The organism is Methanosarcina horonobensis HB-1 = JCM 15518, assembly GCF_000970285.1.
In the GTDB taxonomy this organism is placed as follows: domain Archaea; phylum Halobacteriota; class Methanosarcinia; order Methanosarcinales; family Methanosarcinaceae; genus Methanosarcina; species Methanosarcina horonobensis.
The window spans coordinates 2,536,993-2,592,336 of the sequence record NZ_CP009516.1; the positions used below are offsets into that span (position 1 = coordinate 2,536,993).

65 protein-coding genes, 2 tRNA genes and 1 pseudogene (1 of these 68 only partly in view) are annotated in these 55,344 nt (G+C 41.5%); 49 read left to right on the top strand and 19 right to left on the bottom strand.

The genetic code is table 11. The features are described from left to right. Positions 1-320 precede the first annotated feature (320 nt). The 4 genes from MSHOH_RS11110 to MSHOH_RS11130 form a co-directional block, all read right to left on the bottom strand. Positions 321-617, bottom strand: a complete 297-nt coding sequence (locus MSHOH_RS11110; RefSeq protein WP_239450934.1) for a hypothetical protein — start codon at positions 615-617, stop codon at positions 321-323. 130 nt (positions 618-747) lie between these two features. Next, positions 748-954, bottom strand: coding sequence for a hypothetical protein (locus MSHOH_RS11115; RefSeq protein WP_048139658.1), 207 nt, complete (start codon positions 952-954; stop codon positions 748-750). Between the two features lie 646 nt (positions 955-1,600). Next, on the bottom strand, positions 1,601-1,822 hold the full coding sequence (locus tag MSHOH_RS11120; RefSeq protein WP_204245305.1) for a hypothetical protein: 222 nt from the start codon (positions 1,820-1,822) through the stop codon (positions 1,601-1,603). 1,154 nt (positions 1,823-2,976) lie between these two features. Then, complete coding sequence (locus MSHOH_RS11130; RefSeq protein ID WP_239450935.1) at positions 2,977-3,552, bottom strand: putative ATP-dependent zinc protease; 576 nt, start codon at positions 3,550-3,552, stop codon at positions 2,977-2,979. A 641-nt stretch (positions 3,553-4,193) separates the two neighbouring features. Between MSHOH_RS11130 and MSHOH_RS11135 the strand changes: the two genes are divergently transcribed. Beyond that, positions 4,194-4,835, top strand: a complete 642-nt coding sequence (locus MSHOH_RS11135) for a UPF0228 family protein (RefSeq protein WP_052730826.1) — start codon at positions 4,194-4,196, stop codon at positions 4,833-4,835. A gap of 145 nt (positions 4,836-4,980) precedes the next feature. Then, positions 4,981-5,340, top strand: coding sequence for a hypothetical protein (locus MSHOH_RS24670; RefSeq protein WP_204245306.1), 360 nt, complete (start codon positions 4,981-4,983; stop codon positions 5,338-5,340). Between the two features lie 223 nt (positions 5,341-5,563). On the opposite strand, the gene MSHOH_RS11145 is transcribed toward MSHOH_RS24670, so the two are convergent. Then, entirely contained in the window at positions 5,564-6,211 is a 648-nt protein-coding gene (locus MSHOH_RS11145) for a TetR/AcrR family transcriptional regulator (protein WP_048139665.1), read from the bottom strand. Between the two features lie 203 nt (positions 6,212-6,414). Between MSHOH_RS11145 and MSHOH_RS11150 the strand changes: the two genes are divergently transcribed. Next, the gene (locus MSHOH_RS11150) at positions 6,415-7,350 is read left to right on the top strand and encodes an SAM-dependent methyltransferase (RefSeq protein WP_048143398.1); all 936 of its coding nucleotides are present in this window, start codon (positions 6,415-6,417) and stop codon (positions 7,348-7,350) included. Between the two features lie 869 nt (positions 7,351-8,219). Here the strand turns inward: MSHOH_RS11150 and MSHOH_RS25200 are convergent. From MSHOH_RS25200 to MSHOH_RS25210, 3 genes are read right to left on the bottom strand one after another with little or no spacing between them, the layout of a single operon-like run. Then, positions 8,220-8,564 carry a transposase gene (locus tag MSHOH_RS25200; protein ID WP_332881701.1) on the bottom strand — a complete coding sequence of 115 codons (345 nt, stop codon included), beginning with the start codon at positions 8,562-8,564 and terminating at the stop codon, positions 8,220-8,222. A gap of 3 nt (positions 8,565-8,567) precedes the next feature. Beyond that, positions 8,568-8,978, bottom strand: coding sequence for a transposase (locus tag MSHOH_RS25205; protein ID WP_239450936.1), 411 nt, complete (start codon positions 8,976-8,978; stop codon positions 8,568-8,570). Positions 8,979-9,011: 33 nt separating this feature from the next. After that, positions 9,012-9,311 carry a hypothetical protein gene (locus MSHOH_RS25210; RefSeq protein ID WP_239450937.1) on the bottom strand — a complete coding sequence of 100 codons (300 nt, stop codon included), beginning with the start codon at positions 9,309-9,311 and terminating at the stop codon, positions 9,012-9,014. Between the two features lie 288 nt (positions 9,312-9,599). Between MSHOH_RS25210 and MSHOH_RS11165 the strand changes: the two genes are divergently transcribed. After that, positions 9,600-10,418, top strand: a complete 819-nt coding sequence (locus tag MSHOH_RS11165; protein ID WP_048139667.1) for a nitroreductase family protein — start codon at positions 9,600-9,602, stop codon at positions 10,416-10,418. Between the two features lie 25 nt (positions 10,419-10,443). On the opposite strand, the gene MSHOH_RS11170 is transcribed toward MSHOH_RS11165, so the two are convergent. The 3 genes from MSHOH_RS11170 to cutA form a co-directional block, all read right to left on the bottom strand. Then, a complete protein-coding gene (locus MSHOH_RS11170) occupies positions 10,444-11,073 on the bottom strand; it encodes a DJ-1/PfpI family protein (protein ID WP_048139669.1) in 630 nt (209 codons plus the stop codon). 399 nt (positions 11,074-11,472) lie between these two features. After that, a tRNA-Leu gene (locus MSHOH_RS11175) sits at positions 11,473-11,555 on the bottom strand. Positions 11,556-11,737: 182 nt separating this feature from the next. Beyond that, entirely contained in the window at positions 11,738-12,043 is a 306-nt protein-coding gene (gene cutA, locus MSHOH_RS11180) for a divalent-cation tolerance protein CutA (protein ID WP_048139671.1), read from the bottom strand. Positions 12,044-12,692: 649 nt separating this feature from the next. On the opposite strand from cutA, the gene MSHOH_RS11185 reads away from it, so the two are divergent. The 4 genes from MSHOH_RS11185 (at position 12,693) to MSHOH_RS11200 (ending at position 17,833) form a co-directional block, all read left to right on the top strand. Continuing rightward, complete coding sequence (locus MSHOH_RS11185; RefSeq protein ID WP_048139673.1) at positions 12,693-14,519, top strand: site-2 protease family protein; 1,827 nt, start codon at positions 12,693-12,695, stop codon at positions 14,517-14,519. A gap of 316 nt (positions 14,520-14,835) precedes the next feature. Continuing rightward, positions 14,836-15,876 carry a potassium channel family protein gene (locus MSHOH_RS11190; protein WP_048139675.1) on the top strand — a complete coding sequence of 347 codons (1,041 nt, stop codon included), beginning with the start codon at positions 14,836-14,838 and terminating at the stop codon, positions 15,874-15,876. A gap of 180 nt (positions 15,877-16,056) precedes the next feature. Next, the gene (locus MSHOH_RS11195) at positions 16,057-16,734 is read left to right on the top strand and encodes a potassium channel family protein (RefSeq protein ID WP_048139677.1); all 678 of its coding nucleotides are present in this window, start codon (positions 16,057-16,059) and stop codon (positions 16,732-16,734) included. A 382-nt stretch (positions 16,735-17,116) separates the two neighbouring features. After that, positions 17,117-17,833: an RAD55 family ATPase gene (locus MSHOH_RS11200; protein WP_048139679.1), complete on the top strand. Its 717-nt coding sequence runs from the start codon at positions 17,117-17,119 to the stop codon at positions 17,831-17,833. Between the two features lie 218 nt (positions 17,834-18,051). Here the strand turns inward: MSHOH_RS11200 and MSHOH_RS11205 are convergent, their stop codons facing one another. After that, positions 18,052-18,930 carry a response regulator gene (locus MSHOH_RS11205; protein WP_048139681.1) on the bottom strand — a complete coding sequence of 293 codons (879 nt, stop codon included), beginning with the start codon at positions 18,928-18,930 and terminating at the stop codon, positions 18,052-18,054. Then, the gene (locus MSHOH_RS11210; RefSeq protein WP_048139682.1) at positions 18,899-19,621 is read right to left on the bottom strand and encodes an ATPase domain-containing protein; all 723 of its coding nucleotides are present in this window, start codon (positions 19,619-19,621) and stop codon (positions 18,899-18,901) included. The genes MSHOH_RS11205 and MSHOH_RS11210 overlap by 32 nt, the downstream gene beginning before the upstream one ends. 494 nt (positions 19,622-20,115) lie before the next feature. On the opposite strand from MSHOH_RS11210, the gene MSHOH_RS11215 reads away from it, so the two are divergent. The 21 genes from MSHOH_RS11215 (at position 20,116) to MSHOH_RS11320 (ending at position 41,596) form a co-directional block, all read left to right on the top strand. Then, positions 20,116-20,454 (top strand): PadR family transcriptional regulator, encoded by a 339-nt coding sequence (locus MSHOH_RS11215; protein ID WP_048139684.1) that lies wholly within the window; start codon positions 20,116-20,118, stop codon positions 20,452-20,454. Further along, complete coding sequence (locus tag MSHOH_RS11220) at positions 20,454-21,338, top strand: permease prefix domain 1-containing protein (RefSeq protein WP_082089328.1); 885 nt, start codon at positions 20,454-20,456, stop codon at positions 21,336-21,338. Before MSHOH_RS11215 ends, MSHOH_RS11220 begins: the two co-directional genes overlap by 1 nt. A 40-nt stretch (positions 21,339-21,378) precedes the next feature. Next, positions 21,379-21,867, top strand: coding sequence for a hypothetical protein (locus tag MSHOH_RS11225; RefSeq protein ID WP_048139688.1), 489 nt, complete (start codon positions 21,379-21,381; stop codon positions 21,865-21,867). 197 nt (positions 21,868-22,064) lie between these two features. Further along, positions 22,065-22,159, top strand: a tRNA-Arg gene (locus MSHOH_RS11230). 501 nt (positions 22,160-22,660) lie between these two features. Continuing rightward, positions 22,661-22,888, top strand: a complete 228-nt coding sequence (locus MSHOH_RS25215; RefSeq protein ID WP_239450938.1) for a GNAT family N-acetyltransferase — start codon at positions 22,661-22,663, stop codon at positions 22,886-22,888. Between the two features lie 522 nt (positions 22,889-23,410). Beyond that, positions 23,411-24,820, top strand: a complete 1,410-nt coding sequence (gene atpD / locus MSHOH_RS11240) for a F0F1 ATP synthase subunit beta (RefSeq protein ID WP_048143400.1) — start codon at positions 23,411-23,413, stop codon at positions 24,818-24,820. After that, complete coding sequence (locus MSHOH_RS11245; protein ID WP_082089329.1) at positions 24,817-25,221, top strand: F0F1 ATP synthase subunit epsilon; 405 nt, start codon at positions 24,817-24,819, stop codon at positions 25,219-25,221. The genes atpD and MSHOH_RS11245 overlap by 4 nt, the downstream gene beginning before the upstream one ends. Continuing rightward, a complete protein-coding gene (locus MSHOH_RS11250; protein ID WP_048139690.1) occupies positions 25,214-25,555 on the top strand; it encodes an AtpZ/AtpI family protein in 342 nt (113 codons plus the stop codon). Before MSHOH_RS11245 ends, MSHOH_RS11250 begins: the two co-directional genes overlap by 8 nt. After that, positions 25,548-25,862, top strand: a complete 315-nt coding sequence (locus tag MSHOH_RS11255) for an N-ATPase subunit AtpR (RefSeq protein ID WP_048139692.1) — start codon at positions 25,548-25,550, stop codon at positions 25,860-25,862. Before MSHOH_RS11250 ends, MSHOH_RS11255 begins: the two co-directional genes overlap by 8 nt. After that, positions 25,852-26,541, top strand: coding sequence for a F0F1 ATP synthase subunit A (locus tag MSHOH_RS11260; protein WP_048139695.1), 690 nt, complete (start codon positions 25,852-25,854; stop codon positions 26,539-26,541). The genes MSHOH_RS11255 and MSHOH_RS11260 overlap by 11 nt, the downstream gene beginning before the upstream one ends. Positions 26,542-26,578: 37 nt before the next feature. Then, on the top strand, positions 26,579-26,854 hold the full coding sequence (locus MSHOH_RS11265; protein WP_204245307.1) for a F0F1 ATP synthase subunit C: 276 nt from the start codon (positions 26,579-26,581) through the stop codon (positions 26,852-26,854). 19 nt (positions 26,855-26,873) lie between these two features. After that, on the top strand, positions 26,874-27,956 hold the full coding sequence (locus MSHOH_RS11270) for a F0F1 ATP synthase subunit B family protein (RefSeq protein WP_048139697.1): 1,083 nt from the start codon (positions 26,874-26,876) through the stop codon (positions 27,954-27,956). Between the two features lie 79 nt (positions 27,957-28,035). Further along, entirely contained in the window at positions 28,036-29,697 is a 1,662-nt protein-coding gene (locus MSHOH_RS11275) for an alternate F1F0 ATPase, F1 subunit alpha (RefSeq protein WP_082089489.1), read from the top strand. Then, entirely contained in the window at positions 29,694-30,602 is a 909-nt protein-coding gene (locus tag MSHOH_RS11280) for a F0F1 ATP synthase subunit gamma (protein ID WP_048139700.1), read from the top strand. The genes MSHOH_RS11275 and MSHOH_RS11280 overlap by 4 nt, the downstream gene beginning before the upstream one ends. Positions 30,603-30,817: 215 nt before the next feature. Continuing rightward, positions 30,818-31,984: a DUF7544 domain-containing protein gene (locus tag MSHOH_RS11285; protein WP_204245308.1), complete on the top strand. Its 1,167-nt coding sequence runs from the start codon at positions 30,818-30,820 to the stop codon at positions 31,982-31,984. A 253-nt stretch (positions 31,985-32,237) separates the two neighbouring features. Beyond that, complete coding sequence (locus tag MSHOH_RS11290) at positions 32,238-32,435, top strand: MM0924 family protein (RefSeq protein WP_048139701.1); 198 nt, start codon at positions 32,238-32,240, stop codon at positions 32,433-32,435. A gap of 1,217 nt (positions 32,436-33,652) precedes the next feature. Further along, on the top strand, positions 33,653-36,829 hold the full coding sequence (ileS, locus tag MSHOH_RS11300) for an isoleucine--tRNA ligase (protein WP_048139705.1): 3,177 nt from the start codon (positions 33,653-33,655) through the stop codon (positions 36,827-36,829). 94 nt (positions 36,830-36,923) lie between these two features. After that, on the top strand, positions 36,924-37,568 hold the full coding sequence (locus tag MSHOH_RS11305; RefSeq protein WP_048139707.1) for a 6-hydroxymethylpterin diphosphokinase MptE-like protein: 645 nt from the start codon (positions 36,924-36,926) through the stop codon (positions 37,566-37,568). A gap of 464 nt (positions 37,569-38,032) precedes the next feature. Continuing rightward, a complete protein-coding gene (locus tag MSHOH_RS11310) occupies positions 38,033-38,248 on the top strand; it encodes a zinc ribbon domain-containing protein (RefSeq protein WP_048139709.1) in 216 nt (71 codons plus the stop codon). A gap of 1,355 nt (positions 38,249-39,603) precedes the next feature. Then, the gene (locus tag MSHOH_RS11315) at positions 39,604-39,792 is read left to right on the top strand and encodes a hypothetical protein (protein ID WP_048139711.1); all 189 of its coding nucleotides are present in this window, start codon (positions 39,604-39,606) and stop codon (positions 39,790-39,792) included. A 439-nt stretch (positions 39,793-40,231) separates the two neighbouring features. Beyond that, positions 40,232-41,596 carry an ATP-binding protein gene (locus MSHOH_RS11320; RefSeq protein WP_048139713.1) on the top strand — a complete coding sequence of 455 codons (1,365 nt, stop codon included), beginning with the start codon at positions 40,232-40,234 and terminating at the stop codon, positions 41,594-41,596. Positions 41,597-41,788: 192 nt separating this feature from the next. Here MSHOH_RS11320 and MSHOH_RS11325 read toward each other — a convergent pair whose 3' ends face one another. From MSHOH_RS11325 to MSHOH_RS11350, 6 genes and pseudogenes are all read right to left on the bottom strand, one after another. Further along, positions 41,789-43,324 carry an APC family permease gene (locus tag MSHOH_RS11325; RefSeq protein ID WP_048143405.1) on the bottom strand — a complete coding sequence of 512 codons (1,536 nt, stop codon included), beginning with the start codon at positions 43,322-43,324 and terminating at the stop codon, positions 41,789-41,791. A gap of 25 nt (positions 43,325-43,349) precedes the next feature. Beyond that, a pseudogene (mtbB, locus tag MSHOH_RS11335) lies at positions 43,350-44,753 on the bottom strand ([dimethylamine--corrinoid protein] Co-methyltransferase). A 110-nt stretch (positions 44,754-44,863) separates the two neighbouring features. Further along, positions 44,864-45,508 carry a dimethylamine corrinoid protein MtbC gene (gene mtbC, locus MSHOH_RS11340; RefSeq protein ID WP_048143406.1) on the bottom strand — a complete coding sequence of 215 codons (645 nt, stop codon included), beginning with the start codon at positions 45,506-45,508 and terminating at the stop codon, positions 44,864-44,866. 376 nt (positions 45,509-45,884) lie between these two features. Beyond that, complete coding sequence (locus MSHOH_RS25655) at positions 45,885-46,016, bottom strand: hypothetical protein (RefSeq protein ID WP_275425526.1); 132 nt, start codon at positions 46,014-46,016, stop codon at positions 45,885-45,887. Positions 46,017-46,218: 202 nt separating this feature from the next. Continuing rightward, positions 46,219-46,551 carry a hypothetical protein gene (locus MSHOH_RS11345; protein WP_048139718.1) on the bottom strand — a complete coding sequence of 111 codons (333 nt, stop codon included), beginning with the start codon at positions 46,549-46,551 and terminating at the stop codon, positions 46,219-46,221. Between the two features lie 86 nt (positions 46,552-46,637). Further along, complete coding sequence (locus tag MSHOH_RS11350; protein WP_048139720.1) at positions 46,638-47,003, bottom strand: tetratricopeptide repeat protein; 366 nt, start codon at positions 47,001-47,003, stop codon at positions 46,638-46,640. Positions 47,004-47,184: 181 nt separating this feature from the next. Between MSHOH_RS11350 and MSHOH_RS23750 the strand changes: the two genes are divergently transcribed. The 20 genes from MSHOH_RS23750 to MSHOH_RS11440 form a co-directional block, all read left to right on the top strand. Beyond that, positions 47,185-47,349, top strand: coding sequence for a CopG family ribbon-helix-helix protein (locus MSHOH_RS23750; RefSeq protein WP_158024124.1), 165 nt, complete (start codon positions 47,185-47,187; stop codon positions 47,347-47,349). 42 nt (positions 47,350-47,391) lie between these two features. Continuing rightward, positions 47,392-47,616, top strand: coding sequence for a hypothetical protein (locus MSHOH_RS23755; protein WP_158024125.1), 225 nt, complete (start codon positions 47,392-47,394; stop codon positions 47,614-47,616). Positions 47,617-47,667: 51 nt separating this feature from the next. Beyond that, entirely contained in the window at positions 47,668-47,817 is a 150-nt protein-coding gene (locus tag MSHOH_RS23760) for a hypothetical protein (protein WP_158024126.1), read from the top strand. After that, positions 47,814-48,209 (top strand): hypothetical protein, encoded by a 396-nt coding sequence (locus tag MSHOH_RS11360; protein ID WP_048139725.1) that lies wholly within the window; start codon positions 47,814-47,816, stop codon positions 48,207-48,209. The genes MSHOH_RS23760 and MSHOH_RS11360 overlap by 4 nt, the downstream gene beginning before the upstream one ends. A gap of 286 nt (positions 48,210-48,495) precedes the next feature. Further along, the gene (locus MSHOH_RS11370) at positions 48,496-48,693 is read left to right on the top strand and encodes a hypothetical protein (RefSeq protein WP_048139729.1); all 198 of its coding nucleotides are present in this window, start codon (positions 48,496-48,498) and stop codon (positions 48,691-48,693) included. After that, the gene (locus tag MSHOH_RS11375; protein ID WP_048139730.1) at positions 48,690-48,911 is read left to right on the top strand and encodes a hypothetical protein; all 222 of its coding nucleotides are present in this window, start codon (positions 48,690-48,692) and stop codon (positions 48,909-48,911) included. Before MSHOH_RS11370 ends, MSHOH_RS11375 begins: the two co-directional genes overlap by 4 nt. A gap of 15 nt (positions 48,912-48,926) precedes the next feature. Continuing rightward, on the top strand, positions 48,927-49,394 hold the full coding sequence (locus MSHOH_RS11380; protein WP_048139732.1) for a C1 family peptidase: 468 nt from the start codon (positions 48,927-48,929) through the stop codon (positions 49,392-49,394). After that, positions 49,391-49,783 carry a hypothetical protein gene (locus MSHOH_RS11385; protein ID WP_048139735.1) on the top strand — a complete coding sequence of 131 codons (393 nt, stop codon included), beginning with the start codon at positions 49,391-49,393 and terminating at the stop codon, positions 49,781-49,783. Before MSHOH_RS11380 ends, MSHOH_RS11385 begins: the two co-directional genes overlap by 4 nt. Further along, on the top strand, positions 49,780-49,956 hold the full coding sequence (locus tag MSHOH_RS23765) for a hypothetical protein (RefSeq protein ID WP_158024127.1): 177 nt from the start codon (positions 49,780-49,782) through the stop codon (positions 49,954-49,956). Before MSHOH_RS11385 ends, MSHOH_RS23765 begins: the two co-directional genes overlap by 4 nt. Then, positions 49,953-50,288: a hypothetical protein gene (locus MSHOH_RS11390; protein ID WP_048139737.1), complete on the top strand. Its 336-nt coding sequence runs from the start codon at positions 49,953-49,955 to the stop codon at positions 50,286-50,288. Before MSHOH_RS23765 ends, MSHOH_RS11390 begins: the two co-directional genes overlap by 4 nt. Continuing rightward, positions 50,285-50,488, top strand: a complete 204-nt coding sequence (locus tag MSHOH_RS11395) for a hypothetical protein (protein WP_048139739.1) — start codon at positions 50,285-50,287, stop codon at positions 50,486-50,488. The genes MSHOH_RS11390 and MSHOH_RS11395 overlap by 4 nt, the downstream gene beginning before the upstream one ends. Next, positions 50,488-50,916, top strand: a complete 429-nt coding sequence (locus MSHOH_RS23770) for a DUF6011 domain-containing protein (protein ID WP_158024128.1) — start codon at positions 50,488-50,490, stop codon at positions 50,914-50,916. Before MSHOH_RS11395 ends, MSHOH_RS23770 begins: the two co-directional genes overlap by 1 nt. A 299-nt stretch (positions 50,917-51,215) precedes the next feature. Continuing rightward, positions 51,216-52,373 carry a rolling circle replication-associated protein gene (locus tag MSHOH_RS11405; protein ID WP_158024129.1) on the top strand — a complete coding sequence of 386 codons (1,158 nt, stop codon included), beginning with the start codon at positions 51,216-51,218 and terminating at the stop codon, positions 52,371-52,373. Positions 52,374-52,379: 6 nt separating this feature from the next. Continuing rightward, positions 52,380-52,781, top strand: a complete 402-nt coding sequence (locus MSHOH_RS11410) for a hypothetical protein (protein ID WP_048139745.1) — start codon at positions 52,380-52,382, stop codon at positions 52,779-52,781. Positions 52,782-52,885: 104 nt separating this feature from the next. Then, positions 52,886-53,128 carry a hypothetical protein gene (locus MSHOH_RS11415; RefSeq protein ID WP_048139747.1) on the top strand — a complete coding sequence of 81 codons (243 nt, stop codon included), beginning with the start codon at positions 52,886-52,888 and terminating at the stop codon, positions 53,126-53,128. 6 nt (positions 53,129-53,134) lie between these two features. After that, on the top strand, positions 53,135-53,497 hold the full coding sequence (locus MSHOH_RS11420; RefSeq protein ID WP_048139749.1) for a hypothetical protein: 363 nt from the start codon (positions 53,135-53,137) through the stop codon (positions 53,495-53,497). 244 nt (positions 53,498-53,741) lie between these two features. Next, the gene (locus MSHOH_RS11425; RefSeq protein WP_052730827.1) at positions 53,742-54,368 is read left to right on the top strand and encodes a recombinase family protein; all 627 of its coding nucleotides are present in this window, start codon (positions 53,742-53,744) and stop codon (positions 54,366-54,368) included. Between the two features lie 13 nt (positions 54,369-54,381). Then, positions 54,382-54,669 carry a hypothetical protein gene (locus tag MSHOH_RS11430; protein WP_052730828.1) on the top strand — a complete coding sequence of 96 codons (288 nt, stop codon included), beginning with the start codon at positions 54,382-54,384 and terminating at the stop codon, positions 54,667-54,669. A gap of 146 nt (positions 54,670-54,815) precedes the next feature. Further along, positions 54,816-55,028, top strand: a complete 213-nt coding sequence (locus MSHOH_RS11435) for a hypothetical protein (protein WP_048139750.1) — start codon at positions 54,816-54,818, stop codon at positions 55,026-55,028. Positions 55,029-55,091: 63 nt separating this feature from the next. Continuing rightward, a protein-coding gene (locus tag MSHOH_RS11440) for an RNA-guided endonuclease InsQ/TnpB family protein (protein ID WP_048139752.1) crosses the window boundary here: on the top strand, positions 55,092-55,344 show its beginning. The gene runs 1,031 nt beyond the window's last position; the window shows 253 of its 1,284 coding nt (coding positions 1-253); it begins with the start codon at positions 55,092-55,094; its stop codon lies beyond the right edge, outside the window.

Here is a 55,344-nt window from a genome sequence, read left to right on the forward strand (position 1 = left end):
TTCCATTTGAAATCTTCGTTTAATAGAATTTGCGGCCGAATAATCCAACTGAAAAAGCGTAACACCGAAACGTAACATCATTTGAATAATCGCTCATTAAAACGAATAAGAAGGAGAAAAGAAAGGGCAGTGTCCCGAATTTCCTGTTAATTCGAAGTCAAGTTTTTGTGCGCAGTACACGAAACCGGTCTACTAACATCGAGTTTCTATTCGATAATTTTTTAAAATTTGTAATTTTGCAGACAAATTGGCACGCTGCCTAAGAAAGAGAAAAGAGAAAAAAAGAAAAAGAAAAAAGAAAGATTAAAACTCTTTCGAACTCAATCTCTGTAGTAATCAAATAGTAACATTTCTCCTGAATGCGCATCAATCCATACTGAGGTCGGATAGTTATCTGTTGTAAAACTTGAATCTACAAACCGGATCCACCATGCCAGATGAATCCTATCATCGCTGTTCTTTTTCCAGACAAGACCAGACGAAATAACTTTTACAGTATTTGCTTTTTTTTCTCCGATGTATGATTCGCTACTCATATAGTCCTTGAGAACTTCAACTGCTTTTTCATCCGTAATACTTGGTTCCGTATCAATGAGTGCTATCTCCTCTTCAGACATAGACCAGCTTTTATGGTAGCTCGAAACTTCTCACGTTTCTGCTTTTCGAGAAAAAACAAAGCACATAAAAAAGTAATAGAGTAAAAAAAGATTATGAATTAAAAATAAAAAAATACTTACTGGAACTCAGTTATTTGTACTTATATATTGAAACCAGACCCTTGGCAACAGCTATTGAAATTATGGATATCAATACTGCAGTTAAGAGAACCATGAAAAGATTTTCCTGTTCAGCAAACTGAAACATAAAATAGAAGAGAATAACACTCAACACTACTCCAACAAGCAGCAGAATTGCTGCCGGTCCTCCCAAAATCTTTTCAGTATCCTTAGGCATAAATACGGTCCCTCCTGAAATAATTACCAGAAAATTATCGTTCAAACAACCTTTTAATTTATAGTTTTCAAGTTAATCTTTGTAAATTACCTTTAGAGCTTTCGTTAATCTAAAAGCCCGAATTCAACAAAGAATCAGGTAGTGATTATATTTTTTAACGGAAAGAAGTGAGTTTCAATTCAGTATAGCAACCAGAGATAGGAATGCATTAGTAAAGGGGATCTCCAAAGCTTTAAGCATACCGATTCTCACAATATTATAAAAGAACCGGGTTATTGAAACATATATTTCAGAGATGTCTAAATGCATTCATGATATGTTATACAGATGTACAGCCTTCTGGTTCTAAATAAATTTATAGTTTTTGATTTAGGAGTCCAGCATGGACTTGCTGAAAAAGAACTACTTTTGAAATAACAAGTTGCTCATCATCTATTTTTATGAAGTTGATGCTTTAGAGAAAAAAATAAATGAGGTTGAGACGCTGAAAACCGAATTATCCTGCCTGCTGTCGGCTAAGTCAGCTCGTGGCACGGAAGAGCACAACCTTGAAAGATGTCGTTATGGAGATTATGGAATATTATAAATGTGGGTGGCTGTTTTAAAGGTAAAAAATATCCGAAGAATCTGTGAGAAAATAAGACTTTTACAGAAACTCAAGGCAAAGAGATACATAATATTCCCTTGAAATCTTTTTAAGCCAGTCCGGAACCAGAAAATACCTGTCAACAATAAGTTCGTTCAGGTAATACAGGGACTCTTCGGTTCTGCACTCGCTAAGTCTCTTTACAGCCGTCCTTCTCCCCCATGCAGATCTCTCTTCGTCAAGAGCTTCAAGATAAAGCTGGTATTCTTTACTGTCGTCCATTAAAGTAAAATTATCTACCAAAGAATATAAATATTTGTATCCGGTGTCAGAAGCGTGGTATCCAAAGGTTTTTTAGAGGACATCTTTGATCCTGTGAACTGCAGTTAAACTGCAATTATATGTTTTGGCAGACAGGATGAACTTCAGATTTCCGAAGAAAGTATCTGGATAATAAAGCTTAAGAACTAAAAGTAAATCAAAAAAATTAGTTATTCTGAGGAAGAGGATAATGTAATTTAAAAAAATTCGGGAAAGAAAATAAAAGGGATTCCCTTTAATGCAGTGATCAGCTGCTGGTAATCCCCCACTCAAATGTTCGGTCTGTGCTACAAGGTAGCGCACAAAGATATAGTGCCAGCATAAATATAGTTTCCGAAATTCTTCTGAAAAGCCAAAGGTTACTAAAAACGTTATATAAGATTCTCAATAAGCTTTCTGAAATAGCGTATAGGGCTGTAACAGGTACAAAAAGGCACAACATATATAAAAAAGTGATTTTAAGTTGTAGAATGTAAAAATAGGAAAAGAGAATTCCCATGCAATGATCAGTTGATGAGAATTCCTGCACAAGGTTTTTGTTCGCTTTTGTTCGCTATGCTTACTAAGTAAGTAATTATTCGTCAAAAAAGATATATAATTACCGGGATTGAAATTTCAATCTACATGACATATTAGCTCGTGTTGAAATGTTTAATGCCATCGATAATTTTGATAGCATTATTAATTTTTTTGCCTTCATAAATTATTTTGAATGAATACACAAATAGAAATGGGAAAAAATTAATTTGAAGTTATTTTTGAGCCTATTCCAAAACTAATATTTTATTGAAATTACAAATTTAGTATTATGTCACTCCATGAAATCGATGATGCTCTGTGAGAATCTATAGAACATCATCTTTCTCTACAGAAACCACATAAGAAGACCTCTTTCAGACTTTAGGGAGCTAATGAACGGGATTTTATATGTTGTTTCAGGTTATACCTGGCAAAATGTTCCTCATCATTATGGTTCCAAGTCAACAGTTCATAGATTCCATCTCTATCTATGCGAACACGAATGGTTTGGTATAGTGAATAAGGTTGTACGCGTTAAAAATACTTGTAACCTTGTCTTCTTGAGCGTAGCTTTCCTTTATAACCATAATTACATTTTATTGGCCATTTTTATGTTCATTTTTCGCCAGTTCTTTAACATACTCAAAGTTCCAGAGAGGAACTCCTTTTATTTCTCCTTTCTCAAGATGTTCCAGTTCATGAGCTGCACTATAAGCCGGCGTGCCTTTCAGTTGTATGCGTTTTTTCTTTAGCTCCCTTACTATTATTTTCCTGAACTCCGGGTTTACTTCTGCAAATATAATCTTTTTCGCCTTCAGGGTTATTAAGTAGGGTCTTTCAACCAGTTCTCTTTCTTCTTTTGTCCCACATTTTTCGAGCCTGCGAATTACTCCTTCTTCCTCTATGATTTCGGGATCGATGAAAAAGTAGATTTTTTCCAGAGTATAGCCAGTTTTGCCTTCTTCATTGTAATAGGTAATTACATCTTTTACTGCCATGCTTTTTGCCTCTTCGGTGGCATAGCTCCATGAGCCTCCCGATTTCAATGAAAGCAGAAAAGGAAGAAACAGATCTCCCTGAATTTCGAAACTGGAGATCATATTTTTTTCCAGGGCTGAAAACCTGAAGATCGCCCGAATTTCTTCAGCATCCATATTTTGCATCCCTTCCATCATCCATTTTCATATTCTCCTCAAGAGTTTGAAGGTCGAAGTGTATTTAGTTTTTCCTTATTAAAAAACAAACTTTAAGTTTGGACAGACATGCGAACCGGGAGTGAGGAAAAAAATTCGAAATTATATGAAACAGCAGGGGGGAAACTATTTAGTTTGGGGCCAGTGAAGTTTTAGGTATTCGGTGGCTAATCCCCGTTCATGATGTTTCTGCTTCCCAGGACTTCAATAGTTCTTTCCTGCCTTTATTCAGTTATATTTTAATTGACTATTTTTACTTACCATAGCGTAAAGGATTGTAGACTAGTAAAGTTATCTTTTTTCATTTTCTCGTGGAAACATTGGCAGCAAGTGTAGTCTTATAAGTTTTCTCTCCAGATCATCAAACAATCAAAGTCAAGGAATAACTACGGATTCAAAATAAGTATGAAAAACAGTCAGTTTGATGATCTGGAGAGAAAACTTATAAAGAGTTAATTAAAAGAGATTTGTGGAGATTAAATGGTTTTCTATCATATCAGAACTCCATAATAGAGACAATATAACTGTAACAGAAAAACGACACGCAGAACCTGTAATTCCTAAATTTGGAAATCAACTGATCCGGATCAAGAACTTACAAGAGAGGTGAGTTTTTCGTTATGACAAAACCAATTTATACTGTATTGTTTATTGTCGTTTTCATTGTTTTTCTTATTCTTGTAATACCATTGGTACTGTTTACATCTACACACGTTACTGCGGAAATGACATCCGATACGGAAACTCCAGCTCAGGAGCTGCAAGCAGGTGGTTTATTTATTGAATTTGAAGAAGGGATTGGTGAGCAGGAAGTTAAAGCTATTCTTGAGAACTGCAACATGACCAGGAACTGGATCATAAAGTATAATGTTGATTATATGGGAGATCTTTACTACGTGAAAGTGGATGAAGATAAAAGAAATGAACTGAATAAAGAGGAGAACTGGAATGATCCTGTATACCCTGAAATCCCTGAACCTCGATTCCCTGAAATCAAAAAGGGAAATTATTCTTACATAATTGTATCCGAAGAAAATTTTGAGAACGAAAGTTTTGAGAATGGAAGTTTTCTTAAAGTAATGAAAAAACATAATCTTCAGGTGAAAAAGTCTATCGTCTGTTACATTCTTTTTGGAGATGGGTCTCAGAATTGGAGCGAACCAAAGAATTTGATCCCAGAAATGGATGCAATTAGAATAAAAAATGAGCTTGAAATGTGTGAAAAAGTTATGATTGTAAGCCCTGACTATCTTGAAGGATGAAAATGTACTGAAACGGAATAATCACTGTAGAAATGATAGTGAAACTATAATAGTAAAATATCATCATGAAACTACAAGATACCTTATAATTCAGCAGTTACGTTTAATTGATATCGAGGCTGACAATATATGTTAAGATGATAGAATGTTTAAAAATTTAGGGTATAAAATGTTCCAGATTTTTCTCATTTTAATTCTTTTTTCACTGGCTTCGGATTTAGCCGCCGCAGAAGCGCCTGCAGAACAGTGGAACAGGTCTTTTGGTGGAAATAGTGAAGACAGTGCCTGGTGTGTTCAACAGACATCAGACGGCGGGTACATAGCTGCAGGCGTTAAAAATAAGAATGCATGGTTAGTTAAGTTAGCAGGTGATGAAGAAAATATTGAGTGTGAGGATAGAGAAGGTATTGAGTATGAGAATACGTCAGACAGTGACTTCAGCCAAATAAAAAATTACATTTATGATATTTTTCCTGTAATTTTCCAGCAGAACCGCTATAAATAAAAGAGATTTTTCCATTTTAGAGGATTTTTCTTTTAACTTTCTCCCCACACTCTTAAAGAATATATAATCAAATATCCCGTATCTCGCCGCCGTCCTGCAGGTTCTCGATTCCCCTGTCAAATATTCCGGCCCGATTGTTTCCATCTGGATGGCACAACAGAGGGAATCTTATAGTTTGGAATTCAGGAAGGAATGGTCGAAACTTTTCTTGCGGAGGTTACATTCATGCTTTCAGTACATTATTGCAGTCCTCAAATAGTTTACAATCCCTGGAGCATTTTGTCTGCTCTCCTTTTTCCGTTATTCCAAATAAATTCCGGAGTATTTCGATCCATCGAGATCGGACTTCATTCCAATCAACTCCAAGAAGAATAAGAACCCGCATTCCATTGAATAATGACACGAGAGCGACTGCAAGAGTACGCGGATCTGTCTCGGATGGAATAAGGCCTTTATGCTGCTGTTCTGTGATTTCATGAACTGGCTGATTAAGTCCATGCTTCATGCCTTCGATCGATCTTTTCTGAATTTCAGGCTTATGTACTGTCATCCCGAGAATTTCGAAGTACAACGCATGTATTTTAATATCGGGTGACATTATTTGATCGAAGATTTCTATCCATGCATCAACCGGGCATGTATCGGAATTACAGGTTGTCTTTATATCACGATATTGCGTCTGGAGGTAATTTGCACTTTCTATAACCAGTTCATCCTTATTCTTAAAATAGCGGTAGAGAGCGGGTTTGCTGACATCAAGGCGGCGGGCAATATCATCCATTGTAGTGTTACAGTATCCTTTTTCATACATTACCTCCAGCCCTGCTTCAACAATTCTTTTTTTTGCCTCTTCCCTGTACTCAGGTAGCATCTTCGACAACACAATCACCTTCTCAAACTTTAGTGTCAACTCATATATATTTTACCAATAAAATACAAAAGTTACTAATCAGTAACTTTAATTACTATTAAGTATTATTAATACTATTGATCGGTCAATTATGATGTAAAAAGTTAGAAAAATGAGATCTCAGAATCAAGAAAAACAAAAGCAGGTTCATGGAGGATGAGATTATGGAAAAACCGGACAACACTGAAAACAGAATTCTTGAGACCAGCGGGAAGAAAAAAGGATCGAGTATTACAGCTGAGAATGTAGCGTTCGTCAGAGCTCTCGAATCGCTCAAGCCGGAGGGCGAACGCATTTGCTATGACCCATATGCAGTCCGCTTTCTCAGCCAACAATATTTGGTATTTTTGAAAATGGCAGTTCATGACCCCTCCAAAACACCGTTCCCTGGTGTGCATAATTCGCTTTCGGCAAGAGTCAGATATTTTGATGATTTTGTGAAAAAGTTTATTGACGAAGGACTTGAGCAGCTGGTCATCCTGGGTGCAGGATATGATACTCGGGCATACAGAATCGAAGGACTGAAGGGTAAAGTAAGGGTTTTCGAAGTTGACCATCCTGAAACTCAAGGCGTGAAAATGGAAAAGATCAAAGATATCTTCGGCTCGCTCCCGGATCACATCGAGTATGTTTCGGTTGATTTTGGGATCGAAGACTTTGGTCAGCAACTGCTGGAACATGGATACGAAAAGTCACTGAAGACCGTCTTCATAATGGAAGGTTTAATCTACTACCTTCCACCGAAAGCCGTTGATGAGATGCTGTCCTTTATCGCAAAAAATTCGGGCATCGGGAGTGCAATCATCTTCGATTATGTCCATGAGTCCAGTATTGATAGAACGGATGGAATATGCGGCGTGCAGTGTACGGCATGCGACCAGAATGCAATAAAGAATGCCGCAAAAGATATGGCGCAGCAGGGAGAGCCTTATAAGTTCGGCATCAAAGAAGGAATGATCGAGGAGTTCATTACTCAGTGCGGTTTTTCCCAGTTCTGTAATGTAACCAGTGAAGACTATAAAAAGGCCTATTTCCATGGGATCAATGAAAGTCGGCCAGTATGCTGCTTGTCATATTTCGCCCATGCGGTAGTGGAGTAAAATCCTATAACCAATTACGGACTCGTGCGTGGACGGTCTGGATTTTCGTCTTTACCTGTGTAGCAGGTAATCTTATTTTTCAATTTTATTTTTGCTCAGAGATAAGTGAGATAATGGAGAAAAGACATTTTTATATCTCAAATAGTAAAATTCGTATTCCTGCCATCCTGTGGGGAAAGCAGAGTGAAAAGTTGTTGATTGAGGTTCATGGCAACTTTTCTAATAAAGAAGACACTGTAATTTCCATGATGGCACAAAAGGCCGTTGAAAAAGGTTACCAGGCGTTAGACTTTGACCTGCCTATGCACGGTGAGCGCGTGGATGAGGAATATGCTTGTATTCCAGAAAATTGCGTAAGTGATCTGGCTGCTGTTTATGAATATGCAAAGTCGCTTGCGTCTGATATTCATTTGTTTGCGTGTAGCTTGGGAGCCTATTTCAGTCTTCTTGCCTATCACGACCTTAACATAAAGCAAAGTTTATTTCTTTCACCCATTGTCAACATGGAACGCATCATAAGCAACATGATGGAAGGTTTCCAGGTAAGCGAAGAAAGACTAAAAGCAGAGCATAAAATCCGATTGCCGATTGGGCAGACACTAGAATGGAACTATTATTGCTACGTTAAAGAAAACCCAATTTGTTTTAAATGGAAAGTACCTACTGCCATTTTGTATGGTTCTGACGATAATCTGTCCGAATGGGACGAGATCTCAGCATTTGCAGCGAGGTATCACTCAACAGTTAAGGTTCTGGAGCACGGGGAGCATTACTTCCATACGGAAGAGCAATTGCAGATATTTGATAGATGGGCAGGTCAATTACCCCTCCCTGTCGCTGATGCTCCGAGGAAGGGGCTTGTAACTAACTTACGTTGTTACGTTTGGGTTATTGACAGAAACCCTACTCAGGCAAGATATACCTGCTTGAGCAATGTTCAAAGCGGCATTAAGATCAGCATGTATCTGAAAACCGCAATCTCTACAATGGTAAGAACTACCGTTCCGGTTACTCTTCCGAATATCTCCACATTTGGAGCATTTCTGAGAAGAGAAACGAGGATCAACATAGATAACTCTCTTACCAAGAGCTTCTGCTTTGTACTCAAGGAACTGAGCAAGTTGATAGAAAGCCCAAGAATTAAGCTTCCGGTTGAAGTCTTTACCTTTCCGGTTTTGGACTCTAATACTTGTGAGGTCTTCAAGTGAAAATATATCTTAAGGCATATTAACAATGGTTTTCGAGATGCAGTGATTAGTATCAGTCACAAACCGTCTTTCTTTTCGACTCATCTTCTTGAGAAGACATTTAGCCGACTTAGTGCCTTTGGACTGCAATTGTTTACGGAGATATGCGTATTTGCCCCTAACGTTTTTTATGGATTTTCCGTTAAAGAAAACGTTGTTAGAGCAAACTGCAATATTTACGATACCTCTATCAATTCCGAGAATTCTGTTTCCAGAATGTTCGGGAGAGTCTTTTCTGAAAATTACATGCAGGAAAAAAGTATTTTTCTTGACATCATATTTTAGAGTAGAACTTCTGACTTCCCAATTAACATACTCTTGATAACATTCAGGGATGTTAAAAGTTGCTTTAATTCTTCCGTTGATTGTAGCAATGCTCACACTTTCTGTTTTCAGGTAGTAAGTGATTACTCTCTAATTATATCTGATGGATGCGAAAGGCTTTGCTGCTGGAAGATGTTTAAGTTTGACTCCTTTAAGAGCTTCGTAAGCAACATCTCTAGCACCCTGAACAAGAGAAGAAGGAAGCTCTGGATATTTTTCTCGAATATCTTTGTAGGTAGCGTGATGGATAGATACCTTGCTATGGGTTTTGTGTTCAAAACCATATTGAGCGACTTCTTTAAACACAGTGTTAAAAAGAGTAATAGTTTTCTTGAGGGTTTCTTTATCTTCCTCAGAAACACTGAGTTTAAGTTTAATCGTTCTATCCATATTCATATATTACACTTAATACATTATATAAATAATGGAGGTGTAGAGCAGGTTGACGCATTCTTCCTCTCCCTGCCAGTCTGATGACTGTCGAGGAAGGGGTATCCTGCTTATTTGAGATGAAAATCTGCTGTAAAACTTGATGGGATACTGTAAACAGAGAGGTATCCAGCTTATTATTCTTTACACATGCAGTTAGCGAATTACTGAAGTTTCACAGGCAGAGAAATAAAGAAAAGTAATAAATGCAGGCCGGTCAATATACTGCCCTTAACAGGATTTGATACAATGGCCCATATTATCGTTGACCAGGATCGCTGCACAGGGTGCGGTATTTGCGTAAAAATATGCTCTTCAGGTATTATCAATCCGGCTGCTGAGACCCATCTCCCGCATGTGCCTGAAGACAACATTTCTCGCTGTCTATACTGCGGGCACTGCGAAGCTTTCTGCCCTTCTCAGGCTCTCATTCTGAATCTCCGTCCTGATGAGAAAGTTACCCTTCCTGCCGATGCAGGTACTATCTCTCCAGAGGATCTGGCTTTCTATATCAAGAAACGCAGGTCTGTCAGGCATTTTACCAGGGAGCCTGTACCAAAAGAGAAAATTCTTGAAGTCCTCGATATTGCCCGTTATGCAGCATCCGGAACTAACGGTCAGCCGGTGGAGTGGCTGGTTGTTCACGACCCGGAGAAAGTCAGGAAGATTGCTGGGCTCACCATCGAATGGATGAGGAGCCTGCTGAACACTCCCCACCCGATGAGTAGCTATGTCCCGATGCTTATCTCGGCGTGGGAGCAGGGATACGATGTCATTTGCCGGGGTGCTCCGCATCTGCTTTTTGCCCACATTCCGGAAAAGAACCCTGTTGCACCGGTCGATGCCATTATTGCCCTCACCCATTTTGATATTGCTGCGCCTGCATTCGGAATCGGAACCTGCTGGGCTGGCTTTGTTGCAGCGGCTGCCATGTACTATGAGCCTCTCCAGAAGGAACTCGGCCTGCCCGCAGGAAGGAAATGTGCCTATGCAATGATGTTCGGTAACCCGCAGTACAAGATCTATGGAATTCCTCGCAGGAAGCCACTTGAAGTTATGTGGCAGTAAAGTTTTGAAAGGTTTTGAGGGATGTTCAATCCCTCTTCCTTATATAGCCAGATGCCTGCGGGAACTTGTGCATCATACCATACGACTTGCCGGATGGGTAATATTCGGCCCCGAGTTGAATTTTGCCAGCTATTTTTTCATCTGTCATATATTCAATAAATGCAAGCGCCAGATCAATGCCAGCAGAAATGCCTGCCGAGGTCCAGATGTTGCCATCCCTTACAATCCGGTCCTCTATAACTTCAACATCGCCTAATTCTCGTAGCTTCTGAAGTGAAGCCCAGTGGGTAGTAGCTCGTTTGTTTGTGAGCAGACCGGCGCGATGAAGGATGAATGTGCCGGTACAGACAGAAAGGACAGCTTTACAGTTCTCAGCCTGCCTGGCAACGAATTGAATTAGGGATGGATTGTCCACTTCTCTGCGCGTGCCTTCTCCACCCGGCACAAGGAGAAAATCAAGTGGAGGGCAGTCTTCAAAGGTGGCGTGAGGATTTATAGACATCCCTTTACTACAGATCACAGGTTCGGGATTTTCGGCAATCATCAGGCAGTTTTCAGGTCCCTGAGCAAATTTGCTCCAGAGTGATATTATTTCCCAGGGACCGACAAGATCAAGTTCTTCAAGGCCTGGGAAAATCAAAAATCCGAAATTCATGTTACAAAGTTAGCGGATGTTTTGTAAATAATTTTCTATGGCAGAATCCTCTGCAGTTCTATGCTTTTTGTTCACTATGTTTTAGGATCACAAAAAAGTAAGATTTGCTCAATTGAACTGAAAAATAAACTGATTTTTTGTTAGTCGAAAACGAGTTTGAGGTAGAGTATTTTAAGAAATGAGGAATTAGTGTCAAGGCCGGTTTACTTTTCCCCACTTTGGTCGGTTTAAATTTCCTCACCTATTATAGCTAATAAACCAAAACCGATAAAAGACAAAGCTAAAATCCAATAAACTATTTTCCATGCAATTTTAATAACACTATCACGTGATTGATCTGCTTGTGATCCTTATACATGCATTGCGCTTTTTCGAGTTACCTATATCCCAATTATTTAATGCGGGAGAAGGGATTCGAACCCCTGAACGTCTGCACGAACAGATCTTGAGTCTGCCACCGTTGACCGCTTGGTTACTCCCGCGCTTTTTGGAAATCCAATTAGGTAAAGTTATAACTAGCATATAAAGCTAATCCTGTGAGTGAGCTAATTCCGCTGATTTTTGAGCCAGCGGATAGTCTCAAACCGTTTAATCTCTTTTTTCATTTCAAAGTATCCGTTTCCGGCTTAATGTTTATCCGGGTTTAGAGAGCTTCGGGTTTTTCTTAAGAACTGTTTACATGGACCCAGTCAAGATACTCCTCCTCCCCCTTAACTTCCCAGAATTCGATGGCAGGTAAGCTATAAGTGTGAAGATGCTTTACGGTTCCGATTATTTCGTCAAGGCGGGAAGAGTCAGTCTTAACAAGCAGGACTATCTCGTTTTGCTCTTCTACCTTTTCTTCCCATCTGTAGATTGAAAATGTCGGAAACATGTTTACGCAGGCTGCGAGCCTTCTTACAACAAGTTCTCTTGCAATTTCCGATGCATTTTCCATACTTCCAGCTGTGATGTACACGATTCCTATCATGAAACACTCACCTCATACAAAGTTCTTATAAGCACAAACGTACTGAACTGTACTTGCATTGTTATTCGTGCACTTATTATCTATTGCCTAAGGCATAAAACATGATCCTTCACAGCATAACCTATAAAATGACATGACCTTAAGAGCTATAAAATGACCCTGCCGGAGCATTAAAAATTATAATTCCATGTACCTTTTTATATAATTATGATGTATTATTACGAAACAAGGTTTCATGGTATAATACAGAGGAACTAAAACGTATTTATAATAAGATAGACTACGGGTTTAACAGCATTAATTATTTGAATGTATGCTGGCTCCAGATAATTGCTACTTAAAACGGCAACTTGAAGCTTGCAAACTGCGCCGAAGGATTGCTTGCGGCACTAATCTCTTTATTGAAGATATATTCTAAATACAGTTATATCTGATCAACAGCCAATCAGTTGACGGTCAACCTATTGACATTTAACCTATTGACATTTAACCTATTGACATTTAACCTATTGACATTTAACCTATTGACATTTAACCTATTGACATACTTGATTAATATTCCCAATTAATATCCCCAATCAATATTCCCAATTAATATTCCCAATCCAGAGCCTATAATGGTTCTGCTTAATCATTTCGGAGAATTTCCTTGAGCAGCACAAGCATTGTACTGGGTATTTTTTTACTGTACTGGTTCCTTATCTCCATTCTAGATAGAAGGGGAATTCTGGAAAAGTATAACATAAGCACTTTCGGTCCTCTTCCTATCCTCATGATCAGGACAACAAAGGGTCTTAAACTGCTGGACATTCTTGCCCGCCCGAAAAGTTACTGGAGGGTTTTTGCAAACGTCGGGATCCTTATGATGTTTGCGGGCATGGTAGCTATGTTCCTGGTCATTGCTATTTCGGACCTTGCGCTCTATACCTCGTTTCTTAACAACAGCGTGCCTGAGCCTGGGAAATACAATGCCCCAAGGAATATACTGCTGATCCCGGGAGTGAATGAATTTATTCCTTTTACCTGGGGTGTTATTGCTCTCATAGTTACTCTTGTAGTGCACGAGTTTTCCCATGCAATCCTGTGCAGGGTTGAAGACATCAGGGTCAAATCCATGGGAATCCTGTTTGCCCTTGTCCCTATAGGGGGTTTTGCGGAACCTGATGATGAACAGCTTTTTGGCAAAAAAGAAGAAGTAAAAAAAGAGCTGTCGCTGACAGCTACGATTGAAGAAATCGAGGCATGGGAACAGAGGGAAAGAGAGGAAAAAAGGCTGAATAATAAGCAAAAAGGCGCAGCAGCAGCAGCCATTCCTGTACCCAAAGAAACAAAACCTGAGCCGGAAGTGACAGCCACAAGAACTCAGAGAGCCCGTATCCTTGCTGCCGGAGTTATGGCTAATTTCTGCGTTGCTTTTGTAGCCTTTCTGCTCTTTTTCGGTCCCGTACTCGGGGCAATTGCTCCCCTCAGCGATGCCATGATAGTTGGCATTAACGAAAGTTCTCCGGCTCAGCTTGCAGGGCTTCAGAAAGACATGGTGATTACACAGGTTGATGATACTGAAGTCACCACAGGCATGGACCTTCTCTCCTATCTGGAAACTGTCGAGCCAGGAGATACCGTGCGCATCCATGCTTCACAAGATAATACTGTTTCAGTCTATGAGTTAAAGGTTCCTTCTTCTCCGGAGGAATGCTTCAGTGGAGTGCCTGTAGGAGGTGTCGTTGAAGGAAGTCCTGCAGAAGCAGCAGGGATCGAAACCGGAATGACAATGCTCCGGCTTAATGATACACAAATGCGAAGCATTGCAAGTTTTGTAAATTTCATGGAAGGAACGGAGGCAAACCAGACCATAGAAGTTGAGGTGCTTCCTTCCGCAAATTATACAGGTGAACTTACAGAAAACGGCACTGCCATTTTTGACATCCAGCTTGCCCCACACCCTTCAGACAGTGAAAGCGGCTTCCTTGGAGTGATCTACGGAAGTAGTGGGGTTCTGGAGTGCCAGATGCTTGGAATGTCCATCTGGATGCCCCAGGCAAAGTTCTATCTCGAAGCACTCAAGCAGATTCCCTCCCTTCTTACCGAGCCGGTAGGCTGGATTATCCTTTTCGGGCTTCCCATATATGGGTTTGCAGGTGAGGGATTCCGCGGCTTTTCAGGCACTATCGCACAATTTTACCAGCCTGTTGGATGGGCAGAGCCCCTCGGAGTCGGGATTTTCTGGATTGCAAACTCCCTGCTCTGGATTGGGTGGCTGAACTTCTACGTGGGCCTGTTCAACTGCCTGCCTGCAGTGCCTCTTGATGGAGGACATGTATTCAGGGACTATACCTATTCCCTCATGTACAGGTTCACAAGGAACGAAGGAGTTGCGGAAAGGGTTTCAAATTCCATCACTGCAAGTTTCTCCATGCTGATTCTGTTCTCGTTCCTTTTCATGATATTCGGGCCTTTCATAGGGCAGTGGATCTGAACAGCCTGAACTGAGAACAGCTCAAAACGAAACAACATCGAAATATCCAGATCAGTTCAGTTGATTAGGAAATAGGAAATCTGCCGGAAAGCTGGAATTAAACTTATTCTTCCGGCTTTCCTGATTCTTTTACGATTACCAAATATTGATTTTGATGATTGCGAGTCTTTTTTTGACCAGCGGGTTTTACTGTCTGCTGATCTCAATGACCTTTGATAATTTTCAAGCGAAATTCTATGAATATATAGAGATATTAATAAAGATTATAAGGTACTTTGACCTACTTCAGAAGTAAAACTAAGGCAGGACACTGAACATGTTTTCTTCAGATAAAAAGAAGAATCGAAGAGCAAGGTCTAAAAAACTCATTCGCAAAAGACTGAATCTGGCATACAAGATCGTAGCTTTACTCCTGATCACTATTTATGTCCTGCTTTTCAAGCATATTATGATCCTTGAGGGCCAGCCCGAAAATGCAAATGCTATTACTGCTATCTACTGGGCTACGACTACCATTGCAACGGTAGGATACGGAGATGTGGTTTTCACCTCACTTCTGGGAAGGAGCTTTTCCATACTGGTACAGATTACGGGAATTATTCTGATCTCGGGCTTTCTTGCAACTTATGTTATCACTCCCTGGATGGACAAAGTAATCAAGTACAGGCTGCCAAGAAAAGTTCATTCCAGCACTAAAGATCACATTATTATCTGCGGATATAACCAGCTGGTAGAAACCCTGATTGATGAACTTGCAGAGCAGGAAATAACATTTATAATAATCGAAGACGATGAAGAGCTCGTCAAAGAACTCGTTTACAGAGACATTCCCTGTATTTTCGGGGGTCCGAGCGATAAACAGACACTTATGAATGCAGGCATTGAAAAAGCCAAGATCCTTATCGCCAACAAATCCGATGAAAGAAATGCAAATATCGTACTGACCTCAAGAGAATTTCAGCACCTCAATATTATTGCTATCGTTGAGGACAGGACAAACTCAAAATACCTGAGATATGCAGGCGCAGATATGGTCGTCTCTCCCAAGTCGATGTTCGGGCAGTTTATCGGAAGAAAGGCTATGGATAGGCTCGTAAGCAGAGTAACGGGGACAACTGAAATCTTCAAAGGGGTGCACGTCACAGAATTTCCTGTCTATCTCAAAAGCCCGCTTATAGGTAAGACCCTGAAAGAGGTCTCAAGCCAGCGGCTTACAGGCGCAAGAATAGTTGGAGTCTGGAAAAGTGGGAACCTCTCGTTTAATCCTGAGGAAGACGATGTCATCCGCGGAAATTCCGTTCTACTGGCTGTTGGAACGCCTGAGGAGCTCTCAAAACTGAAGAAACTTACACATTGATTACCGCACCTGATATACTATCTGATATATACAGTTTGAGATACACAGGCATCATAAATTTTCGGTTTACAGACAATGACCAGATGAAGCTGAAAACTTGATAATTAACGGCTTGATAATACTTACCTGAGCGTTTTCGTCATTAGTTTTCAAGTTTGTTTAAAAATCTGAGGATTCAAAATGGAGTCAAAAGGGCATCTTGTCGTACTGGGGTATGGAGACGTTGGAAAAAGCATTGTCAATGAACTCTCTGAAGGCCCATTCCGGTTTGTAGTTGTGGATTCCAATGAAAAAGTTTTTGAAAATACGGAGTTTGAACACATTGTTGGTAATGGATCTGACGAGGAAATCCTTGTTGCAGCCGGAGTAAATACTGCATCTTTTGTGTTTGTAGCCCTCAACGATGACACATATGTTATTTTTGCAACCCTCATTTCCAGAGGATTGAACCCTGAAGCAACTATTGTTGCAAGGGCAAACTCCGTAAAGTCCATTGATAAGATTTATAAGGCAGGAGCGGACTACGTAGGATCTCTTTCTATAGTCGCAGGACAGATGCTTGCGAAAATGAGTGCAAACTGCATTGGTAAAGTCTGCAGGATCGATGAAGATATAATGCTTTACGAGGGGATAGAAATAGAAAAGCACCATATTGAGAAAGGTTCTTTCCTTGACAAAAAATCAATAGAAGACCTGGATATCGAGAAAAAAATAGGGTGCACGGTTATAGGCATTGAACGTGGGGGGCTTGTTACTACTACCGTAAATAAGCAGACAATACTTCATGCAGGAGACATAATTGCAGTTGGAGGAAGCAGTAAGCAGATTTCGGAATTTAAGGAGAAATACCTTGATTAACTTACTGATAAATATTATCACTAACCACCTAATTTTTTAAAAATTTAATTTTAGTTTCTTTTTTACCTGTTTTGTTTGTCAATTCTGTGTTTCCGTTTTTTCGGTTCCTGATGCACTTCGGTTAAATCCTTCAATCTATCCTTGCAGCTCTGATTTCTTCTTGAGTTATGATATCTTACTGTAATTTACAGACCCTTTTTTTAGATAACTTACTCCGGTTTTTGAGGAACATATATATTAGTTGAAATATAATAGAACAAATAGAAAACTTACTTTTTATAATAAGTAAGAGATCAACTCAATCTAATTAATTTAAGACTGTTTGATTAATTCAGACTATTAACATTTAAAATAAATTTACCGCACTGAACTATGTGATAGTATGGAAAGTTTGCCTACCGGAGTAGAAGGATTGGATTTACTGGTGGAGGGAGGGTATCCCAAAGGAAAGAGTATTCTTGTTACCGGGCCTCCGGGTTCGGGAAAAACCATCCTGGGGCTTCACTTCCTTCACAGGAGCTGCCAGGACGGCAGAAAATGCATACTTGTTCTTACCAGAGAGCTTACCGAAGACGTACTCAATCAGGCACGCAGCCTTAAGCTTGACCTTTGTCCTTTTATTGAGAAAGGGCAACTCAGTATCAGGAATATATTCGAAGACAAAATAAACAAGATCAAGAGCGTCTCTAAATTCGGAAAAGGGCTCTGTGCCGTGGATACGGACATAATTGAATACTTAAGTTCCATGTCTTCGGAAGTTGATGTTGTGGTCATTGACAACATAGGGGTAATGGCTATACATCATGATATGAGAGAGTTTGCGGATGAGTTCAGTTCGATAAGCATTATCCTTATGAAAAACGGATGTACAAGCCTTTTCATAATGGACGAAGACTCTTACAACCTGACCCACAGGCTTACTGGTTATATGGTTTTCGGGCTGATGAGACTCATAACACAGGAAAATTTCAATTCCGGGAAAACCAAACAGTATCTCTACATTGAAAAAATGAGAAACACGCCAGTTCCGATCAAGTATTCTCTGTTTGACATCACTTCACAAGGAGTTAGAATTATCTCAGGCATGAAATCGCAATGAAACAGCTGATATAATTTCATTTTTCTTTTTAAATCAGAAAGTAAACCATTGAAGTAGAAGTGCAGAAAAAGCATAGAACAAAGGAGATTGAAACCAGAGAGTATATAGCTGAGAAACGGATTTGAGAAATAAAAAGAGATTTGAGAAAAGGGATTTATGAAAGGTGATCAGGTAGAATAGAAATCAAAATCATATGAAAAAGAAATAAAATAAAAAAATTATGCAGCTCTTATGAAAAATTCACAGCAGTCATTTCTGTTTCCTATGGTTTTTAGAGCTTCAAGTCTGCAGCCTGAATCCACTTTCAAAGTTATGTTTGAAAAAATTTTTCTGGTCAGTGTGCAGAGTATGGGGTTTTTGCGAGCTTCTTCTCCTTTCCAGGGACATTTTGTTCCTTTGACTATCCAGAGTTTTCCGTTTTCATCCATCGTCGAGGTAAAATTTCCACCCAGCTGGTTCATTATCTCGGCGCAGACATTTCCTGCGTAGGCAAGATCCATTTCCCTATCTTCAAAGTGGTACATGTCAAAAAGTGTTTTTTCGACCATTCCTGTCATCTGGTTTATTATGACTTTCTTTTCTTCATTGGAGACAGACTGAAGCAGGGTAGGAATTACGGCTGTAAGGATGCTCTGTACCCTGTTTTTTACTTCAAGGCTGTCACGGTCAGCAACCAGCCTGTCATGGAGGTATTTTACTCTGAGAAGAGATTTCACTCTCGTCTTGAGTTCAAGTCTGTTTATAGGTTTCGTGAGAAAGTCATCAGCTCCGACTTCAATCCCTTTTATACGGTCTTCAAGTTCCGAGAGAGCAGTAAGCATGAGGACCGGAATGAACTGGGTTTCGGGATTTTCTTTGAGAATTTTGCAAACTTCATAGCCGTTGACTTCAGGCATCATAACATCCAGAAGGACGATATCTGGCTTTTCTTCTTCAACCTTCTGAAGAGCTTCTTTTCCGCCGTAGGCACAGATAACTTCATAAGGCTCAACTGAAAGGTAGGCTTCCATCAGTTCTACGTTTTCCTTCATATCATCTACAATCAGGACTTTCGGTTTGTTTTTTTCATTCAACAAGGCTCCCTCCCTTGGTTTCATGAATCTTGATCCCTTCGGATGTGATTTCAAAAATCGACATATCCGGAGATATAGGAGTACTGCGCATCTTGGGTATGCACAGGTAGCGCTCCATTTTTCCCAGATAAGCATTCTCTTTTACCAGAAGGCGAATAGAACCGTAGACTGAGTACTCGGCAAGCTGATTAGTCAGGTTGTGTGCCGACTCATCCATAATTAAAAGTGTGGTGCAGCCTTTTTTTCTCACAAGATAGTTCAGTCCGTCAAACTGGTCCCTGAGCTTTTTTTTGGAAACTCTCAGGGCAAAGGTTCCCAGGTTATCTATGACAAGGCATTCTGTTCCTTCACGTATGAGTTCTATAAGATTAGGAAGCTCGATATCAAAGCTTTCAGGTTTAAATCCATACCTTGTCTGCCCTATGCTTTCTGAGCGAGTCTCAAATATGTTTTCTATGGTGAGTTGCCCGCTTTCATAGTAAGGTTTAATGTCATGCCCCAGTAATTCTGCCTGATAAAGAATATCTTCAGGAGTTTCTTCAGTTGCGATCATCAGGCATTTTCGTCCTTCAGCACAGTTCCTGTGAAGAAAATGGATCCCATAGATTGTTTTTCCACTTCCCGCTACGCCTGTTATCAGGGTTGCTTTATTCACAGGATAACCCCCGCTCAATTTTCTATCCAGTTCTTCTATGCCTGTTGAAACTCTCTCCATCCTGGTAAGCCCTCATTTTACTGTGTACTATGTCCCGTCTCATCTCCATGTTCTCAGACAGTTGTTATTTATAACTAATGTGAGTTATAGAAGGCATCCAAATAATTTGAACAGCTTTCTAGCTTCTAAACAAAATTACAAGTTATATAGGCAGAAATAAAATAACCTTCTGTTTTAGTTATTTTGTTTAGATAAGACATATCTATCTTCTTTAACTGACGGGTATGTGACTATATGACATCGGAAATTATTTGTATATATTAAAAGAACTTTTGTAATATAAAAGTTATGTCTGTAATATATTTCTTTTATTTTCGGGAAAGTTTTTATTTCAGTCGAATACCCCGCTAGCTTGCTGCGGGGTGCGCCAGCGCAACTTTGATATACGATTGAAAAATATACTTGACAGTCGTAGTAATATGTAATATAATGAATAGTGCCAATCGGATATACTTTTCAAGTGTAGAAATATGCTTGTCGTAAGGAGGATGAGTATGGAGCCGAAACTGTCATCGGATTTGCTCCGAGGCCACACGGAAACCATAGTGCTTGGAATCCTGCTTAAGCGGGATATGTACGGCTTTGAAATCTACAACACGATTTTGGAACGTACCGGCGAGAAGTACGAATTGAAAGAGACTACGTTGTATTCAAGCTATAAGCGGCTTGAAAAAGAAGGCTGCATCACCTCGTATTGGGGCGACGAAACACAGGGAGCCAGAAGGAAATATTACCGTATCACGGAGAAAGGCTGTGAACTCTACCAGCAGAACAAATTGGACTGGGAGTTTACGCAAACGATTATCAATGATTTGTTGAAGGAGGAAGAATGATGGACACTCAAAAATATGTTGACGGTCTGTTTTCCGGATATGAGGAAACGCCTGCCCTCACTGATTTCAAAGAGGAATTGCGGAGTAATCTGGACGACAGGATCGCAAATCTCATAAAAAAAGGTATGTCGGAACAAACAGCTTTCGCCAAAGCCACAACGGAACTTGGTGACGTATCTGTGCTGGCAGATGAAATCAGTTTTAAGAAGAAGAAAGAAGTATTTTCAGAAGTATACCTGAAAACCAAAAACTATATGAAATTATGGCAGAAGATCGGCTACACATTAGCGGGCGGACTGATGGCGCTCGGCATTATCATCTCTCTGCTGGCTTATTTTGCATCCGGTGATATTGTTGCCGGTCTTGGCGTTCTCATAGTGTTCTTTATCGTACCCGTGTGCGGCTTTGTATTCCTCGGCCTGACGCAGGAAACCGCCAGAAATATTCCTATGAATTGGAAACGGGCGCTCATTTATGTGGCGGCTGTGGGTGTCATTCTGTTTGGGCTTGTTGTTTTTGCCATATTATTCTTTGAAGAGAATGGCGTTGACAGAACGCTTGCGTCCATTGGCTCGCTGATACCTTTTGTTTTGCCCGGCTCCGTAGTCCTAGCTTTTTTGCTCCTTACCGAAAAGAACAGGCATAAGCCTTGGGTCGTTGAGCAGCAAGCGGTTTGGGCGGAGCGAATGAAAGATCAATTAGCTGATCCATATGCCGCGTCAAGATTCGGTCTGTTCTCCGGCGCATTGTGGATATTTGCCATTGCGTTATTCGCTGGATTGGGATTCCTGATCGGCTTTCAGTATTCATGGCTGGTGTTTCTTTTCGCTGTCTCAGGACAGCTTTTGATTCAAGCGTTTACGACGCCAAAAATCGAAAAATAAAGACCGCTCTATAAAGCGGGAATAGACGAGGAAGATTTTTATGAAGGTCAAGAATAGCAAAGCAATGAAATGGCTCCGGGCATTTCATATTCTAACCTCATCTGTTTGGTTTGGAGGAGTTGTCGCCATTGGTGCGTTAGCCTGGATTTGCTTTTTTAGATTGGAAGAAGCGACTTTTCTAACAGTCGCTCCATTAGTGCCTGAACTCTTTCCCACAGTGATTGCGCCGGCGGCGCTGCTGATCATTGCTCAAGGCATATTCTATGGCTTTTTTACCGGTTGGGGATTCCTTAAGCACAGATGGGTTATCTTAAAATGGATAGGTACATTTTTATTGTTTTTATTAACAGGAATGGGCACGGTTGGCCAAATGTTTTCGACAATTCAAAAAGTTGAAATGAATGGCTTTACCGGCGGTCTTGCGGATGGCGGCATGGTGTTGTTGTTTATCGCCATGCAAATTCTGATTATGGGAATCATGATTTGCGTGTCGGTGTTTAAGCCGTTCGGTAAAAAAGCAAAGGTATAAGGGGCAGGGAATGAATAATGGCTGCCGCTATACAAGCAGATAAACGAGGTGATTGCCCTTTATTTAATTAATAGGACTCCATAAACATTTTCCTTAATAGACTATTTTTAATTTGATCCCCTTTTCTTTCCCCTTTTTTCTTAATTTTTGAGAGAAACCTTTAATATGGATAGTTACTATCAATACAGCGGCACCGCGGGCTCGTGGGGTAGCCAGGATATCCTAATGGGCTTCGAAGTAAAGTTGTTTACGAAGATACCCATTGACTCGTGTTCGAATCGCGGCGGGCCCGCTAATCAATTTTCTTCTTGTCCTTAGTCTCAGAGTGCATTCTGTCAGTATTGCTTTTTTCAGGGAATTTTTAGTCCGTAGTCTCAATATATTAACTATGCAGGTCAGAAAAGAGGAGTCAATTATAGGCAAAATGGACTTATTGCATTTTAATTGAAAACACTATTAGAAGAATCAATAATGGAGAAAAATCGCTTTACCGTGGACTCTACTACATCCTGATACTGCAGTCAAGAACTGGAATAAAGTACTCCGGAAAGAAGGGGTACTTATCGTCATAGATGGGCTTTAGTTCCGCCGAAAAAAACAATTGAGTATCTCAGGAAGGCATGATTTAAGATCTGGAGGATGGCTTCTACGTCCGAAGAGGAGTTTTCATAAAAGAACAGAATGTGCTAGAAGAAGAGGAGTTTGACGAAGCGGACCTGAGGTCTCATCACGTAGTTGTGTATTCAGAGAGCAGGCATGTAGCTACAGGCAGGCTTTTTAAAACTGGAAAAAATTGGCTTATTGGAAGAATGCAGTCCTTAAAGAGTACAGAGAAAAACATGCAGGAAAACTCGTTGTGGAGAAACTTATGGAAAGGACTGCCGAACTCGATGCAGGAGATATCTACATTCACGCACAGACTCATGCAGTCAGTTTTTACGAGAAGTTTGGATTTGTCGCTTATGGAGATACTTTTCTTGAAGCTAACATAGAGCATATTTCAATGATAAAAAAGATGTAGAATCTGGCAGCTTAAAGCTATCTGAGATACATTCAAGTTCTACCTCTAATATCAAGTTCTGCCTCTAATTCCATTTTCAATTCTATCTTTGAATGTCAGTTAGAATTTTGAGCAGAACTGCATGTAATGATTGACAGGGAATTTTTACTATGTAAAAGAGTAAAGTCAAATTAATATAATTTAATGATTATTTCTTTAAGGGAAAGGGGAAACAAAGACGTGACTAATCTTCAGAATAGTGTTACGTGTATAAGTGATCAATAAATATAGTAGTTATTTAATGTGAAAAATAAACATAGTTTCTTTTGGGCAAAGTAGTTTCTTTGCCACAGGTGTTGCCTTTAAAGCAGTACTCTTCTGTTTTCTCTTCATCACTTCCTGCTTATCACAGTTTTTGCGGCATTAAACTGAGTATAAATTCCAGATATATCTCTTAATTTCACGGATTACATCCCATATAATAAAACAGGCATCTCCGAAAGTAAAAGGATGCAAAGCATGAGGGGAGCTGTTAAAGGTCATATGGAAGATAAACACAATTCCTCTAACTTCGGCACAGTTGTATCTGTACGCGGCAGTATTGTAGACGTACTATTCGAGAAGCATCTGCCACATGTATACACACTGTTACGTGCAGGAAAGAAAAGTCAAATTGCCATAGAGGTTTTGACCCAGCTTGACTCACACCACGTTCGCGGAATTGCTCTTACTCCCACAGAGGGTCTTGCTCGAGGTATGGCAGTGGAAGATACAGGCGGCCCTTTGAAAGCGCCTGTTGGTAGGGAAATCCTTTCGCGAATGTTCGATGTATTTGGAAATACCATAGACCTCATGGAGCCTCCTTCAGATGTCCAGTGGCGCTCAATCCATCAAGCTCCCCCACCGCTGGTACGCAGGTCCACTACGTCTGAAATCTTCGAGACTGGTATCAAAGCTATAGATGTGCTGGTACCGCTTGAGCGCGGAGGTAAAGCAGGTCTATTTGGAGGAGCGGGCGTTGGCAAGACTGTGTTACTAACCGAGATGATTCACAACGTAGTCAAGCAGCACCAGGGAGTGAGCATATTTTGCGGAATAGGCGAGCGTTGCCGAGAAGGGGAAGAGCTTTATCGTGATATGAAAGAAGCGGGCGTGCTTCCGAATACGGTTATGGTGTTCGGCCAGATGAACGAGCCACCAGGAGCCCGTTTTCGCGTAGGTCATACGGCACTGACAATGGCAGAGTACTTCAGGGACGATGAACGCCGAGATGTGCTCCTGCTCATAGATAACATCTTCAGGTTTATCCAGGCCGGTTCCGAGGTTTCCGGCTTGATGGGGCAGATGCCTTCACGCCTGGGATATCAGCCGACATTGGGCACCGAATTGTCTGAGTTAGAAGAGCGTATATCTACTACCGATGCAGGAGCCATAATGTCAATTCAAGCAGTGTATGTTCCTGCTGACGATTTCACTGACCCTTCGGCTGTGCACACATTTTCACATCTATCTGCATCAATTGTTCTCTCTCGCAAAAGGGCAAGTGAGGGGCTTTATCCTGCTATTGACCCTTTGCAGTCCAATTCCAAAATGGCCACGCCTGGCGTCATTGGTGAGAGGCACTATCGCCTTGCCCAGGAAATCCGGCAGACCCTCGCACAGTACTCGGAACTCAAGGACATTATTTCAATGCTTGGCCTGGAGCAGTTATCTCCGGAGGACCGCAATGTGGTCGCTCGAGCCCGCCGCCTTGAACGTTTCCTGACGCAGCCGTTTTTCACCACCGAGCAGTTCACAGGCATTAAAGGTAAATCTGTAAGCCTTTCAGATGCTCTCGATGGCTGCGAACGTATATTGAATGACGAATTCAAAGACTACCCTGAAAGCAACCTCTACATGATCGGAACAATTGACGAGGCAATAGCAAAAAAATCAAGCAGGGAGAAATCATGAACTCAGAACTCATGAATCTTAGAATCCTTCTGCCGTTCCAGATCTTTGCCGAAAAGAAAGGTGTGTCACGTATAGTCGCAGAAGGTCGCGAGGGTTCATTTGGACTCCTGCCACACCGACTTGATTGTGTCGCGGCTCTGGAGCCTGGAATTCTCACTTACGAAACCGAAGCAGAGGGTGAAGTTTATATCGCAGTCGATGAAGGCATATTGATCAAGACTGGTCAGGATGTGCTTGTCTCAGTACGTGGTGCCATTTTCGGAACAGATTTAAGCCAACTGCGGGAGGCTGTAGAGAAAGAATTTTTGACCGTAGACGAAACCGAGCAAAAAATTAGCTCAGTAATGAAAAAATTGGAAATTGGGCTTATACGTCGCTTAGCGGAGTTTCAGAATGTCTGACAAGCAGCCAGAGAAACCTTTGAAGGGCAAGTCACAGCATCTTGCCCGTCAGGTTGGGACAAAAGCTGAACGCAAACTCAGGGCTCAACGCCACGTAGATCGAACTATCTGGCTTGGTTTGGGCATGATGGGGCTCATAGGCTGGTCTGTAGCAGTTCCGACGCTAATCGGAGCTGCACTTGGGCTCTGGTTAGATGCGCACTATCCAGCAAGCTTTTCCTGGACGCTCACGATGCTGATTATCGGCCTGTTTATAGGTTGCTTGAATGCATGGCACTGGGTGGTTAAGGAGCATAAGGAAATGCAAGAGGAACAGGAGGATTATAATGAATGAAATTTTTAATCTTATCCTGGCTCTGGTAGCTGGTTTTTTACTCGGAGCTGTTTTCTTCGGCGGTCTCTGGTGGACTGTTCAGAAAGGACTTTCATCCAAAAGACCTGCATTCTGGTTCTTCGGTAGCCTGCTGTTGCGGACAAGCACTGCCATAGCTGGATTCTACTTTGTTTCGAACGGCCATTGGGAGAGGCTGCTAATATGCATGTTTGGGTTTTTTATTATGCGCCATATAGTAGTCAGACTCACAAGGCTGCCTGAGGAAGATCCGAATCAACTGATAAAGGAGGCCAGTAGTGCGACTTAGTCCTGATGAGCTAATTTTCTGGCAGTATGGCTTTATCAAACTCAATGCCACGATTGTATATACCTGGGGGCTTATGCTTGTAATGACGGTTGGCTCAAAAACCATTACAAGCAAACTCTCTACCGGTCTGGAACGTTCTCATTGGCAAAACATTTTGGAAATTATTGTCACAGGCATCCTGAAACAAATTGAAGACGTTGGTCTGGATCAGCCGAAGAAATACCTAGGTTTTTTGGGCACGCTCTTCCTTTTAATTGCCGTAGCCAATCTCTGTATCATAATCCCAGGCTATGAACCGCCAACAGGATCTCTCTCAACTACAGCTGCACTTGCATTATGCGTGTTTGTAGCCGTGCCAATTTTCGGCATTGAGGAGCAAGGAATAGTTAATTACCTGAAGTCCTACACAGAGCCGACGATCATCATGCTGCCGTTTAATATTATTAGTGAAATTTCTCGCACGCTGGCTCTGGCAATCCGTCTGTTCGGTAACATCATGAGCGGCTCGATGATCGTTGCAATTCTGCTGACCATTACGCCGTTCATCTTTCCGGATCTCATGATTGTTCTTGGTCTGCTCGTTGGTATGGTACAGGCCTATATCTTCAGCATCCTGGCTACAGTTTACATTGCTGCCGCTACGCGAACCAGCAGGTCAAGACGTAAAACTGGAGTCTAAGAATTGAAACAATAACTCAACAACAGAAGGAAACACTATGGCTTTGGACACTTATTCGACAACAATCGCAGTGGCATCAATTGCCGTCTCTGGCATTACAATAGGCATCGGGGTTATCGGGCCCGCAATTGGTGAAGGGCGAGCTGTTGCGACGGCTCTGAGTTCACTGGCACAGCAACCCGATGCTTCCGCAACAATAACCAGGACTCTGTTCGTGGGATTGGCTATGATCGAGTCTCTGGCTATCTATTGTTTTGTGGTCTCTATGATTCTCATTTTCGCCAATCCGTTCTGGGACCGTGCACTTACTTGATTTATAGAGGAAAATTATCATGCCGCTAATCGATTGGTTCACAGTTATTGCGCAAGTGATTAATTTCCTCATCCTTGTGTGGTTGTTGAAGCGCTTTCTTTATAAACCCATACTTAACGCCATTGATGCACGTGAGAAGAGGGTAGCAGATGAACTTGCGAATGCAGATACGAAAAAGGCAGAAGCGGAAAAAGAGAAAGAGGAGTTCAAGCATAAGAACGAGGAGTTCGATCAGCAGCGCAGTGCCCTCTTAAATAAGGCAAAAGAAGACGCAAAAGCTGAACGTCAGCGGTTTTTTGAAGAAGTAAGAAAAGAAGCCTCCGATTTGAGAGCAAAACAGCAGGAGGCATTAAAGAACGAAGAAGAAAACCTAAGTCAGGAAATCGGTCGCCGGACCCAGCAGGAAATATTTAGCATAGCGCGAAAAGTACTGGAAGACCTGGCTGGAACCAGTTTGGAAGAACGCGCAGTTGATGTGTTTTCTCAAAGGATGCGCACTCTGAATGATGAGGAAAAGAAACAGTTAGCTTCAGCACTTGGTGCATCACTAGGGCAGGTGCTCGTTCGTACTGCGTTTGACCTTCCACAGGAACAGCGTGACTCGATTAAAAAGACGATTAAAGAAACTCTTGGTATAGAAACTCAACCAAAATTCGAGACAGTGCCAGATCTTATCAGTGGTATCGAATTAACTACAGATGGACAAAAAGTGGCGTGGAGCATTGCAGACTATCTTACATCTCTGCAAAAAAGTATCGACGAACTGCTGAAAGAGCAGCCAAGAAGTAAAGCCAGAATCGAGCCTCAAACCGAAAATAACAAACCCAGGTCGGAAAACGAACCAGAAACTGAACAAGAGCCGGAAGCTGAGGCCAATAAACCCGAATCAAAAACTGAATCAGAAGGTGAAACCAGACCTGAAACTGATTATAATAAGCCCAAATCGAGAAAAGAGCCGGAAGCTGAGGCCAATAAACCCGAATCAAAAACTGAATCAGAAGGTGAAACCAGACCTGAAACTGATTATAATAAGCCCAAATCGAGAAAAGAGCCGGAAGCTAAACAGGAACCTGATGCAAAACAAGAATCTGAGGTTAAATAGGAATCTGGAGCCAGATTCGAATCTGTGGCTAAGCAGGAGACCAAGTTTAAAACAAAGCCCATATAAAGAGCCAATGAACATGGAACCTGAAAGTCTTAAGAATATTTTTGATAAAGTTTTCACCGAAATAGGTCAAGCCAGGGAATCAGTAACCCCGAAGCTTGCTCCGCAAGAGGTTGGCAGTATTTTGACAGTCTCTACAGGCATTGCAAATGTTTCCGGCCTTCCTACTGTAGGCTTCGATGAACTTATAAAATTTCCAGGGGATCTGTTCGGGATCGCGTTTAACGTTGATGAAAAAGAAATAGGTACCGTTCTACTGGGTGAATACTCACATCTGCATGCGGGAGATCAAGTTGAACGCACTCGACGGGTTATGGATGTTGCTGTAGGCGAAGAATTGCTTGGACGAGTTATTGATCCGCTAGGTCGTCCACTTGATGACAAAGGACCAATAGTTACCAGTAAGCGCTTGCCTATCGAACGACCCAGTCCGGCAATTATGGATCGATCTCCTGTTACTGTGCCTCTCCAGACAGGTATCAAAGTTATTGATGCTTTAATTCCTATCGGGCGTGGCCAGAGAGAACTGATTTTAGGGGACCGCCAGACTGGCAAAACCGCAATTGCAATCGATACTATCCTTAACCAGCGCAATTTTAACGTATTGTGTGTTTATTGTGCTATTGGTCAGCGTGCATCCGCAGTTGCCAGAGCAGTGGCAAACTTACGGGAAAGGGGTGCAATGGATTACACGATTGTTGTTGTAACTGAAGGCAATGACCCATCCGGACTAATCTATATTGCTCCTTATGCTGCGACCAGCATTGCAGAGTATTTTATGGAAGCAGGTCGGGACGTGCTGATTGTTTACGACGATCTTACCAATCATGCGCGTGCATATCGAGAACTTTCCCTTTTACTTCGCCGTCCTCCAGGGAGAGAAGCGTACCCAGGTGACATCTTTTATATTCACTCGCGACTGCTGGAGCGGTCTACGCACCTGCTCAAAGAACTGGGTGGAGGCTCACTCACTGCCCTTCCTATTATCGAAACCGAAGCACAAAATATTTCCGCCTATATTCCAACTAACCTGATTTCAATTACAGACGGGCAGATTTACCTCTCACCTTCACTTTTTGAATTGAGTGTGCTTCCTGCAGTTGATGTCGGCAAATCCGTTTCTCGTGTAGGCGGTAAAGCACAGCTTGCTGCCTATAGGGCAGTGGCTGGAGATCTCAAGCTTGCCTATTCACAATTTGAAGAGCTCGAAGCGTTTACCAGATTCGGCGCAAGGCTGGATGAAAATACACGAAAAGTAATTGAGCATGGGAGGCGGGTCCGCACCCTCCTGAAGCAACCTCAAAACTCTCCTGTACCCGTGCCCGATCAGATTGTTATTCTTGTTGCATTGAATGCAAAACTCTTCGACAATGTGCCGCTTGATAAAATGGGAGAGGCTGAGAGTGCCCTCCGCAAGGCAGTGTCAGATATTCCTTCTGATTTACGCGATCGGTTCAAAGGCGATAAAGAATTGAGCGACAAGGATCGCGAGACTATCCTTGATATCGCCCGCAAAGCACTGGAGCCTTACCAGCCAAAGCCCAAATCCGAATCCAAGCCGGAAGAAGCTAAAACCGAGGAAAAACATGAGTTAGGGACCCAGACTGAAGAAAAATTGAGTAAGTCAGAAGCCCAAACTGAAGGAAAGTCCGAGCCGGAAGCTAAGGAGAAATCATGACCGAAACCACGCAGAGTCTACGCACAAAGATAGATAGAGCAAACGATCTTCAGTCTGTCGTCCGCACTATGAAAGCCCTGGCAGCCTCGAACATAGGGCAATATGAAAAATCGGTTAGTGCTTTATCCGACTATTATCACACAGTGGAACTGGGTTTAGGCTTATGTTTTCGGAAAATTGCACTCATGCCAGCCCCGGCAGAAGAAAAAGGGCAAAAGAATGCACGTCTCATTGGAGCTGTCGTTTTTGGTTCGGACCAGGGGCTTGTAGGTCAATTTAATGATATAATAACCGATTACGCGGTCAAGGAACTGAAAGTTTTGACAGGTAAAGTTCAGGTTTGGGCTGTAGGAGAGCGTGTTTATTCACGCCTGGTAGATGGGGACTTGCAGCCTATTGGACTTTATAATGTGCCAAATTCGGTTAAGGCCATTACCCCACTTATAGCGCAAATTCTTGTGGAAAATGAGAAATTACGCAGCCAGGATGAAGATGCTGAACTTCATCTATATTACAACCGCCACAAAACCAGAGTTACCTACGAGCCAGTTAGCCAGCGACTGCTGCCACTTGATGAAACATGGCGAGATGACCTGATCAAACTTTCCTGGCCAACCAAAAACTTGCTGCCTGAGGTAATGGGCGATATCACAGAGACCTTGCGAGCACTCATCCGCGAGTACCTTTTCGTTTCGCTTTTTAGGGCATGTGCCGAGTCCCTTGCAAGTGAAAATTCGAGCCGGCTAGCAGCGATGCAACGCGCAGACAAAAACATTGATGAGTTGCTTAATAATCTTAGAGGAGAATTCTACCGTGTGCGGCAAAGTGGTATTGACGAGGAGCTGTTTGAAGTTGTTTCAGGTTTTGAAGCACTTTCCAGGTCTCACAGTTCTGAAAGCCGCTAAAAATACGGTTGATGTGATTAACTAATGTATCCGGACAAAGTAAGGAATTTGGAAAAATTAGTTTTGTGAAACGGAACAGGAAGAAAAGTATGAAATTTCCGAATATTATGCATCGAGTAAAAGAACTCTGATATCTAAATGATCTAAAAGTCTATCTGAAAATCTCGGGTCTGATTTCTGGATAATTATTTATCATCTGAGTAAAATTATATATTATGAGCTGGTATGCAATAGATGCGGTGGATAGAGCTTTTACGAGGACAAAAAAAGCTCTTTTCGAACCTTTTGATTTCTGGAAATGGGTAAAGCTTGCAATCATCATTTTTTTCATTGGTAGCATGGGGTCTAACTACGGAGGCTCCGGAACCCATTATCAACCCTCCGATAACTACGGAAATGATTTTCCAAGTATTGAACCTGGAGATCCTGGAGATATACCTGATTTCCCTTCCGGTATATCCGGACTTGGTCTTGGTTATATTGATTCTGTATCTTCCCTGGCAATTATAGCTACTGCATTAGTTTTCTTTATTCTTTTCGTTCTTCTTTTTTCATATATTTCCAGTGTTATGGAGTTTGTTTTTGTAGAATCTCTGGTAAGGAACGAGGTGCGTCTCCGGGCTTACTTTAAAAAATTCATGGGAAAGGGTTTCAACCTCCTGCTGATACGTCTGGCCCTGGGACTTATTTTCGTTATACTTTTCGTACTGGCTTTGCTGCCTTTTGTCCCGGTATTTCTTACAGAGTCCTCTGACTTTAAAGTGTCTGCTCTCATAGGTGGGATGTTCTGGTTTTTTGGCGTAATTATCCTGCTTGTCCTGATAGGATCAGTCGTAAGCTCTTTCTTAAGCCTTGCAATCCCTCTTTCTATTTACAGGGAAACAGGAATTCTTTCGGCTTTCCGTATGGTATACAGGAGTTTCAGAAAGAGCTGGCAGGAAGTGCTTGTTTACTGGTTTATCAGGTTCCTTATTGGAATCGGGATAGCCATCCTGGCACTTATCCTGTTCGGACTGATTATACTGGCGTCGGTGATTATTTTCCTTATTATTGACGGGGTCCTTTATTTTATCTTCTCGGCTTTAGTATCGGAGCCCTATAGCTGGATACTCCTGATCCCATTCGTGATTGTAGAGATACTGCTGGTTTTCGTCACTTTGATCTTTCTGAGTGTGCCATTTGCAGTCTACCTGAAGTACCACTTGCTTAGCTTCCTTGAAGCCTGGTTTGCCGGGGCAAATATTCCATTCTTTGACGAATTCAAAGGAAAACCTGAAATAGGGACAGGGACAGAACCAGGCGATATGGAGCAGTCTTCAATGGAACAATATGTGCCGGAACCAAACGGGCCGGGATCAGGTGGTCCGGACCCTTCTATCTAAAACAATTTAAAACCTCCAGAGGCCTGGAGGATGTTTAACTTTTTCGACCATATAAGAGAGGAATCCAATAACACTGGCAACCTCTTCTTTTTACGCATTTTCTTTTTTATACTTCCTTTCTTATTTTATCCTGATTTCTGTTCAGAATTCCTGTTTTTTAAGTTATAATATACCTTCCTGATACTAACTATACTGGGTAAACACCACACAGGTCTCTCTGTAACCGAAGAATGAAAATTTGGAGTTGATAAGGATGAAGCAGGAATTCATTGAAAAGTACTATCTGGGCAAAGAAGTAGAAATTGACATTGGGGGAAACACAACATACAGGGGAATAGCTGCAGAATGCAATGACGGAGTCCTGAGCCTTAAATGGACCATAAAAGAAGAAGGCTACACACATATTGAAATAGAGAAAATTGCTGTAATGTGGAAAACCCTTAGAAAGTAAGAAGAAGTTAAAGTAAAGCTGTAAATGAAATATGAGATAGGTTGTAAAATAATATTGTGGCAGGCATAATAATAAGGTATTGAAAAAAGGTATTGAAAATTTTGCTTTGCTATACACGAGTTTAGCCCATATAGAAAAAAAAGACTTCTCAGTTCTTCTATGTTTAAGATTTATCTCTACAATTAGGTTTTAAGAGGGGGAATTAAATCCTCCTTTTTATCTCTTTTTTTCAGTTAAAACTATTCTAGAAAAAGGCGTTTCAACTCACATGATATTGGAGATCTCGCCAACATATCTGGCGGTCCTTCCCAAACGAGAAAGATAAGAAGGAAGAAATTTGAAAAAATTAGCAAACAATAAGACAAAGATAGAAAAAGCATTTTTCAGATCTAGTTTAATCCTGTTTCATTCTGCTCTCTCCAAATTTCTTGCTATTTTTTATTTATTTTCGAGTAGATTTGTCAGTTTGTTATCGTTTCTATCTATTGTTTTCATGCTTTGAATTTTAATTTCAGCTTTCTTTTTCGTTTTTTGTGGAAAAGACCGCTCTCCTGCGCCGAGCGGGGCAAGACCGGTCCAGTATAGCGAATATAATATGGTTGGCCGGGTAAGAATCACCTGTAATTTAACTCTCTTTCAGTCCTCTTAAGCCAAGCGAAAAGGAACTCGTGCTGTTGCGATTACATCGCAACTCCCAGAAAATCTCCGATTTTCTGTGATCACAATAAAGCTTAAATTAAGTACAGTAATACTGAATAGACTGATTGGCGTGCAGCAGGTCCTCTTATTCCCCTGAAATTCGCAGATCTGATTTTCCGGGTAGGGTTTTTGTACGTCAAATATTTGTCTGAGGTACAGTACATAAACGGCTGGTAGCAGACATTAAAAACAGATATTAAATATACTTTAATAGATTTGATACCTTACCTATCAGAGATTTGATACCTTACCTATCAGAGATTTGTCATTAGTCAGATTAGTCAGATATTTATATACACTGACCGGTAGTTTACTCTAAATGTACGTCTTACTGACAGTCAATATCGGTATCAGAATGTCAATGTTAAAGTTGTCAGCACTGGTCTGTCATACTTACTGATTAGTAGTTTATCAAGAGTTGTTTATAAAGAGTTATTTATAAAGACTGTCTATAAGCTGCAGGACAGAACTGAATAGACAGCTTACTTCAATTTATCTTTCATCAGGGAGACTCCCATATGATAAAAGAAATCACTGCCAAATACGATGCAGAACAAATAGAAAAAAAAGTAACGCAGTTCTGGGAAGACAGCGATGCCTATCGAAAAACCCGGGAGCACCGCAAGACCGGAAAAAGGCTTTTTTTTGTTGACGGCCCCCCGTACACTACAGGACATATTCACCTGGGGACTGCCTGGAATAAGATCATTAAAGATTCCATTCTCCGCTATTATTCCATGAATAACCGCCATATTCTTGAGCGCCCTGGCTGGGATATGCACGGCCTCCCAATTGAGGTTAAGGTCGAAGGTGTTCTCGGATTCAAGTCCAAGAAGGATATCGAGAGCTTCGGAGTAGAAAATTTCATAGAAAAATGCAAGGAATTTGCCCTCACGCAGAAACAGGCAATGACCGAGCAGTTCCAGAGGCTTGGGGTCTGGCTTCAGTGGGAAGACCCTTACATGACCTTGAAAGACGATTATATCGAAGCTGCCTGGTGGACCCTCAAGCAGGCAAGTGAGAAGAACCTCCTTGATGTGGGAAAACGTTCGGTAAACTGGTGTCCGCGCTGTGAGACTGCAATTGCAGACTCCGAGGTTGAATATTCCGAGAGGACCGACCCCTCGATTTATGTTAAGTTCAAGGTCAAAGGCGAAGAGAACACTTTCATAGTTATCTGGACAACCACCCCATGGACAATTCCGGCAAACGTAGCCGTAGCTGTTCATCCGGCTTACGAATACTCTAAATTCAGGGCGATCAGGCAGGACGGCTCGGAAGAGATTCTGATAGCAGCTACAGACCTTATCAGAAACGTCCTCAAGCAGGGCAGGTATGTGGACTTTGAAATTCTTGAGACCATGCTCGGAGAAGAGCTCACAAAGCTTGAGTACGAAAGCCCTGTTGGGGACCTGGTGCCTGTCCAAAACAGGATAAAACACGGTGTCTATCTTGCAGATTTCGTAACTGTGGAAAATACCGGCTGTGTACATATTGCACCAGGGCACGGTATGGACGACTTCAACCTTGGTGTAAAGCATAAACTTCCGATCCTCTGCCCTGTGGGCTCAAACGGTTCCTATACCGAAGAAGCCGGGGAATACGAAGGTAAAAACGTAAGGGAAGCAAACCCCATTGTCATCGAAGACCTCAAGGCCCGCAACAGGCTCCTTGCCGAAGGTACAGTAACTCACAGGTACGGGCACTGCTGGCGCTGCAAGACTCCTATCATCTACCTTGCAACCGAACAGTGGTTCCTCAAGGTTACCGAGATCAAAGACAGAATGCTTGAGGAAATCGATGCTGTTGACTGGTACCCTGACTGGGCAGGTTCAGCTCGTTTCAGAACATGGGTTGAGGGTGCCAGAGACTGGTGTATTTCCAGGCAGCGATACTGGGGAATTCCAATTCCTGTCTGGAAGTGCAGGAAGTGCGGAAATCTTGAGGTAATAGGCACAAAAGCCGAACTTCTGGAAAAGGCGGGATTAAACGGCGATATCGAACTGCACCGTCCTTACGTAGACAAAGTAACCATACCCTGTGAGTGCGGTGGAGAGAAAAAGCGTGTAGAAGACGTCTTTGACGTCTGGTTCGACTCGGCTGTAGCTTCCTGGGCAACCCTGAAGTTCCCGCAGACACGAGAGCAGTTTGACGAGTGGTGGCCTGCTGACTTTATCACCGAAGGGCACGACCAGACACGCGGCTGGTTCTATTCTCAGCTTGGAGCAAGCATGGTTGGCTTTGGACGTGCTCCTTATAAGAGTGTGCTCATGCACGGGTTTACGCTTGATGCAGGTGGAAAGAAGATGTCCAAGAGCCTTGGAAACGTGATCTCTCCTCTGGATATTATAGACAGGTTCGGGGCAGATACCCTGCGTGCCTACGTGCTTTCTTCAAGTGCACCCTGGGACGACCTCAAGTTCAATATGGAAGAAGTGGAGACCATCCACCGCTCGATCAATATCCTCTGGAACGTTTTCAGGTTCCCGTTGCCGTATATGGCACTCGATAACTTTGACCCGATGCAGGTCAGCCTTGACTCCGTAAAAGATGCCCTGCGGGAAGAAGACAAATGGATTCTATCAAGGGCCCAGTCCGTGGTAAAAGCTGTGGATGAAGCCATGAGCGGGTATCTATTGCATAAAGCGGTTCGTGAGATCATGGAGTTTGCCCTCGAAGACCTTTCACGCTGGTACATCCAGCTTATCCGCCCGAGAACCTGGACCGAGGCTGATGATCCTGACAAGCTTGCAGCTTACTGTGTGCTTTATGAGGTATATGTGACCATAACAAAATTGATCTCGCCTTTCATGCCTTACCTTGCTGAGGAGATGTATCAGAACCTGATAAGGAACGTGGACCCGAATGCCCCTGAGTCGGTCCATATGTGCGACTGGCCGACAGTTAATGAAGCGTATCTTGACCCGGAACTTGAAACGGCCATGAACACCGCCCGCTCAATTGTGGAAGCTGCCTCAAACGCCCGCCAGAAGGCAGGAAGAAAGCTCAGGTGGCCCATCTCCAGAATTGTTGTCTCCCCTGAAAGTGAAGAGGCAGCAAAAGCAGTTGACAGGCTGCGCTCTGTCCTTATGGATCAGACCAATTCCAAAGACATTGTGCTTACAGGTGTGGGCAAGAGCTGGGATGAACTCGGGCTTGAGGTTATCCCTGACCCCGGCAAGATCGGACCTGTGTTCAAGAAGGATGCCGGAAAAGTAATTCCTGCCCTGCAGAAAGTCGATGGTTTTGCTTTAAAGAAGGCTTTTGCCGAAAAAGGTGAGTTCGAGCTTACCCTTGCCGACGGAACCACCGTCAAAGTTACCCCAGGTATGGCAAACTTCAAAGAGACCCTGCCCGAAGGTACGGCCAGTGCGGAATCCGATGCAGGACTTGTCTATGTGGATGCAAATCTGACCTCCGAACTCGAAGCCGAGGGATATGCAAGGGAAGTAATCCGCAGGCTCCAGGACATGAGAAAGGAACTCGACCTTGTTGTGGATGAAAACATCCGTGCCTCTGTCCGGATCGAAGACGAAAGGGTCTTAAAGCTCGTTGAAACCCTGAAGGACCTGATTGCAGAAGAGGTTAGAGCAGATGTCTTTGACCTGGGCAGCGAAATCGAGGTCTCTGGAGCCCTTGTGAAGGACTGGGACGTCGAAGGCATCGCCATGAAGATGGGAATTGCAAAGAAATGACTGGCAATCTGGTTTAGAAGAAAGATAAATAAGAAAATCTGATTTCAGAAACTAAAAATAGTCATAAATTAAAAACAGGAAAGAAGCGATTGATATGGACTTTGCTGCCTGGGAGCCAATTTACGAAAGTATCCTTGAAGACTTCGGGTTTGACCGTAGCGGTGATGAAGAGGCAGCGTGTTTTCTTTCCCGTATGCTGACAGAGGATAATTCTGTCAGCCTCTCCGAACTCAAAGATAAGATTTCAGGAAAGTATGTCATGGTCTGCGGGAACGCTCCCGGACTCAGGGCTGAACTTTCAGAAAACGATCTATCTGCTTTTGTTATAATTGCAGCTGACGGAGCTGCTGCCGTTCTTACGGACATGGGTTGCGTACCTGAAGTCATCTGTACCGACCTTGACGGGAATTCCGAAGCTGACATTGAAAAAGAGATCTACGCCTGTGAACAGGGTTCGATTGTCCTGATCCATGCCCACGGGGATAATATGGATAAGCTGGAAAAATACGTGCCCAGATTTAAACGCTTTGTTGCAACTACCCAGGCAAGGCCTTTTGATAATGTCTACAACTTCGGCGGGTTTAGCGATGGAGATCGCTGCGCTTTTGTGGCAAAAGAATTCGGAGCCAGCAACATTAAGCTGACTGGATTTGATTTTGAAGACCCTGAAGTGAATCCTGTTAAGAAAAAGAAACTGAAGTGGGCTAAAGAATTACTCGGGATGTTAGGAATTATCTGATATTTCTTAATCAGGTCATCTGGTCTTATAGTAATCTAAATTCAGCAATCTCCAGAAGCAATACCTGCTTTTTCTAGGAATATTACCTGCTTTTTCTAAAATTTTGTTTAAGTTTTAGATTCATTTGAACCTTTTATCGCCTCATCTGAACCATTGAATGAAAAAGCAGCTCTTTAAGGATCTAGAAAATGACTTGAGAATGAACAATAACAAAAAAGTTGAAAGAATCTGCATTTCAGCTTCCAGAACTTTTTGGGAATGCTAATTGAATGGAATCTCACCGACGTTAATATATTTATTTGATGACAAATATAATTATTGGATGCGAATATGAATGCTTATTCATTTTGTGGGGCAAAAAATTATGGAAAATTTTGCAATCCGATTTTTTACTTCTCCGTAAAAAACTACTTTCGAGGATTTATACAAAGCCAAATCTCATTAATGATGTGGGGTAATGCAAAATGAAAAAGGGAAAATGCCCGAAATGTGGGAGTGAAAATCTCGATACAGGCCATATAATTGGAGAACGTATAGGTTATGAGTCTGATAACGAATGCTATTTTTCCGGCCCTATGCGTGAATTTAAAGTGCATGTTTGTTCAGACTGCGGGTATGCTGAATTTTATGTGGATATAGAAAAACGAAAATCTCTTTTTGTTAAGAAGAAAAACAGTTAAAGGTCGGCAGAAATGGTGGAAAGGCCAAAAATAGCTGTCAGGCAGATATGTATCCGAGTACCGCACAATTTGAGGCGTAAGTACGGCACCTGATGAGGCATCAATCTGAAAGGATACCGTTTGATCAAACCTGTCCTGCCTTCCCACCGCATCTAATATAAGGCCTTTAGCCTTACTCTACCACTTTCTAATCATCTATTGCCCAATTTTCTTTCAGTTCTTCGCCCATCTATGAAACGACCCACTCATTTGACGCCAGGGTGGAGCGATGATCGTAATGGTAGCGAAGAACTTAATTATATATTCCTTCATCAAGGAATACGTTTTATGATTGGCTTTTATTATTATAAATAACTTTCCAGACTAACCATTAAAAGAAATCAATAATTTTTAATTTAGAAACAGGATTAAAGCAAAAACGAAGGTCAATTTGTAAACTTTTCTTGTTTTATAGAGCTTTTTAAACTCCCTTGTTAATCAAAATTAATAAAATCCAAGAATCAGGATGAATTTTTCACATCTTTATTATTTTTCTGAACCTGAAGAACGAAAAGGAAAGAGGAAAGGTTGAAAAACAAGTTCAGGGTTGAGGCAAACAGTAGATTTTAACTGCTATATCTGTTTGAGGCGTTGACATTTACAGCTTTGAGATGCTTTTAAAAAATGTCTCTGCTTGCTTCATCCTTTTGATTTTTCCTTTCCTCCGGAACTCTCAGGTCTTTATTATTTTTGAGGCAGCTCGGTTTTCTACCATACATTTTTTAGCACATACTTTCTACCACATCTTTTTTCCAATATTTTTTCTACCACATCTTTTGTGCCTGATATCCGTTTTTTCTGTCCTTTTCTTTGCCCGGCACCTGAACGACTTACCAATAGCCAGGGATGGATATGGATGCGATACTGAGGTGTAGAGCATTTTTGTCATATCCCTTTATTTAAGGGGATACTACAGTATTGTTCCTACTTCTAATATATAAATATTTTCAGAATAAAAAAGTATAACAAATGTATCCTGTGATAAGAATGCTTTTATTTCAAATCAGGACAGAAAAACCGGGAAAAAATAGAGAAAAATTCGGAAAAATGAATTAACTGACAAAAACGGGTTAAAGAGACTTCAAATCTATCGAGGGAATGTCCAGTTTAAAAAATTCTACAAGCAATTAAACAATTAATAGGTAAACGATTGCTTGCAGTCACTCCTTCGTGCCCTAACCTTTTCTTCAACGAAGCTTTTTTCCTTATCTTTTAACAGCGTTATAGTAAAAAAGGAAGTCTGGTAACTTACTTGAACTCTCAGGTCATAGAGATTTCAGGTTAGAAAGATTCATTGACAACCCAGGAGTGGTTACTTGGCTTATAGAGCTCCATCAAGAGTTTCTGGAAAAATTTCAGGAAAAAACATTTTGTGCTTCATAGGGCTTCATAAATGGAAAAGAAGCGGAGGTTTGAATGTCTATGCTTCAAACGTAAGGGAAAAGTATTTTGTATGCGAAAGATGCGGGAAAAAGAAAACAGTATATGAGCCTAAAAAAGATTAAAAGTTTAAATAGATTTTTTTAAAGATTAATACAACTATATACTTTTTTTTCACAAATACTTTTGAGCTATTTTTTTAAGTTAAACCACTTTCAACTGACTTGATCAGATAACTTCATCTATTAAAAAAAATCTTTCGTTACTACTTTCATAAATTTATATTTGATAATTTTAGAACAGGCATCAAGTTGAAGCCATTTAATTATTCCGGGCAATAAACTGGTTAAAGACCAAAAAAATCCGTTTTTCAGTGCATTTAGAAAGAGATTATCTGGATATGAAAGAAATTATCTGATATTCGCTTAATCAAAAACACAATTCGCTTTCCTCTTTACGATTTAGTTTCTACTTTTAAGGCCAGTATATATTTAGCCTTTTCATGAAATTGTGGTCTCTGCCAGAATAACTATATAGTTTTACCTCACAAATTATTCTGATTATATGCAAAGACTTGAACTTCTTCCCCTGGTTCTTGACCACCAAAAATTTTTCCAAAACCCCTCTGATATAATCTCACGCTACATTCCAGTTTTCCCATGTCTGGACGGGAGCGAGATCAATGTGATCTGTGGTCCACTCCATGCAGGTAAGACTTCCTTCCTGAGGCAGGTCGCAGACCTTGTGCAGTGTATGAAGATTTACATTAATTTTGAAGACAGCAGGTTTAAAGAAATGGAACCTGAAAGCCTTCAGGAAATCGAAGAAATTGCAGCTGAATTTTATAGAAAAGGATCTGGAGATGAAGAAGGGTTTGAAAATGAAGATAAGTCTTATGAGGAAAGGCCTGCCGGACCGACCTGCTATTTCCTTGATGAAATCCAGAATTTCTCTGGCTGGGAGGACTGGATTGACAGGCTTCAATGCGGTGGAGCAAAGGTGTTTATAACATCTTCGTCCTCAAGTCTCATGACTCAGGATATCTCTTCTCGCTTTTCAAACAGGATAAGGACTCTCAGGCTTCTGCCTTTTTCCTTTAAAGAATATCTTATCCTGAATGGTCTAATGGTCCCAAGGCCTAACTTCCTTACACCTTCCAGGTGCGATGAAATGCTATGTCTGTTCCTGCGCTATTTTGAAACCGGCGGCTTTCCGGAGGTAATCAGTAACGGAGACTTCAGGCTTTCCAGGCAGTTTTTTGAGGAAATCCTGCGAAAGGAGATCATTGCCAGGCATAATATTCAGGATCCAGACGGGTTGAAAAACCTTGCAGTTTTCCTGATCTCGAACATGGCATCGGAATACTGCATGGATACTTTGAAAAAAGTGAGTGGGATCAACAGCGAAAACACTATTAGTAACTATCTGGACTATCTGGAAGAAGCTTTTTTGCTGTTCCGGGTCCCCATGTTTAATCACGGATTTGAAAAATCGGAAAACGGAAGAGAAAACGAAAATGGAAAAGAAGTCCCGTATAAAGTGTATGCTGGAGACACAGGTTTCTTCAAATCAGTATTTCCCAATTATCCGGATAGCCTTGGCTTAAGATTTGAAAACATTGTATTTCTTGAACTGCTAAGGAAGGGCAAGGAGATCTCTTATTTCCGTGGCAAGAGAGAATGCGATTTCCTTATATGTGAAAAAGACAGCCAGACTGTTACGACTGCGGTTCAGGTCTCTGTCTGCTTCGGAGGTTCTGCAGTAAGGGAACGGGAAGTCCTCGGGCTTATGGAAGCAATGGAAGAGTTCGGGCTTAAAGAAGGGCTTATCCTTACAATGGACGATGAAGGAGTTATGGAAATAGATGGAAAGGACGGAGAAAAGAAAAGAATAGTAATTAACTCGGTATGGAAATGGATGCTGGAATAACAATTCAGCAGACTGGCTTAATTATTCCGTTACTTTATACTCCTTTCCGTTACTTTTATACTCCTCTGAATTTTAGTCCGAAAATGCTTCCCTGAAGTAGTGATTTCAGGGAAGCATTTTCGGATCTCTTCTCACGTTAAAGTTTCGGTTTTTAATCAGATTTTAGTGCAGGTTTTAATGCAGATTTGTTTTTCATGTAGAGATTTCGGATAAAATAACCTCTTTTTCTGCAGCTTTTTTTTCTTTTGCCTCAGCAACTCTTTTTACCTCTCTCTGAGAGTAGAACCACAGCGGGACATAAAGACAGAGCACGAAAAAGCCGACTCCGGTTGTAGCCCATCCAAGTTCGAGGCTGTTGAGGTAAATTATACCCACAAGAAAGAACGGGATATTCAAAACTGCAGTTACCATTGCTACACTTTTCCAGCCTTTTGGGGCTTTAAAGGGTCTGTCAAGTTTTGAGAGTTCCGGGTCGTTTCTTACCTTTACGTAGGTATAGAGACTTATCCCGTTTGCGCAGATATATCCGATTGCAGAGGCTGCCAGAATTGCTGTCGGAGTCCCGAGCAGGATCAGGCACATGTTAAAAAGGGCATCTGCAATCATTGCATTCATCGGATGTCCGTGAGAGTTAAGTTTGCTCAGAAATTCAGGCAGGTTGCCTTCAACTGACATTGAATATATCGACCTTGCCGATGAAAGAAAAGCTGTCTGGATAATAAGGAGCATCGCCCCTACAAGCATGATAATTGCAATAGAAGCTCCTAACGTGCCAAGCGTGAGGTTGGCAATGGGAAGCATAGGTGATATGGGTTCGGAAAGTACACCTTCAACTCCGAGCGTACCGATAACCGAAGTCTGAACAAGAACATAGAGTACAAGGCAGATCCCTCCGCAGACCAGAAGGGCTTTTGGAGTGTCAGTATTCGGGTTCTTATATTCAGGACCATAGATAGCTGCTGTTTCCCAGGCGCAGGCACTCCATTCTGCCATTGCAAAAATCCCAAAGAGAATCAGGATATGTTCCAGGTCCCAGGTCCAGTCTGTCGGGAACCATGAGCCGGTGATATTGGCCAGGTGGAAGTCCCCTGTGAGTAAAGGTGCAACCGTGATGACTATTAGAGGAATAAGAGATATCACAGCCAGGATATAGCCGGCTCTTGCTCCGTTTTTGAGCCCTTTAGAGTTTATAACTGCAAGAGACCCGAAGATTACTGCTCCGACCATTAAAGAGAGCAGGGTATCCGGAAAAGCGGAGAAAGCGGGAACAAGACCTTTAAGGTAACTTCCGATAAGGATTGCATAGATCGCAAGCACGGGGCTCCAGCCGAACCAGTAGCTCCAAGCGCTGAAACCGCCGATGAATTTTCCGAATTTAAATTTCCCTTTATTATTTTTGTTAGAGCTTGAGCCAAAGACGGTCTGCGTATAACCTGGCAAACCCGATGCCTTTGGAAAGACAGTTGAAAGCTCTCCGAAAGCCAGGTTCTGGAAAAAGCCCAGGAAAATGGTAAGGCCCCAGACAGCTATTGAAAAAGCCCATACATAACCCGTAAAATAGCCTATTGAAGGCAAGATAAGTAAAGGAACACCGAGGGCTATTGCAAGTCCCTGTTTCCAATCGATTGCCCTCTCAAGTTCTTTTAAGTCACAGCTTGCCCTGCTGCATTCTTCAGCATGCTGCCAGTCGATCTGAGAATCAGAAGTCGAAGTATGGTTGTTGCTCATAAAATCACCTTTTTTCCGATCATTCTCAGGCAATCTGTTTCCTGAAGAGTTCGCAGGAATTAATCTTTATATCGAGCAGCTTCTCGATGTTCATTTTTGCGGCAATGCCTTTGGCTGCACCCGGAACTGAGGTAATGATTCCAATATCGAGTTCCTCACGGAGCTCGCGCATTACATGTTCGTCAGCAAGGTCCCTGGTTTCGACATTTAGTTTCTTTGCTACGTACTCCTTTGCCTCTCCGATGCGCATATTCTTTGAGAATTCCATCCTTGCAACAAGGTCGCCTGCTGCTCTCATTCCTGTCATTCCTGAAGCCATTATGTGGGAAATCGGCATACCCAGCGGGTCGCCGACCCCGATCTATATGCCGTCTACTCCGGCAACCTCGACCATTGCCTTGCTTGCCCTTGTAACGGCATCAATCGGAGGAGTCTCAAGCATGGGGATTCCGCCAACACCCATGCCCATATTCACATGGCAGGGGATTGAAGAAATTTCAACTGCTGCTTTTATGAATGTAACAGCTCGTGCCAGATTCCACGGAGAAGTCTTACTGGTATTGGTATTGCATACGGGTCCGAAAACGTTTGCTCCTGCTTTTGCTGCAAGAGGTGCTTGTTCATGAGGCCAGAGCCCTGCAAGGCGCACGCCATCGTATTCCAGTTCTCCATGCATACCGAGCACCATCTCTCCTGCCATGCCAACTTCGATATACATCTCCGGAAATTGAGCCCTCAGGATTTCAACTGCACTGAGTGTGCCATACATATCGGCATCTCCGGCTGCAGCAGTTGTGTCAAAATTGACGCCATCAGCTCCGGAGGCAAGAAGCTTTTGCATAACCCATACGGTATCCCTTGTAAGATGTTCGGCTGCATGTTCCATGGATTTCTGTGCTTTATCGATCTTGAACATCTTCATTAAGTCGCCCGGGTTTTCGAAGGGGCCGTCAGGAGTATAATAAAGTCCCATGTTCGGCATTGCGCCGTAAAAGAGAGGAATGATCATATTCTGCTGGCAGGCTTCCATTGCCTGGCACTCGTTTGCAACAACAGGCTTTACCGGCTTGAAACTATAGTCAATGTGCCCGAGTTCCATCGTATCTGCACCAAAAGCTCTTTCATGCACCATGCAGCCGACAAGCCGGCTTGAAGGGATGCCAACTCCACTGTTGCCCTGGTCACCGTCAAGCCTGAGGGTCCCGATGTCGTGAGTGACCGGTACTTCCATACCCTGCTCGACACTGACGGCTTTTCCGGGCATCATAAGGATTTCGGCAAGCTTGTCGATTTCATTAGCACTGAGATCAGGGATTTCTCCCAGATCAGCAGCATTTGCTGAGCCTGATTCGATTTCACTGAGGATTTTTTCTTTCGTGAGGTAGATTCTTTTACCATCACCCATCCTCAAAGCGTATTCAGTAACCATTTTTTATCCTCCATTGCTCAAATTCGACTGATTAACTTTAGTGAGTGAAATTGAACTGCTATACTCAAATTATTAAATTTGGACTGTTACATTATGACTAAAAATGGGATTCAGAGCAGCAGTTCTTTTGCCTTTGCCACGGCTTCACTTGCATTTTCTGCATAACAGTCTGCGCCTATTTTGTCAGCCCATGCCTGGGTTGCAGGGGCACCGCCCACCATGACCTTAACGCGGCTGCGCAGCCCTTCTTCTTTCAGGAGCTCGATAACTTCCCTCTGCCCTTGCAGGGTTGTAGTCATAAGCGAGGAGATCCCTACCATGTCAGCACCGGTTTCCTTTGCTTTCTGGACAAAGTTCCGGATAGGGACGTCCCTGCCTATGTCGTGGACTTCAAAACCGGCAGACTGGAGCATTGTAGAGACGATTGACTTGCCAATGTCGTGAACGTCGCCTTCGACTGTCCCGTTTACAATGATACCGAGCTTCTTTTCCTGAGTGCCTGCAGGCATTCCCTCTTCAAGCAATTTCACACCTGCAGTCATTGCATCAGCTGCCATCATTACATGTGGCAGGAAGAGTTTTCCCCTCTCAAACAAAACTCCTACCTGGTTCATGCCAGCAGAAAGCCCTTTTTCAATAATTTCTTCCGGCGGAAGCTCAGCCCTGGCTTTTTCAACCGCTTCGAGCACTTTTTCTTTTTTACATGAGATTACCGCATCAGCAACCTCATGGAGTAAACCTTCAATATCTGCCATTTTTTTCAGTCCTTTTCTCATCTCAAGATAACTTAGAGTTGTCTTCTTTATCGGAAGACGGTAAGTTGTTTCCTAGTAATGATATTTATATTTTCCTAAAAATTGAATAAAAATATCAGAATGTTTACATTGTTTCTAAAAACTCAAACAGTCCTTTTTTCTTCTAAAATAAGAAAATTTCAACTTAAAAAATGAAATCTGGCAAGAAATTGAGAAGATTTAAAGGTTTACATAAAAGTTGAGCAGATTTAAGGATTTTTATACTAATTAGTTAAGTTCATTAGAAAAAAACATCCTTATCCGCAAGTGAAAGGTGAGAATATCTCAAGAGAATGTATTCTCAAAGAGAATGTATTCTCAGGGTCAGTTCCCTAATTTATTTTTCATGCTTTTTTCTGATTTCTGTAGAGGATATCCCATCGTCTTCATATTCATCTACAGGGATAATCTCGCAAAACTCAAGGACTTCAGGATTGATGTAAAGCTTAACGGATTTCCTGTGAAACACCATGAAGCGTACATTCTTTTCCTTAAAATGCTTTAAAATAGTGGATGTGTCTGCTGTACCGTTATAATATTTTGGATCAAAGATCCTGTTAATGGTGTCTGCACCAACGATAAAAGTACTGTCAGGGAAAAGGGCAGCTTTTTGAAGGGAAATTAGAGGTAATAGTTAATATATCTTTTTCAACAATGTAAAAAAAATAACTTTAAGCAAAGTATAATGTTTTCATATCGGGGGTGTATAAATTAAGCTCTAATATAATTTTCTCTATAAGTTCTTTGCAGCATGGCCTGGTAATCCCAAATTTTTCTATTACTATATCCTCTAGATCTTCTATCTTCATACCATTATAAACCATGCTGCCAAGACTCAAAAATACATATCTTAAAAGGTCTTTTTCGGAAATAGTGTCTATAATTTCAACATTAGATAATGAATATTTATATGCTTGTTCTTCTGTTTGCTCTTCATCCATTTCAAGTCGTACATTATAATATACTTCATTATAGCATACAGGACACCGCGCTTTTATATACACTATATGACCCCTTATTTTTTATAAGTAGTAATCATATAATTATATTCTAAAAATATATAACAGTTGTTAAAGCGCTGTGAAAGTGTTCATTCAAAAAAAACTTTTCTTGTATTTTTGGGCAATTCCTTATCTTTTTCTTCTTCTATCCCTAGAGCTCGATCATAACATTCAATTGCTTTTTCTAACTCTCCCATTTTTTGATATGCAATCCCCTTCTGTTTCCATATTTCTCTTTCAAATTGTTCTTGCTCTTCAGTCTGATGTTTCTTTGCGTAGTCATTTGTTTGATTTTTCATATCTATCTCAGCAAATAACATATTTAGTGCCTGAGATACCACATCAGACATACTACTATACTCCTCACTATCCACAAGCTCAATTACTCTTTTTTTGATAGAAGGGCTCAATGTCGCATTGATAGAATCCTTCTTTCGCTCATACTTCGCAACCATAATATCTCTAATACGGTTGCTTCATAAGATTAAATAATCTTCTGAAGTATCAATGAAACGTTGTTTCATTAGGTTAACCAAACATATATATACGTTAATGTCTTTTTATGTTATAGTGAAGCAATTGTGAAACACAATAAAGCTTACTACGCAAATAGTGAAATATTATGGAGATTGAAATATGAGTATTGTACTAGGAGCAAAATTCCCTGACACAATAGTAAATAAAGTGGATAATTACGTCTCAAAAGGTAGCTATCTATCAAGATCTGATGCAGTCCGTGATCTAATCAGGCGAGGGCTTGTAAGCAAAGCAAGAGAAGATCAAGAAGGTGTTTCAGCATGAGCCTCTTTTCTCTTCTTCAGCTCTTCTCAGAAAAATGCGAATATGCTGAAAAATGTGGAGGGTTCCGGGACAACTCTTATACTTGCTCTAAAACTCCGGAAAAAAGCCCTTGCGGGATATATAAAAGGTTCTGCAGAGGAGATATTCTTTCGTATCCTGCGGAGGCCCAGGCATGAGTGCAGAACTATTGACTCTCGCGGACCTGAGAGAAAACCATCTCGTTCGGAAATTCGCATCAATGGAAATCACGCCCTCTCTACCTCATGAAGCGGCATACTGCGCAAAGATTTGTAAAGCAATTTGCGAAGGTGGGGTACAATGAACTGCGATAATTGCGGATCGGAATTAAAAATAATGTCTGGTGATCTAGGGTTCTATCGTTATTGCCTGGTTTGCGGAGAAACTTATACTATCTCTACTCAGACCAAAAACACATCCAAAAGCGTTCCTGCGGTGATGAGGGCATGAATTTTAACACTTTCAAAAAACTCTTTATTTCTTTTGTTTTGTTCTCTGCTCTTATAATTTCAACAGTGAGCGGTCAGCCTGTCATCTGCCCAGGAAAAAACGTTTCCACTTGCTATGATTTTGCGGTCTCTTTCCAATCAGAAAACCCTGGATGGGGAATTGTGTCTCTCAGTACTAACCAGCAGTTTAGGGGCGTTTCGCACATAGTCAACTATCAGGTCGAAGGGGACACGCTTGTAATTCATGACGGTATGTATCTGGCAGACTATGAAATTCCAAACTATCAAGACGAATCTGGCTTTTTCCACTTCTGGATTAATGAAACCCCTATAAGGTACTATGACACACTCTCGGATAACAGAAATATATTAGTGCAGGGTGTGGAAGCATGACTACAGAAAGGATAAGAGATTGCTGTCCTTTCTGCGGCCAACTGAACTTTCGCAGAATAGTAAGAAAATTCCGCTATGCGTGCGAAGCTTGCGGCAAAGATATTTCTGCAGGAAAGCAGCTCCGGAAATGTCCGGATTGTAAATCTACGGACCTAAAAAAGCAGTACGTAAATAAATACATTTGTAATAACTGTCAGTCTGCTTTTGATACTCCTTCTCAAAAAATCTCTAAAGGCCATCCGGGTAATTTCCCTCAAGCTCTTTGTAAAAAAGTAGAGGTGACCGTATGAGCTCGGAACCTGTCAAACAACGATGCCCTGTTAGGGTCCCTGCTCACAAAGCCCGGAAAGATAAACTGCACTCTAATCTCGGGCTGATGCTGCTTATCAGTCGCGGGAAACTTTCAGAAAACACAGATCTAACAAGGGGAATTTTCAGAAGTGCAGATCCTGAAAAACTCTATTCTAAGGGGGGTAATCTATGATAGCATTTTTCGCAGGTCAAAAACAAGAAAGCAATTATCGCATACTCTTTAAGGACATTCTCTCAAACGGGGTTTTACAGCTCATCAAACTCTCTGAGGGGAGTTATACGGTTTCGTTTGAATCGCTTTTCTCTGGGTGCAGCTGGACAACTGGGATCATGGACTACGAAACAGCCCGCTCAACCTACGCGGACGTCATTTATGGGGAATTTATCTAAGGGGGGGTCAAAACGATGTCCAACACTTTCCGTCCTGTTCAGTTTTTCTTATGCTCTAATGGTGAATCATTCGGATACGTCGCAGCCCGCGCAGTAATAGAAGACAATTTCCTTTTGATCCTTGACGAAGAAGGCAAGGAAGCAGAAAGATATAATATGCTGTCTCCTCGCTTTGACTCTCTTGAATGGCTTGACATCGAAAAAAAACTTACATACTCAAGGTTCAGCAGCAGTGAAGATCTCAAAGAGTATGAAAAAATCTACTACGGAAGCCAGAGATACAATACCGTTCGGTACCAAAAACTAAACGGGGTAACCTATGATACTATGAGGCCAGCCTGCCTAAAATGTGATCTTCAAGACCTTTGTCCGGGCTGTCCCTGCTCTCCTTTCCAATCATGCGAATCATGCACAAAAGATCCTAAATGCCAATTATGCCCGCAGCATCCTAGATATGAACTAGATGAGGGGGTGAGACAGTGAGCGCGAATATAGAAGGGAATGCTCTTGCTTCTCAAAACGGTTGCTTAATGGAGCACTGGATAAAAGCTCTCTATCCTTCTGCAGAATTCAGGTATAAGGGGGCAATCGACTGCATAATAGACGGGGTCCGGGTCGAAATCAAAAGCTGTCAGGAATTTATCCATGATTCAGAATATAAAAACAATCAAAGATCAGGGAGAATCTGCTTCAATTCTCAACAGCACGAAATTCTAGTTTTAGAGGGCGGGGATTACATTTTCCTTGTCCATAGAAACGGGAACCCTTTCATATTCGTCAGGCTCCCTGCTTCTTCTCTCTCCCGGTCTTCCTGGTCCGGGGTCAAGTGTGTAAGCTGGAAAACTCTCCTGTTCGGGGGTGTCCTCATATGAAGGCAAAACGATTTAAAAGCGGGCTCAAAGGTCCCCTTTTCTCTGCCCTCTCTCCTGAAGATCAGGCAGAAGTCCGGGCACTCATGAAAGTGTACAACGAAACAACTCTTGACACTCCTTACTTTGAAGTTGAGCAATTTTATCATGCAGTTATCCGGGGGGTGCACGTATGAATTCAAAGGACACGCTTTTGGAAAAAATGGATATTGCTCTTGAGAGGATGAAAGCGCGGGGCGGGGATCGAATCTGCTTTGATGGGATCAACCACTATCAAGAGCTTAAGAAAAAAAGAGATGCTGTAGCGGGCGGTACTCAGTATACGGTTGAAAATGTCACTGAAGATGTTCTCCGGTCAGTCGGAGCCCTTGTCCCAAAAGCAAATATTGGTTCGAATGGGAGAATTCTCCTCTACAAAAAGACTACACAAACGCCCACGACAAAACTATCAAAAACAGTAGATAGTTTCATTGATCAATTGGTACAGGGGAGGGAGGCAGACCTATGAACTCTCCTTACTCTTTCCTGCACGGAAGACACAGGCCGTACAGACTGATATTCCAAAACTACCGCCACAAAAAACAGTACGCCAAAAGTGAAAGAGCCGGACGTCTCTATTTTTCAAGGGATGTATATTCCACAGGTACAGGGGATCTTCGAACAGGCCCACGTCACCACTGGCATAACCTAGCAGGGAGGCGGGTATAATGCAGCCTCTCTATACTCGCTGCCTGCGCTGCAAAAAGCATCTAAAAGACCACAAGAGCAAAAGCCGGGGTTACGGTCCAACGTGTTGGAAAAAAGTGCTGCCCACTCTGCCCTCTTGCCCTCCTACAACAGAAATCCGGAGTATTGAAAATATCTTCGCGGTCAATGCTGTCTATGAATCTCTGCAGGCTCGTATCTCTTCTCATTCTTGCCCTTCCTGCGGGGCTCTCCTGGACTCTGCCGAGGTTCGCAGCTACGACCATGAGGACGGGCTGAACCTTCGCGGTTTCCTGCAGCCTCAATGGGTCTATGTGTCCTGCCCGCACTGCAGGGTAGATATTGCCTTGCACAAACTCACTCGGGATAGTTGCGATGATCTTTGCAAGCATTACCGGCAGGTTTCGATAGCTGAGGCTCTGAGAGCATAATCTCTCTTATTTTTTTTAGAAACCAGAATATCACATCTTCCTACGGGGGTATTTTGCTCATGTCCATCTCTATCTACCAACAAAAAACCATTCAAGATTTTTGTCTCTCTGAACCAAGAACAGTTAATCAAATCGCAGAAAAACTAAAACTATCCGGAGAAAACGCAATCAAAAGTCTGCGTAACTTCTTAAAAACGCAAAAAGCTCACTTACTTTTTTTCATAGAAAATAACGGGGGGTTCGTATGGGTACGAACAAACCCCCTTAATTTTTTTCCATCTCTGACTAGACTTGATACTATGATAAGCAAAACGGCAAAAAAACCAGAATCCACAGCAGAAGACTCGGAAATAAAAACCAAAAGCGGCAAAACCTATACAAAAATCGAAAACTTAAACAGGGCTTCCCCTGAGCGATTGCAGGCAATATTATTATTAAATAGAATTAATTATTTTGGGTATTATAATAAAGACACATCTACCTTCATCTATACAACAAATGCAAAAAATGAAGTGGATGATTTTTTTCAATCTTATTGTACCCGAGTATCCTCTGAAAAAATAGTCTTAACCCGAGCTCCGGATGGTGACCCTGTATTCAGCCAGGACCTTATAATAAATTATAAAACTCGCTTTACCGATCAGGCCAGACAGCAAGACAACATAAACGGTTTTAGGAGCTCCTACAGAACCCTTCTAAAACGTCATCTGAAAGGGGTCTTCCTCACACTCACCGCCCCTTACAACCCGGCTAAAACTTTATGGGGGGCGAATAAATCCATACTCCAAGCATGGGGCAAAATGAAAGATTTCTTTAACTCAGTCCTTCCTAACAGGTGTGATTGGATCTGTGTACGCGAATTTCAAAAAAACGGCAGATTGCATTTTCATATCCTTATAGGCGGCACAAACTGGCTTGCCTCTAAAAAACTCCTACAGTATACATGGATGAAATATGGCGGGGGTCCTATACTTGACATCCATAGTATACATCACGAACCTGGTAGGGGCTGGCTCTGGTCTAGGTCTCGTCCATCAGAAGCCGAAGGCCAGCAGCCAGAAGACATGTTGGAAAGTTACCTCGAAAAATCAATGTCAAGAGAAGGGGGCGCCCTTTATTGGGCTATGGGCTGCAGAAACTGGACCTGCTCCAAATCCCTCTTGCCTAAAAAAGAAACCGAAACAGTAAAATCAAAAAACAACAACGAAAACCTTCAAAAACAGGAAGAAATAACTAAACAAGTAAAACCTTCAAATAAAAAATATTTCCTTAAAGGGATCATATCCAAAATAACCGGCTTCAGAGCCAGCCACAGAAGCGACTCTGTATCTCTCTTCTCTGGCTCTCTAACAACAAAAAAACGTAATAGTGTAAGTGTTTCAGGTACAAAAATTAAGGAAAAAGAAAAGCCCTCTATAAGCTTCAGACGGGCCACTGACCTATTCATGCAGGGGTAAAAATCAATGTCTCACAAAAAGTACAGAAAACAAATGATCTTTGAACAGATGTCTCAACAGAAATCAGAAACTCTGCCAGTTCCGGACTTCTCCCATGTTCAGGAATCCTGCCAGGATCAGGATAATCCAACATGTTCTCTATGTGGATGCAGCCTGGAAGGCAAAAACATCTACTCCTCATCAAGTTTCTTTATGGGGTCTTCCAGGGGAGATATAGAGGTTCATGTACATTTCTGCTCTCTCACCTGTGAAATCCTCTATGAAATCAATTCTCATCTCTCCTTCATGCCTCAGGATCTCATCATAGATCATCTGATCCATGATCATGGATATGCTCTTGAAGCACTCCTTCAAGCTCTAAAATCTCCAATTGCCAGGGGTGATTCACATGGCTCTCAACCTCATTGAATTCAACAACTACGGCAAATATCTTGAAAAGCTCGGCCTCTCAGAAGAGGCCCGTATCATAGACGAATATGTCTCGTACAGAATAGTTGATCTCGGGTGATCCTATGAAACCAAACATGGAACAAATCAAGTACTTAGAAGATTACTGGGAAATCATAGAAGAAGACATCATAGTAGAAGCAAACATTAGAGCAGAAGAAGATCTCAGAGCAGAAAAATATCATATCTCAATCATGCAGGCTCAGGGCTCTAAACAGCCCTGTAATGATCTTTCACGTGAAGCCGAGATAGCTTTACGTTCTGCTCCTTCTCTCAGCTGGTCAGAATTTATCCAAAAATGGGGGTAAAAAATAATGATTAAAAGAAATGAAAGAATACGCATAGCTGATATGTCGCCAATTCAATCCTCATCAGAGTGTGAATATTTTGGGAGTCAAGACGAATGTATAAAATTATATGCTCTGTGTAAAGCATGCCCGTGTAATCAGTGCTCGGTACGCGAAGACTGCAGAGAAACACAAAATGAAATGTACGATTATATAGAGGGGATACATGGTATTTCTATAACTTGCCCTAAAGAATATGCTCTAGAACTATCTGAAATCATGCTTGGTATAGATAAGTATGTTAAACGAAAAGTAAAGATGATTCCTGGGTGTAAAGTGGATTATAATTTTTTAAACTCTTTTGAGTATGTCAATGATATTGATAACTAATTTATCTCAATAAGAGGACTGCTTTCTTTTCGGTTTTGTATTCCTGGCCGCACAACCGTAGAAAGTTAGATTTCTAACTTTTAATGGATACGGGAACAAAATTTTTTGCAGAAAAAGATACTTTCCTGAAAATCAGAGTAAACAAACTAGTCTTTTTTTATTTTTCTTCCAGAAAACGACCGTTTAACGTTACAATAAATGTATGTGTATAGTTTAAATAGTTTCAGTTACATTAAATGTACTTATGGGAATTATACTAGGTTATGCCAGGACATCAACTTCTAAACAGGATATAGATAATCAGATCATAGCCTTAAAAGAAGCTGGTGTATTACCTGAGAATATTTTTTATGATGAAGGAGTTTCAGGTTTAACTCTGGCTAAGAACAGGAAAGCTTTTAAAAAAGTTTATGAAATGATTCAAAACGGAGAAGTTGATAGGCTTTACGTTTTTGAACTCTCAAGGATAGGGAGGTCCTCGGCTGAAACATTGCAGCTTTTCATAGATATAGAACTTAAAGGAGTACAAATTATTTCCTTAAGTCCTAATGAGGCCTGGACGAAACTTGTAGATGAAAACATGAAAGGAATCAGGAATATCTTTGTCAGTATGTTCGCCTGGTTTGCTGATATAGAAAAAAAATCCCTGTCCGAAAGAACTAAATTAGGTCAGGAAAGAGCAAGGAAAGAAGGAAAGAAAATAGGAAGACCAGAAAGCGAACCGGATAAAAAAGAATACAATAAGCTAAAGGCTACGGGCTTAAAGCCTGCACAGATTGCCAGGGTAATGCAGATCCCTCCCTCTACTCTTTATAAATGGGTCGATAGGTGGGAAGAAGAAGAAAGGATAAAACGAAATCAGGAACTTTAAGGGGGTCTGAAGATTGTTAACTTTTCCAATAAAAAAACAATGGTTTGATATGATAAAGTCTGGAGAAAAAAAGGAAGAATATAGAGAACTAAAGCCCTTCTATATCTCAAGGCTTGGGGCTCTACAGGGGCAGATAATAGACGTTTGTCTAAGGAACGGGTATTCTTCTTCCTCTCCCTCTCTTATTGCCTCCTGTGAGGTCACAACAGGGGCAGGGCTTAAAGCCTGGGGTGCAATCCCTGGAAAATATTATTTTGTTTTAAAAATTCTTTCTGTCAAGAGAGTGCCTAAGGAGGTCTGAAAATTGAAATTAAGCAAATGCTCTGGTTGTGAATATTCAATACTTGATTTCGTCCTACTTATAGGCTGTATAATTGTTTGTTGGGCTTGTATGATTCTCTTAAATTTGCTCATGTTTGCAAGTCCTTAATTAAGGGGGTCTGAAAATTGAAATACTCAGCTGCTGATGTAAATGATATAATTGATGAAATGTGTGATTTAATAAAAGAGTTACTACATTTTCAATATGGATTATGTTTAAAAGATTCAGATTTTATTCAGCTAAAAAAACTCACAAAACAAATAATTGTAACATATCTCTCAATTATTGTCGTGGAGCGCGGAGGTCGCGAAAACCCACTTGCTTTAGCAGTGGGATGAAGCAGAACCTCGTCTCTTCATAAAAGTAAATAGTTATTTATACTATTAATACGTTGTGTATACATAATGCTGAGTATAACAAACAATCTTCATTTAAACAATAAACAATATGAGGCACTTAGAACACTTAGCAGAGCATCTAAAAATCTGTATAATCTAGGGTTGTATAATACAAGGCAGTATTACTTCCAGAATAATTCTTTTTTGAAATATCCTCAGAACTATCATCTTTGTAAGGACGATGCAAATTACAAGATGATGCAGGCAGCAACAGCACAGCAATCTCTAAAGTATGTAGAAAGATCAATGAGAAGTT

What these genes read in the sequence shown, in the direction of transcription:
- MSHOH_RS11405 (WP_158024129.1), top strand. Translation starts at nt 51,216, where the DNA reads ATGATAAGCAAAACGGCAAAAAAACCAGAATCCACAGCAGAAGACTCG.
- MSHOH_RS11375 (WP_048139730.1), top strand. Translation starts at nt 48,690, where the DNA reads ATGATAGCATTTTTCGCAGGTCAAAAACAAGAAAGCAATTATCGCATA.
- MSHOH_RS23765 (WP_158024127.1), top strand. Translation starts at nt 49,780, where the DNA reads ATGAAGGCAAAACGATTTAAAAGCGGGCTCAAAGGTCCCCTTTTCTCT.
- MSHOH_RS11310 (WP_048139709.1), top strand. Translation starts at nt 38,033, where the DNA reads ATGAAAAAGGGAAAATGCCCGAAATGTGGGAGTGAAAATCTCGATACA.
- MSHOH_RS11150 (WP_048143398.1), top strand. Translation starts at nt 6,415, where the DNA reads ATGGAAAAACCGGACAACACTGAAAACAGAATTCTTGAGACCAGCGGG.
- cutA (WP_048139671.1), bottom strand. Translation starts at nt 12,043, where the DNA reads ATGATAGGAATCGTGTACATCACAGCTGGAAGTATGGAAAATGCATCG.
- mtbC (WP_048143406.1), bottom strand. Translation starts at nt 45,508, where the DNA reads ATGGCAGATATTGAAGGTTTACTCCATGAGGTTGCTGATGCGGTAATC.
- atpD (WP_048143400.1), top strand. Translation starts at nt 23,411, where the DNA reads ATGGAAGATAAACACAATTCCTCTAACTTCGGCACAGTTGTATCTGTA.
- MSHOH_RS11415 (WP_048139747.1), top strand. Translation starts at nt 52,886, where the DNA reads ATGAAACCAAACATGGAACAAATCAAGTACTTAGAAGATTACTGGGAA.
- MSHOH_RS11135 (WP_052730826.1), top strand. Translation starts at nt 4,194, where the DNA reads ATGACAAAACCAATTTATACTGTATTGTTTATTGTCGTTTTCATTGTT.
- MSHOH_RS11275 (WP_082089489.1), top strand. Translation starts at nt 28,036, where the DNA reads ATGGAACCTGAAAGTCTTAAGAATATTTTTGATAAAGTTTTCACCGAA.
- MSHOH_RS23770 (WP_158024128.1), top strand. Translation starts at nt 50,488, where the DNA reads ATGCAGCCTCTCTATACTCGCTGCCTGCGCTGCAAAAAGCATCTAAAA.
- MSHOH_RS11285 (WP_204245308.1), top strand. Translation starts at nt 30,818, where the DNA reads ATGAGCTGGTATGCAATAGATGCGGTGGATAGAGCTTTTACGAGGACA.
- MSHOH_RS11370 (WP_048139729.1), top strand. Translation starts at nt 48,496, where the DNA reads ATGAGCTCGGAACCTGTCAAACAACGATGCCCTGTTAGGGTCCCTGCT.
- MSHOH_RS11200 (WP_048139679.1), top strand. Translation starts at nt 17,117, where the DNA reads ATGGAAAGTTTGCCTACCGGAGTAGAAGGATTGGATTTACTGGTGGAG.
- MSHOH_RS23750 (WP_158024124.1), top strand. Translation starts at nt 47,185, where the DNA reads ATGAGTATTGTACTAGGAGCAAAATTCCCTGACACAATAGTAAATAAA.
- MSHOH_RS11210 (WP_048139682.1), bottom strand. Translation starts at nt 19,621, where the DNA reads ATGGAGAGAGTTTCAACAGGCATAGAAGAACTGGATAGAAAATTGAGC.
- MSHOH_RS11205 (WP_048139681.1), bottom strand. Translation starts at nt 18,930, where the DNA reads ATGAAACCAAGGGAGGGAGCCTTGTTGAATGAAAAAAACAAACCGAAA.
- MSHOH_RS11245 (WP_082089329.1), top strand. Translation starts at nt 24,817, where the DNA reads ATGAACTCAGAACTCATGAATCTTAGAATCCTTCTGCCGTTCCAGATC.
- MSHOH_RS11190 (WP_048139675.1), top strand. Translation starts at nt 14,836, where the DNA reads ATGTTTTCTTCAGATAAAAAGAAGAATCGAAGAGCAAGGTCTAAAAAA.
- MSHOH_RS11410 (WP_048139745.1), top strand. Translation starts at nt 52,380, where the DNA reads ATGTCTCACAAAAAGTACAGAAAACAAATGATCTTTGAACAGATGTCT.
- MSHOH_RS11225 (WP_048139688.1), top strand. Translation starts at nt 21,379, where the DNA reads ATGAAGGTCAAGAATAGCAAAGCAATGAAATGGCTCCGGGCATTTCAT.
- MSHOH_RS11350 (WP_048139720.1), bottom strand. Translation starts at nt 47,003, where the DNA reads ATGGTTGCGAAGTATGAGCGAAAGAAGGATTCTATCAATGCGACATTG.
- ileS (WP_048139705.1), top strand. Translation starts at nt 33,653, where the DNA reads ATGATAAAAGAAATCACTGCCAAATACGATGCAGAACAAATAGAAAAA.
- MSHOH_RS11270 (WP_048139697.1), top strand. Translation starts at nt 26,874, where the DNA reads ATGCCGCTAATCGATTGGTTCACAGTTATTGCGCAAGTGATTAATTTC.
- MSHOH_RS11115 (WP_048139658.1), bottom strand. Translation starts at nt 954, where the DNA reads ATGCCTAAGGATACTGAAAAGATTTTGGGAGGACCGGCAGCAATTCTG.
- MSHOH_RS11110 (WP_239450934.1), bottom strand. Translation starts at nt 617, where the DNA reads ATGTCTGAAGAGGAGATAGCACTCATTGATACGGAACCAAGTATTACG.
- MSHOH_RS11170 (WP_048139669.1), bottom strand. Translation starts at nt 11,073, where the DNA reads ATGAATTTCGGATTTTTGATTTTCCCAGGCCTTGAAGAACTTGATCTT.
- MSHOH_RS11250 (WP_048139690.1), top strand. Translation starts at nt 25,214, where the DNA reads ATGTCTGACAAGCAGCCAGAGAAACCTTTGAAGGGCAAGTCACAGCAT.
- MSHOH_RS11305 (WP_048139707.1), top strand. Translation starts at nt 36,924, where the DNA reads ATGGACTTTGCTGCCTGGGAGCCAATTTACGAAAGTATCCTTGAAGAC.
- MSHOH_RS11280 (WP_048139700.1), top strand. Translation starts at nt 29,694, where the DNA reads ATGACCGAAACCACGCAGAGTCTACGCACAAAGATAGATAGAGCAAAC.
- MSHOH_RS11195 (WP_048139677.1), top strand. Translation starts at nt 16,057, where the DNA reads ATGGAGTCAAAAGGGCATCTTGTCGTACTGGGGTATGGAGACGTTGGA.
- MSHOH_RS11130 (WP_239450935.1), bottom strand. Translation starts at nt 3,552, where the DNA reads ATGGAAGGGATGCAAAATATGGATGCTGAAGAAATTCGGGCGATCTTC.
- MSHOH_RS11220 (WP_082089328.1), top strand. Translation starts at nt 20,454, where the DNA reads ATGGACACTCAAAAATATGTTGACGGTCTGTTTTCCGGATATGAGGAA.
- MSHOH_RS11290 (WP_048139701.1), top strand. Translation starts at nt 32,238, where the DNA reads ATGAAGCAGGAATTCATTGAAAAGTACTATCTGGGCAAAGAAGTAGAA.
- MSHOH_RS11360 (WP_048139725.1), top strand. Translation starts at nt 47,814, where the DNA reads ATGAATTTTAACACTTTCAAAAAACTCTTTATTTCTTTTGTTTTGTTC.
- MSHOH_RS11265 (WP_204245307.1), top strand. Translation starts at nt 26,579, where the DNA reads ATGGCTTTGGACACTTATTCGACAACAATCGCAGTGGCATCAATTGCC.
- MSHOH_RS11420 (WP_048139749.1), top strand. Translation starts at nt 53,135, where the DNA reads ATGATTAAAAGAAATGAAAGAATACGCATAGCTGATATGTCGCCAATT.
- MSHOH_RS11325 (WP_048143405.1), bottom strand. Translation starts at nt 43,324, where the DNA reads ATGAGCAACAACCATACTTCGACTTCTGATTCTCAGATCGACTGGCAG.
- MSHOH_RS11145 (WP_048139665.1), bottom strand. Translation starts at nt 6,211, where the DNA reads ATGCTACCTGAGTACAGGGAAGAGGCAAAAAAAAGAATTGTTGAAGCA.
- MSHOH_RS11215 (WP_048139684.1), top strand. Translation starts at nt 20,116, where the DNA reads ATGGAGCCGAAACTGTCATCGGATTTGCTCCGAGGCCACACGGAAACC.
- MSHOH_RS11165 (WP_048139667.1), top strand. Translation starts at nt 9,600, where the DNA reads ATGGCCCATATTATCGTTGACCAGGATCGCTGCACAGGGTGCGGTATT.
- MSHOH_RS11320 (WP_048139713.1), top strand. Translation starts at nt 40,232, where the DNA reads ATGCAAAGACTTGAACTTCTTCCCCTGGTTCTTGACCACCAAAAATTT.
- MSHOH_RS11380 (WP_048139732.1), top strand. Translation starts at nt 48,927, where the DNA reads ATGTCCAACACTTTCCGTCCTGTTCAGTTTTTCTTATGCTCTAATGGT.
- MSHOH_RS11255 (WP_048139692.1), top strand. Translation starts at nt 25,548, where the DNA reads ATGAATGAAATTTTTAATCTTATCCTGGCTCTGGTAGCTGGTTTTTTA.
- MSHOH_RS25210 (WP_239450937.1), bottom strand. Translation starts at nt 9,311, where the DNA reads ATGGATAGAACGATTAAACTTAAACTCAGTGTTTCTGAGGAAGATAAA.
- MSHOH_RS11120 (WP_204245305.1), bottom strand. Translation starts at nt 1,822, where the DNA reads ATGGACGACAGTAAAGAATACCAGCTTTATCTTGAAGCTCTTGACGAA.
- MSHOH_RS11425 (WP_052730827.1), top strand. Translation starts at nt 53,742, where the DNA reads ATGGGAATTATACTAGGTTATGCCAGGACATCAACTTCTAAACAGGAT.
- MSHOH_RS23755 (WP_158024125.1), top strand. Translation starts at nt 47,392, where the DNA reads ATGCTGAAAAATGTGGAGGGTTCCGGGACAACTCTTATACTTGCTCTA.
- MSHOH_RS11390 (WP_048139737.1), top strand. Translation starts at nt 49,953, where the DNA reads ATGAATTCAAAGGACACGCTTTTGGAAAAAATGGATATTGCTCTTGAG.
- MSHOH_RS11395 (WP_048139739.1), top strand. Translation starts at nt 50,285, where the DNA reads ATGAACTCTCCTTACTCTTTCCTGCACGGAAGACACAGGCCGTACAGA.
- MSHOH_RS23760 (WP_158024126.1), top strand. Translation starts at nt 47,668, where the DNA reads ATGAACTGCGATAATTGCGGATCGGAATTAAAAATAATGTCTGGTGAT.
- MSHOH_RS24670 (WP_204245306.1), top strand. Translation starts at nt 4,981, where the DNA reads ATGTTTAAAAATTTAGGGTATAAAATGTTCCAGATTTTTCTCATTTTA.